This window comes from Cognatishimia sp. WU-CL00825 (assembly GCF_040364665.1).
GTDB lineage: Bacteria > Pseudomonadota > Alphaproteobacteria > Rhodobacterales > Rhodobacteraceae > Cognatishimia.
The window spans coordinates 172,202-227,830 of sequence record NZ_BAABWX010000001.1; the positions used below are offsets into that span (position 1 = coordinate 172,202).

At 54.8% G+C, this 55,629-nt stretch carries 56 protein-coding genes, 2 tRNA genes and 1 riboswitch (2 of these 59 only partly in view); of the genes, 28 read left to right on the top strand and 30 right to left on the bottom strand.

The features are described from left to right. The 3 genes from atpD to ABXG94_RS00820 form a co-directional block, all read left to right on the top strand. Positions 1 to 1,343, top strand: the 3' portion of a protein-coding gene (gene atpD / locus ABXG94_RS00810; protein ID WP_353531749.1) for a F0F1 ATP synthase subunit beta. Its footprint begins 82 nt before the window's first position; only the last 1,343 of its 1,425 coding nucleotides appear in the window; its start codon lies off the left edge, out of view; its stop codon occupies positions 1,341 to 1,343. 52 nt (positions 1,344 to 1,395) lie between these two features. Beyond that, complete coding sequence (locus ABXG94_RS00815; protein ID WP_353531750.1) at positions 1,396 to 1,794, top strand: F0F1 ATP synthase subunit epsilon; 399 nt, start codon at positions 1,396 to 1,398, stop codon at positions 1,792 to 1,794. A gap of 107 nt (positions 1,795 to 1,901) precedes the next feature. Then, positions 1,902 to 2,252, top strand: coding sequence for an H-type lectin domain-containing protein (locus ABXG94_RS00820; protein ID WP_353531751.1), 351 nt, complete (start codon positions 1,902 to 1,904; stop codon positions 2,250 to 2,252). Between the two features lie 45 nt (positions 2,253 to 2,297). Here ABXG94_RS00820 and ABXG94_RS00825 read toward each other — a convergent pair whose 3' ends face one another. Then, positions 2,298 to 3,305, bottom strand: coding sequence for a ribose-phosphate pyrophosphokinase (locus tag ABXG94_RS00825; protein ID WP_353531752.1), 1,008 nt, complete (start codon positions 3,303 to 3,305; stop codon positions 2,298 to 2,300). A gap of 105 nt (positions 3,306 to 3,410) precedes the next feature. On the opposite strand from ABXG94_RS00825, the gene ABXG94_RS00830 reads away from it, so the two are divergent. Beyond that, complete coding sequence (locus ABXG94_RS00830; RefSeq protein WP_353531753.1) at positions 3,411 to 4,010, top strand: 2-hydroxychromene-2-carboxylate isomerase; 600 nt, start codon at positions 3,411 to 3,413, stop codon at positions 4,008 to 4,010. After that, complete coding sequence (locus ABXG94_RS00835; protein WP_353531754.1) at positions 4,011 to 4,799, top strand: alpha/beta fold hydrolase; 789 nt, start codon at positions 4,011 to 4,013, stop codon at positions 4,797 to 4,799. Here ABXG94_RS00835 and ABXG94_RS00840 read toward each other — a convergent pair. Further along, positions 4,796 to 5,224 carry a DUF1489 family protein gene (locus tag ABXG94_RS00840; protein ID WP_353531755.1) on the bottom strand — a complete coding sequence of 143 codons (429 nt, stop codon included), beginning with the start codon at positions 5,222 to 5,224 and terminating at the stop codon, positions 4,796 to 4,798. The two genes, ABXG94_RS00835 and ABXG94_RS00840, sit on opposite strands and share 4 nt — an antisense overlap. 149 nt (positions 5,225 to 5,373) lie before the next feature. Here ABXG94_RS00840 and ABXG94_RS00845 point away from each other — a divergent pair, with 149 nt between their 5' ends. Then, entirely contained in the window at positions 5,374 to 7,656 is a 2,283-nt protein-coding gene (locus tag ABXG94_RS00845; protein ID WP_353531756.1) for an adenosylcobalamin-dependent ribonucleoside-diphosphate reductase, read from the top strand. A gap of 167 nt (positions 7,657 to 7,823) precedes the next feature. Here ABXG94_RS00845 and ABXG94_RS00850 read toward each other — a convergent pair whose 3' ends face one another. Continuing rightward, positions 7,824 to 8,828 (bottom strand): GlxA family transcriptional regulator, encoded by a 1,005-nt coding sequence (locus ABXG94_RS00850; RefSeq protein WP_353531757.1) that lies wholly within the window; start codon positions 8,826 to 8,828, stop codon positions 7,824 to 7,826. A gap of 143 nt (positions 8,829 to 8,971) precedes the next feature. Next, on the bottom strand, positions 8,972 to 10,534 hold the full coding sequence (locus ABXG94_RS00855; protein ID WP_353531758.1) for a trimethylamine methyltransferase family protein: 1,563 nt from the start codon (positions 10,532 to 10,534) through the stop codon (positions 8,972 to 8,974). Positions 10,535 to 10,643: 109 nt separating this feature from the next. On the opposite strand from ABXG94_RS00855, the gene ABXG94_RS00860 reads away from it, so the two are divergent. Continuing rightward, positions 10,644 to 11,492 carry a LysR family transcriptional regulator gene (locus tag ABXG94_RS00860; RefSeq protein WP_353531759.1) on the top strand — a complete coding sequence of 283 codons (849 nt, stop codon included), beginning with the start codon at positions 10,644 to 10,646 and terminating at the stop codon, positions 11,490 to 11,492. A 57-nt stretch (positions 11,493 to 11,549) separates the two neighbouring features. Here the strand turns inward: ABXG94_RS00860 and ABXG94_RS00865 are convergent, their stop codons facing one another. From ABXG94_RS00865 to cbiE, 8 genes are all read right to left on the bottom strand, one after another. After that, positions 11,550 to 13,442: a DUF4344 domain-containing metallopeptidase gene (locus ABXG94_RS00865; RefSeq protein WP_353531760.1), complete on the bottom strand. Its 1,893-nt coding sequence runs from the start codon at positions 13,440 to 13,442 to the stop codon at positions 11,550 to 11,552. A 56-nt stretch (positions 13,443 to 13,498) separates the two neighbouring features. Continuing rightward, positions 13,499 to 13,954 (bottom strand): hypothetical protein, encoded by a 456-nt coding sequence (locus tag ABXG94_RS00870; RefSeq protein ID WP_353531761.1) that lies wholly within the window; start codon positions 13,952 to 13,954, stop codon positions 13,499 to 13,501. Positions 13,955 to 14,110: 156 nt separating this feature from the next. Then, positions 14,111 to 14,872, bottom strand: a complete 762-nt coding sequence (gene cobF, locus ABXG94_RS00875; protein WP_353531762.1) for a precorrin-6A synthase (deacetylating) — start codon at positions 14,870 to 14,872, stop codon at positions 14,111 to 14,113. A gap of 4 nt (positions 14,873 to 14,876) precedes the next feature. After that, the gene (cobA, locus tag ABXG94_RS00880) at positions 14,877 to 15,596 is read right to left on the bottom strand and encodes a uroporphyrinogen-III C-methyltransferase (protein WP_353531763.1); all 720 of its coding nucleotides are present in this window, start codon (positions 15,594 to 15,596) and stop codon (positions 14,877 to 14,879) included. Next, positions 15,596 to 16,906, bottom strand: coding sequence for a cobyrinic acid a,c-diamide synthase CobB (locus ABXG94_RS00885; protein ID WP_353533976.1), 1,311 nt, complete (start codon positions 16,904 to 16,906; stop codon positions 15,596 to 15,598). Before ABXG94_RS00885 ends, cobA begins: the two co-directional genes overlap by 1 nt. Position 16,907: 1 nt before the next feature. Next, positions 16,908 to 17,702: a precorrin-4 C(11)-methyltransferase gene (gene cobM / locus ABXG94_RS00890; protein WP_353531764.1), complete on the bottom strand. Its 795-nt coding sequence runs from the start codon at positions 17,700 to 17,702 to the stop codon at positions 16,908 to 16,910. Then, positions 17,699 to 18,073, bottom strand: a complete 375-nt coding sequence (locus ABXG94_RS00895; RefSeq protein WP_353531765.1) for a cobalamin biosynthesis protein — start codon at positions 18,071 to 18,073, stop codon at positions 17,699 to 17,701. The genes cobM and ABXG94_RS00895 overlap by 4 nt, the downstream gene beginning before the upstream one ends. Continuing rightward, entirely contained in the window at positions 18,070 to 19,287 is a 1,218-nt protein-coding gene (gene cbiE, locus ABXG94_RS00900) for a precorrin-6y C5,15-methyltransferase (decarboxylating) subunit CbiE (RefSeq protein ID WP_353531766.1), read from the bottom strand. Before cbiE ends, ABXG94_RS00895 begins: the two co-directional genes overlap by 4 nt. Between cbiE and ABXG94_RS00905 the strand changes: the two genes are divergently transcribed. Beyond that, positions 19,286 to 20,044, top strand: a complete 759-nt coding sequence (locus tag ABXG94_RS00905; protein ID WP_353531767.1) for a cobalt-precorrin-6A reductase — start codon at positions 19,286 to 19,288, stop codon at positions 20,042 to 20,044. The two genes, cbiE and ABXG94_RS00905, sit on opposite strands and share 2 nt — an antisense overlap. Here the strand turns inward: ABXG94_RS00905 and cobJ are convergent. The 7 genes from cobJ to ABXG94_RS00940 are packed head-to-tail and all read right to left on the bottom strand — an operon-like array spanning position 20,017 to position 27,985. Then, positions 20,017 to 20,781 (bottom strand): precorrin-3B C(17)-methyltransferase, encoded by a 765-nt coding sequence (gene cobJ, locus ABXG94_RS00910; RefSeq protein ID WP_353531768.1) that lies wholly within the window; start codon positions 20,779 to 20,781, stop codon positions 20,017 to 20,019. The genes ABXG94_RS00905 and cobJ overlap by 28 nt on opposite strands. Next, on the bottom strand, positions 20,778 to 21,503 hold the full coding sequence (gene cobI / locus ABXG94_RS00915; RefSeq protein ID WP_353531769.1) for a precorrin-2 C(20)-methyltransferase: 726 nt from the start codon (positions 21,501 to 21,503) through the stop codon (positions 20,778 to 20,780). The genes cobJ and cobI overlap by 4 nt, the downstream gene beginning before the upstream one ends. Before the next feature lie 2 nt (positions 21,504 to 21,505). Further along, positions 21,506 to 22,135, bottom strand: coding sequence for a precorrin-8X methylmutase (locus ABXG94_RS00920; RefSeq protein ID WP_353531770.1), 630 nt, complete (start codon positions 22,133 to 22,135; stop codon positions 21,506 to 21,508). Then, positions 22,135 to 23,265, bottom strand: coding sequence for a ferredoxin-like domain-containing protein (locus tag ABXG94_RS00925; RefSeq protein WP_353531771.1), 1,131 nt, complete (start codon positions 23,263 to 23,265; stop codon positions 22,135 to 22,137). The genes ABXG94_RS00920 and ABXG94_RS00925 overlap by 1 nt, the downstream gene beginning before the upstream one ends. Then, positions 23,262 to 26,537: a cobaltochelatase subunit CobN gene (gene cobN / locus ABXG94_RS00930; protein ID WP_353531772.1), complete on the bottom strand. Its 3,276-nt coding sequence runs from the start codon at positions 26,535 to 26,537 to the stop codon at positions 23,262 to 23,264. The genes ABXG94_RS00925 and cobN overlap by 4 nt, the downstream gene beginning before the upstream one ends. Before the next feature lie 5 nt (positions 26,538 to 26,542). Then, complete coding sequence (gene cobW / locus ABXG94_RS00935; RefSeq protein ID WP_353531773.1) at positions 26,543 to 27,580, bottom strand: cobalamin biosynthesis protein CobW; 1,038 nt, start codon at positions 27,578 to 27,580, stop codon at positions 26,543 to 26,545. Positions 27,581 to 27,589: 9 nt separating this feature from the next. Further along, positions 27,590 to 27,985, bottom strand: coding sequence for a DUF1636 family protein (locus tag ABXG94_RS00940; protein WP_353531774.1), 396 nt, complete (start codon positions 27,983 to 27,985; stop codon positions 27,590 to 27,592). Positions 27,986 to 28,074: 89 nt separating this feature from the next. Continuing rightward, positions 28,075 to 28,286: riboswitch (cobalamin riboswitch) on the bottom strand. 37 nt (positions 28,287 to 28,323) lie between these two features. On the opposite strand from ABXG94_RS00940, the gene cobO reads away from it, so the two are divergent. Continuing rightward, positions 28,324 to 28,941, top strand: coding sequence for a cob(I)yrinic acid a,c-diamide adenosyltransferase (gene cobO, locus ABXG94_RS00945; protein ID WP_353531775.1), 618 nt, complete (start codon positions 28,324 to 28,326; stop codon positions 28,939 to 28,941). On the opposite strand, the gene ABXG94_RS00950 is transcribed toward cobO, so the two are convergent. Next, a complete protein-coding gene (locus tag ABXG94_RS00950; protein ID WP_353531776.1) occupies positions 28,938 to 29,822 on the bottom strand; it encodes a DUF4062 domain-containing protein in 885 nt (294 codons plus the stop codon). The two genes, cobO and ABXG94_RS00950, sit on opposite strands and share 4 nt — an antisense overlap. A 189-nt stretch (positions 29,823 to 30,011) precedes the next feature. On the opposite strand from ABXG94_RS00950, the gene ABXG94_RS00955 reads away from it, so the two are divergent. The 5 genes from ABXG94_RS00955 (at position 30,012) to ABXG94_RS00975 (ending at position 35,110) form a co-directional block, all read left to right on the top strand. After that, positions 30,012 to 31,454, top strand: coding sequence for a cobyric acid synthase (locus ABXG94_RS00955; RefSeq protein WP_353531777.1), 1,443 nt, complete (start codon positions 30,012 to 30,014; stop codon positions 31,452 to 31,454). A gap of 91 nt (positions 31,455 to 31,545) precedes the next feature. Continuing rightward, on the top strand, positions 31,546 to 32,298 hold the full coding sequence (modA, locus tag ABXG94_RS00960; protein ID WP_353531778.1) for a molybdate ABC transporter substrate-binding protein: 753 nt from the start codon (positions 31,546 to 31,548) through the stop codon (positions 32,296 to 32,298). Further along, positions 32,295 to 33,002, top strand: a complete 708-nt coding sequence (gene modB / locus ABXG94_RS00965; RefSeq protein ID WP_353531779.1) for a molybdate ABC transporter permease subunit — start codon at positions 32,295 to 32,297, stop codon at positions 33,000 to 33,002. Before modA ends, modB begins: the two co-directional genes overlap by 4 nt. Then, complete coding sequence (gene modC / locus ABXG94_RS00970; RefSeq protein WP_353531780.1) at positions 32,999 to 34,123, top strand: molybdenum ABC transporter ATP-binding protein; 1,125 nt, start codon at positions 32,999 to 33,001, stop codon at positions 34,121 to 34,123. The genes modB and modC overlap by 4 nt, the downstream gene beginning before the upstream one ends. 84 nt (positions 34,124 to 34,207) lie before the next feature. Then, positions 34,208 to 35,110, top strand: a complete 903-nt coding sequence (locus ABXG94_RS00975) for an EamA family transporter (protein ID WP_353531781.1) — start codon at positions 34,208 to 34,210, stop codon at positions 35,108 to 35,110. Positions 35,111 to 35,120: 10 nt separating this feature from the next. Here ABXG94_RS00975 and ABXG94_RS00980 read toward each other — a convergent pair whose 3' ends face one another. Next, positions 35,121 to 35,843: an NUDIX hydrolase gene (locus ABXG94_RS00980; RefSeq protein ID WP_353531782.1), complete on the bottom strand. Its 723-nt coding sequence runs from the start codon at positions 35,841 to 35,843 to the stop codon at positions 35,121 to 35,123. A 254-nt stretch (positions 35,844 to 36,097) separates the two neighbouring features. On the opposite strand from ABXG94_RS00980, the gene ABXG94_RS00985 reads away from it, so the two are divergent. The 4 genes from ABXG94_RS00985 (at position 36,098) to ABXG94_RS01000 (ending at position 38,167) form a co-directional block, all read left to right on the top strand. Beyond that, a complete protein-coding gene (locus tag ABXG94_RS00985; protein ID WP_353531783.1) occupies positions 36,098 to 36,586 on the top strand; it encodes an EF-hand domain-containing protein in 489 nt (162 codons plus the stop codon). 100 nt (positions 36,587 to 36,686) lie between these two features. Continuing rightward, on the top strand, positions 36,687 to 37,271 hold the full coding sequence (locus ABXG94_RS00990) for an RNA polymerase sigma factor (protein WP_353531784.1): 585 nt from the start codon (positions 36,687 to 36,689) through the stop codon (positions 37,269 to 37,271). Beyond that, a complete protein-coding gene (locus ABXG94_RS00995; protein WP_353531785.1) occupies positions 37,264 to 37,650 on the top strand; it encodes a hypothetical protein in 387 nt (128 codons plus the stop codon). The genes ABXG94_RS00990 and ABXG94_RS00995 overlap by 8 nt, the downstream gene beginning before the upstream one ends. Positions 37,651 to 37,654: 4 nt before the next feature. Beyond that, positions 37,655 to 38,167: a periplasmic heavy metal sensor gene (locus ABXG94_RS01000; RefSeq protein ID WP_353531786.1), complete on the top strand. Its 513-nt coding sequence runs from the start codon at positions 37,655 to 37,657 to the stop codon at positions 38,165 to 38,167. Positions 38,168 to 38,173: 6 nt separating this feature from the next. On the opposite strand, the gene ABXG94_RS01005 is transcribed toward ABXG94_RS01000, so the two are convergent. Next, on the bottom strand, positions 38,174 to 39,547 hold the full coding sequence (locus ABXG94_RS01005; protein ID WP_353531787.1) for a diguanylate cyclase domain-containing protein: 1,374 nt from the start codon (positions 39,545 to 39,547) through the stop codon (positions 38,174 to 38,176). 76 nt (positions 39,548 to 39,623) lie between these two features. Between ABXG94_RS01005 and ABXG94_RS01010 the strand changes: the two genes are divergently transcribed. The 5 genes from ABXG94_RS01010 (at position 39,624) to ABXG94_RS01030 (ending at position 44,103) form a co-directional block, all read left to right on the top strand. Continuing rightward, entirely contained in the window at positions 39,624 to 39,908 is a 285-nt protein-coding gene (locus tag ABXG94_RS01010) for a DUF3572 domain-containing protein (RefSeq protein ID WP_353531788.1), read from the top strand. Between the two features lie 54 nt (positions 39,909 to 39,962). Next, entirely contained in the window at positions 39,963 to 40,661 is a 699-nt protein-coding gene (locus ABXG94_RS01015; RefSeq protein ID WP_353531789.1) for an HAD family hydrolase, read from the top strand. A 17-nt stretch (positions 40,662 to 40,678) separates the two neighbouring features. Then, a complete protein-coding gene (locus ABXG94_RS01020; RefSeq protein ID WP_353531790.1) occupies positions 40,679 to 42,424 on the top strand; it encodes a DUF4153 domain-containing protein in 1,746 nt (581 codons plus the stop codon). 66 nt (positions 42,425 to 42,490) lie between these two features. Then, positions 42,491 to 43,078 (top strand): heme NO-binding domain-containing protein, encoded by a 588-nt coding sequence (locus ABXG94_RS01025; protein WP_353531791.1) that lies wholly within the window; start codon positions 42,491 to 42,493, stop codon positions 43,076 to 43,078. Then, on the top strand, positions 43,075 to 44,103 hold the full coding sequence (locus tag ABXG94_RS01030; RefSeq protein ID WP_353531792.1) for a diguanylate cyclase domain-containing protein: 1,029 nt from the start codon (positions 43,075 to 43,077) through the stop codon (positions 44,101 to 44,103). Before ABXG94_RS01025 ends, ABXG94_RS01030 begins: the two co-directional genes overlap by 4 nt. 30 nt (positions 44,104 to 44,133) lie before the next feature. Here ABXG94_RS01030 and ABXG94_RS01035 read toward each other — a convergent pair. From ABXG94_RS01035 to ABXG94_RS01055, 5 genes are all read right to left on the bottom strand, one after another. Next, positions 44,134 to 44,208: transfer RNA gene (locus ABXG94_RS01035), tRNA-Glu, on the bottom strand. 44 nt (positions 44,209 to 44,252) lie between these two features. Further along, positions 44,253 to 44,327, bottom strand: a tRNA-Glu gene (locus ABXG94_RS01040). A gap of 170 nt (positions 44,328 to 44,497) precedes the next feature. Then, positions 44,498 to 46,240, bottom strand: a complete 1,743-nt coding sequence (gene recJ / locus ABXG94_RS01045; protein ID WP_353531793.1) for a single-stranded-DNA-specific exonuclease RecJ — start codon at positions 46,238 to 46,240, stop codon at positions 44,498 to 44,500. A gap of 39 nt (positions 46,241 to 46,279) precedes the next feature. Continuing rightward, on the bottom strand, positions 46,280 to 47,251 hold the full coding sequence (gene glpX / locus ABXG94_RS01050; protein ID WP_353531794.1) for a class II fructose-bisphosphatase: 972 nt from the start codon (positions 47,249 to 47,251) through the stop codon (positions 46,280 to 46,282). 89 nt (positions 47,252 to 47,340) lie between these two features. Then, the gene (locus tag ABXG94_RS01055) at positions 47,341 to 48,627 is read right to left on the bottom strand and encodes a homoserine dehydrogenase (RefSeq protein WP_353531795.1); all 1,287 of its coding nucleotides are present in this window, start codon (positions 48,625 to 48,627) and stop codon (positions 47,341 to 47,343) included. Positions 48,628 to 48,845: 218 nt separating this feature from the next. Between ABXG94_RS01055 and ABXG94_RS01060 the strand changes: the two genes are divergently transcribed. Continuing rightward, complete coding sequence (locus ABXG94_RS01060; RefSeq protein WP_353531796.1) at positions 48,846 to 49,436, top strand: TetR/AcrR family transcriptional regulator; 591 nt, start codon at positions 48,846 to 48,848, stop codon at positions 49,434 to 49,436. A 75-nt stretch (positions 49,437 to 49,511) separates the two neighbouring features. Here ABXG94_RS01060 and ABXG94_RS01065 read toward each other — a convergent pair whose 3' ends face one another. Then, the gene (locus ABXG94_RS01065) at positions 49,512 to 50,423 is read right to left on the bottom strand and encodes a pirin family protein (RefSeq protein ID WP_353531797.1); all 912 of its coding nucleotides are present in this window, start codon (positions 50,421 to 50,423) and stop codon (positions 49,512 to 49,514) included. A gap of 121 nt (positions 50,424 to 50,544) precedes the next feature. Between ABXG94_RS01065 and ABXG94_RS01070 the strand changes: the two genes are divergently transcribed. After that, positions 50,545 to 50,958 carry a PaaI family thioesterase gene (locus ABXG94_RS01070; protein ID WP_353531798.1) on the top strand — a complete coding sequence of 138 codons (414 nt, stop codon included), beginning with the start codon at positions 50,545 to 50,547 and terminating at the stop codon, positions 50,956 to 50,958. Positions 50,959 to 51,450: 492 nt separating this feature from the next. On the opposite strand, the gene ABXG94_RS01075 is transcribed toward ABXG94_RS01070, so the two are convergent. Then, positions 51,451 to 52,872, bottom strand: a complete 1,422-nt coding sequence (locus tag ABXG94_RS01075) for an aminotransferase class V-fold PLP-dependent enzyme (protein WP_353531799.1) — start codon at positions 52,870 to 52,872, stop codon at positions 51,451 to 51,453. Positions 52,873 to 52,980: 108 nt separating this feature from the next. Here ABXG94_RS01075 and ABXG94_RS01080 point away from each other — a divergent pair, with 108 nt between their 5' ends. Further along, a complete protein-coding gene (locus ABXG94_RS01080; protein ID WP_353531800.1) occupies positions 52,981 to 53,448 on the top strand; it encodes an Lrp/AsnC family transcriptional regulator in 468 nt (155 codons plus the stop codon). On the opposite strand, the gene ABXG94_RS01085 is transcribed toward ABXG94_RS01080, so the two are convergent. Then, positions 53,449 to 54,135, bottom strand: coding sequence for a cupin domain-containing protein (locus ABXG94_RS01085; RefSeq protein WP_353531801.1), 687 nt, complete (start codon positions 54,133 to 54,135; stop codon positions 53,449 to 53,451). 134 nt (positions 54,136 to 54,269) lie between these two features. On the opposite strand from ABXG94_RS01085, the gene ABXG94_RS01090 reads away from it, so the two are divergent. Together ABXG94_RS01090 and arsB are read left to right on the top strand one after the other, a co-directional pair. After that, entirely contained in the window at positions 54,270 to 54,629 is a 360-nt protein-coding gene (locus ABXG94_RS01090; RefSeq protein WP_353531802.1) for an ArsR/SmtB family transcription factor, read from the top strand. Further along, a protein-coding gene (arsB, locus tag ABXG94_RS01095; protein ID WP_353531803.1) for an ACR3 family arsenite efflux transporter crosses the window boundary here: on the top strand, positions 54,622 to 55,629 show its 5' portion. The gene runs 51 nt beyond the window's last position; only the first 1,008 of its 1,059 coding nucleotides appear in the window; its start codon is at positions 54,622 to 54,624; the stop codon falls past the right edge of the window. Before ABXG94_RS01090 ends, arsB begins: the two co-directional genes overlap by 8 nt.

The window sequence follows — 55,629 nt, forward strand, 5'->3', positions numbered from 1 at the left end:
TGAACGCGCTGAATACAGACAACAACGGAAAAAAATTGGTACTGGAAGTTTCCCAGCACCTTGGTGAAAAAACAGTTCGCTGCATCGCGATGGACGCGACCGAAGGTCTTGTTCGTGGCGCAGAAGTGTCTGACACTGGCGCACCTATTTCGGTACCAGTGGGTAAAGCGACATTGGGACGTATTCTGAACGTTATCGGCGAGCCGGTTGACGAGCAGGGCCCAGTGAACGCAGAAGAAACACGTGCGATCCACCAGGACGCGCCGGAATTCGCGGAACAGTCCACTGAATCCGAAGTTCTGGAAACAGGCATCAAGGTTATCGACCTTTTGGCTCCATACGCCAAAGGTGGTAAAATTGGTCTGTTCGGTGGTGCTGGTGTTGGTAAAACCGTTTTGATCATGGAATTGATCAACAACATCGCGAAAGTGCACTCTGGTTACTCCGTTTTTGCGGGTGTGGGCGAGCGTACACGTGAAGGTAACGATCTTTACCACGAGATGATCGAATCCAACGTTATCAAACCTGATAACCTCGAAGAGTCTCAGGTTGCTCTGGTTTACGGCCAGATGAACGAGCCTCCAGGTGCGCGTGCACGTGTTGCTTTGACAGGTCTGACATTGGCGGAACAGTTCCGTGACGCGTCTGGTACTGACGTTCTGTTCTTTGTTGATAACATCTTCCGCTTTACACAAGCGGGCTCTGAGGTTTCCGCGCTGTTGGGTCGTATCCCATCTGCGGTTGGCTACCAGCCAACACTGGCAACCGACATGGGTGCGATGCAAGAGCGTATTACATCCACAAAGAACGGCTCGATCACCTCGATCCAAGCGGTTTACGTTCCTGCGGATGACCTTACCGACCCTGCACCTGCGACTACCTTTGCTCACTTGGACGCGACAACCGTTCTGAACCGTGCGATTTCCGAACTGGGCATCTACCCAGCGGTTGACCCGCTCGATTCATCGTCTCGTTTGATGGACCCATCTGTTGTGGGCGAAGAGCACTACAAAGTGGCCTTCGAAGTGCAAGGCATCCTGCAACGCTATAAGTCTTTGCAAGACATCATCGCAATTCTGGGCATGGACGAACTGTCCGAAGAAGATAAGCTGACTGTTGCGCGTGCGCGTAAGATCCAGCGTTTCCTCTCTCAGCCGTTTGACGTTGCGAAAGTGTTTACAGGTTCTGACGGTGTTCAAGTTCCTCTGGAAGACACAATTTCTTCATTCAAAGCTGTTGTAGCTGGCGAATATGACCACCTTCCAGAAGGTGCGTTCTATATGGTTGGTGGCATCGATGAAGTGATTGCGAAAGCCGAGAAAATGGCTGCAGACGCCGCTTAAAACGGATTTTCCTCTGCGTTTAGGCGCAGAGGAACCCTAAACGGAGGCCCCAATGGCACAAACCATGCAATTCGACCTGGTCAGCCCGGAACGTGCGCTTGCTTCTTTGCAAGCCGTCGCCGTGCAGATCCCTGGTGCGGATGGTGACATGACCGCGATGCCGGATCATGCCCCAACCATCACCACGCTGCGTCCCGGTCTTTTGACTGTGGAAAGCGCAGAAGGCACCACAAGCTATGCGGTGACCGGCGGTTTCGCTGACATCAATGCTGAAGGCACCTCGGTGCTTGCAGAAAAGGCTATCCCAGCGGCTGACATTACAGCTGCAGACATGGATGGCTTGATTGATCTGGCAAAGGAAACTGCTGCAACTGCGACAGCGGAAAACAAAGACGCCGCTGCCAAGAATGTGGCAGATCTCGAAGCACTTCGTGCAGCTTTGAACGTCTAAAGTCAAAATTTACAAAATTTATTGGGCTTCGTCATCCGACGGGGCCCAGTTTTGTTTAAGAGTGTTCTATTTGAGAGTGACCCATATCCAATCTAGGGAATGATCTTATGCGAAAGCTAAAGGGCCGCGCGCTGGGGATTGATCAAGGTGACGAGCAACTTTTTTCGGACTTTGAAAACGGTGGCGATATGTGGACCGGTACAGGCCCGCGCGAGCGTCGCAAACATATCGCGTTTTCTGAAAGCTTCTTGGCCCCCCCGGTTGTGCAAGTGGCCCTGTCGCTTTGGGATATCAGCAACGGGTCAAATATTCGGGCAGACGTGTCGGCTGACAAAGTCCAAACCGACGGCTTTGATCTGGTCTTTCGGACATGGCAGGACAGCAAAGTCGCGCGTGTGCGGATGAACTGGATTGCTTTTGGCGAAGTCGATGACGAAGATCAGTGGGATGTCGAATAAAAACGCGCCAAACGCTGGCGCGTCTCAGTCTTTAGGTCAGGCAAACTAGTCCAGAAGACCTTCGTAAGCTGCTTCGAGGGTATCGGTTTCAAACAATGAGGACACCGAAGCCCCATTCCAAATGTTCAAAATAGCATGCGCAAAGACAGGTGCCGTTGGCAAAATACGAATATTTGGCGCAGCTTTGACAGCGGCAGTTGGCTGGATTGTATCGGTGATCACCAAGCTCTTCATGACAGAGTTGGTCACGCGCTCAACCGCTGGCCCGGACATCACCCCATGCGAGATATAAGAATGCACTTCGGTTGCACCGTGGTCTAGCAGCACCTCAGCGGCCTTACACAGCGTGCCTGCGGTGTCACACATATCATCTACAATGATACACTTCTTGCCTGTCACATCACCGATGACAGTCATCTCTGCGACTTCACCGGCTTTTTCACGACGTTTGTCGACGATCGACAAAGGCGCGTTGATCCGTTTGGCAAGTTCACGCGCCCGTGCCACGCCGCCCACATCTGGAGACACAACCATAAGATCGCTCATGTCGTCCTTGAACTGATGCATAATATCCAAAGCGAAAACCGGGGACGCATAAAGGTTGTCTACGGGGATATCAAAGAACCCCTGAATTTGAGCCGCATGTAGATCCATTGTCAAAACACGTTCTACACCGGCCTCAACCAGCATATTGGCAACAAGCTTGGCTGAAATCGGTGTACGTGCCTTGGCGCGACGATCTTGGCGGGCATAGCCGAAATAGGGGATCACTGCTGTAATGCGCTTAGCAGAAGACCGACGCAATGCGTCGGCCATGATCAGAAGCTCCATCAGGTTGTCGTTTGCCGGATTCGAGGTCGGCTGGATGATGAACATATCCTCGCCACGCACATTTTCGAACACTTCAACGAAAATTTCGCCGTCGTTGAACCGTTCGACGCGCGCATCAACCAGTCCAAGATTGCGATGAATAGCCATACGCCGGGCAATGGCAGTCGCCAACGGCTTGTTGGCATTTCCCGTGATAAGCTTTGGTTCCATAGTATTCGGCATTTGCGCTAATCCCCAATGTCGCAGATGTCAGATTCGTGACGTTGCGGACGCTCTATCATGTCACAGACCATTTGTTAAAGTGATGCTAACACTTTGGGGGCGGAAATGACTCATATCGACTACTATTTTGCAACGATCTCACCCTATGCCTATCTTGCCGGCGCACGGCTCGAGGAAGTTGCGCAGAAACATGGCGCATCGGTGACCTATAAACCTTTTGATATCGTATCAATATTTGGACGCACTGGCGGCACTCCTCCAAAAGACAGGCACCCCAGCCGGCTGGAATACCGCGCACAAGAATTGCAGAGATATAGCAAGAAACTGGGTTTGCCCTTCAATTTGAAACCCGCCCATTGGCCGACAAATATGGCACCGTCGTCCTATGCGATCATTGCGGCCCAAAAGGCGGGCGGCGGCGACCTCGCTGGCTTGGTTCAGGCACTGTTGCGCGCGTGCTGGGCAGAAGAAAAAGATATTGCGCAGGATGAGGTTATTCGCACCTGCTTGGCAGACGCCGGATTTGACCCGTCATTGGCTGACAGTGGATTGCTTGTTGGCGCTGAAACCTATGCGCGCAATTTGGAAGAGGCTGTAGAGGCAGGCGTTTTTGGCTCGCCGTTTTATGTATTGCCGGATGGCACGCGTTTCTGGGGACAGGATCGTCTGGATGACCTTGATCTACACTTGGCTGGTGCATTGTAAATGATGACGTCTCATGCAGCATTCTGGAGAACGCTTGGTCAAGGGCCAAAGGCCGCGCTGGCATTGCACTGCTCCTTGGCGCATTCTGGAGCCTGGAAAGGCATCGCTGCCGTTCTGGGGGATAAACTGACGCTTAACGCAGTTGATCTTCCTGGACACGGCAAAAGCCCTGATTGGGACGGGCAGGGCGATTTTACAGATTTTGCGATATATATAGCAGCTGCAGGGTTAGCTAAGCCCGCCGACATCGTCGCGCATAGCTTTGGGGCGTATTTGGCGCTGCGCCTTGCCGCGGAAAACCCCGAAAAAGTGCAACGTCTTGCACTATATGAACCGGTGTTCTTCGCGTCCCTACAAACTGCCAATCCAGATCTCTATCAGCGCAACGCTCTGGAAATGCAGCAAGCGCAGCAAAGGCTAGATCACAAAGATCCCCATGCCGCAGCGCGCGCCTTTTTGCGTGTTTGGGGCGATGGCACACCTTGGGAGTTACTGCCCCAAGAAGCCAAGGACAGCTTTGCCCGTCGTATACACCTGACATGTGCGATCCAGCCTGCGGTATCTGGGGATAATGCGGATCTTCTTTCGAAACTACCCAATATCCATGTGCCAGTTTTGTTGATGGTTGGGGAAAACTCACCCGACTATATGCACGCCGTGCAACAGCAATTGGTGCGCTTATTGCCGAATGCGAAATTGGTCACAATTCCAGAGGCCGCGCATATGGGACCGATTAGCCATCCAGACGCCGTCGCTCGCGAAATTTCAGAGCATTTTCAGCTTGGCTAAAGAACACCTATCTCAGCCAAGGCGCTGGCAAGCTCTGTCGGCAATGCGTCGTCTGTGGAATGCCCTTTCGGCAGGTCCATTGGGCTATCTTCGGGTTTTAGGTAACGCCAGCCCTGAAAGGGGCGCTTGATGGTCACCTGAGTGCGAACAAGGTCTGGGGCCAGCACAATTGCGCAACGCCGTATGCCGTCCTCGCCAAAAACCTCATCAAGCCGAAGAATCCTTTGCCTTGCCTGAATAGAGCCCTTGATCACCCAGTAAATCGATCCACCCGCCAGTATTTCTTTTTCGCGCTTGGGCCACATGCGCGTGACATGGCAATGCAGCCCGTCATCTGCCTGACCACGCTTGGTTTTTTGCCAATGCTCTAAGCTTTCCACACTTTCCGTGCCTACGCTAAGTTTTACTAGATTTATGTGTTTCAATGCTTGAACCTACAAGGGGTTGTGTTTGGGTTGTGTTTTTTGATTGCCGAAATTTTATTTGCTGATCTATAGTATAGCTCTCTATAGGGCTTTCAAGCCCCTGAAAAAGATGTCACTACACAAAAAACTTTCAAAGACAGAGGAAGCCGATGAGTCGTTTTGCCGCCCCGATCGCAGAATCCATATGGGATATGAAATACCGTTTTAAGCAAGCGGACGGCACTCCGATTGATGAAACGGTAGAAGACAGTTGGCGGCGGATCGCCCGCGATCTCGCAAAGGTTGAAAAGAAACCAGAGGCTTGGGAAGATAAATTCTACGCCGCATTGGAAGACTTCAAATATCTGCCAGCAGGCCGCATTACCGCAGGCGCAGGAACCGCGCGCAAAGTCACATTGTTTAATTGTTTTGTTATGGGCACGATCCCTGACAGCATGTCGGGTATTTTTGATATGCTCAAAGAAGCAGCGCTGACAATGCAACAAGGCGGCGGGATTGGATATGACTTTTCAACCGTGCGTCCAAAAGGCTCTGATGTAAAAGGCGTGGCAGCAGACGCTTCTGGCCCACTGTCCTTTATGGATGTGTGGGACGCGATGTGCCGTACAATCATGTCCGCAGGCTCTCGCCGTGGCGCGATGATGGCGACGATGCGTTGTGATCACCCAGATATTGAACATTTTATCACTGCTAAATCTGACCCGGCCCGTCTGCGCATGTTCAACATGTCTGTGCTGGTGACCGATGCCTTTATGGAAGCCGTCAAAGCCGACGGCCCGTGGGAGTTGGAGTTCGGCGGCAAGATTTATAAAACTCTAAATGCCCGTGATCTTTGGAACCAGATCATGCAGAATACCTATGATCAGGCCGAGCCGGGCGTTATCTTTATTGACCGTATCAACAAAGCCAATAACCTGAACTATGTTGAAACCATTGCTGCAACCAACCCTTGCGGCGAACAGCCATTGCCGCCCTATGGCGCATGCCTGCTGGGGTCCATTAACCTTGCACGCCTGGTCACTGATCCGTTCGAAGCAAATGCTGAGCTAAACGAAGTCGCTCTGACGGACTTGGTCAAAACGGCCGTTCGTATGATGGACAATGTGGTTGATGCCTCAAATTTCCCACTCGAAGCACAGGCGCAAGAAGCACAGGCCAAGCGCCGTATCGGCCTCGGTGTGACAGGTCTAGCAGACGCGCTTTTGATGCTGGGCCTAAAATACGGTTCTGAAAAAGCAGCGGCCCAGACCGAAGCTTGGATGAAGGCCATTGCACACGCCTCTTATCGCGCCTCCATGGAGATGGCGAAAGAGAAGGGCGCGTTCCCGCTGTTTGATGCCGAAAAATACGTCAACGGCGGCATGGTGCAATATCTTGATGACGACCTGAAAGCAGATATTGCCAAGCACGGCATCCGCAATGCTTTGCTGACATCGATTGCGCCAACCGGCACAATCAGCCTCTATGCGGGTAATGTGTCCTCGGGTATCGAACCGGTTTTTGCCTATGCCTACACGCGCAAAGTGCTGCAAAAAGATGGATCACGCACCGAAGAAGAAGTCGTTGATTATGCTGTGAAATTATGGCGTGAGAAATTTGGTGATAAGGAATTGCCAGATTATTTTGTAAACGCTCAGACATTGGCTCCGCTTGACCATGTGCGCATGCAATCCGCGGCCCAAAAATGGATCGACAGCTCGATTTCCAAAACCATCAACTGTCCTGAAGACATCAGTTTTGACGCCTTCAAAGATGTGTATATGGAAGCTTGGGACACCGGCTGCAAAGGCTGCACAACCTATCGTCCAAATGACATCACAGGGTCGGTTCTGACCGTTTCTGAAACCAAAGACCAAGCACCGGGTGAAAACCCTGCGGATCATGTCGCGGACACTGGCGAAGTGATCTATATGGCAGAACCACTAGAGCGGCCTCAGTCGCTTGAAGGTTCGACGTATAAACTCAAATGGCATGACAGCGAGCATGCGATCTATTTGACCGTAAACGATGTGATCGTGAATGGGCATCGCCGTCCGTTCGAAGTGTTTATCAACTCAAAAAACATGGAGCACTACGCCTGGACTCTGGCGCTGACACGGATGATCTCTGCAGTGTTCCGTCGTGGTGGGGATGTGTCCTTTGTCGTTGAAGAGCTTAAAGCGGTGTTTGATCCGCGTGGCGGCTCTTGGATGGACGGCAAATACATTCCATCGATCCTTGCGGCGATTGGTGGCGTTATTGAAAAACACATGATCTCTATCGGGTTTATCGCAGGCGAAGGTATGGGGCTAAAAGCAGACCCAACCGCCGAAGCAATGGCCGTCGGCGAGACCCCTCGCGGCAAAGCCTGCCCATCATGTGGCCAGTTTGATTTGCAAATGGTCGAGGGCTGCATGACCTGTCGTAGCTGCGGACACAGCAAGTGTGGCTAGAAAGGTCTTACAAAGGCCTTGGCTATTGAAACGCTGCAGACTTTGCCCATCAATTCTAAGCCTGAATTGAACAAAAATTGCTCCGCGCGCCGCTTTGTAAGGGCGCGCGCGGAGCCTGCGCAAGCCTCTAGAACTTAGCTGTGCACTTTCTCTGCACCCCAAAAACTTCAGAACCTGCGCGAGCCTGCGTCGATTGGGCGCCGTCTGAGTTCGTAAGGGGTTATGTCATACTGCGCTCTGAAACATTTTGAAAAATGACTGGGCGATGTAAAGCCGGTCATCAGCGCAATCTGGGCAATCTCAAAGTGGGTTTGAACAAGCAGGCGGTATGCTTCTTCAAGGCGAATGCGACTATAGTGTTTTTTGGGCGATTGTCCGATATATTTCTTGAACAAACGCTCTAGTTGGCGCGTCGAGATATTCAACTTCGAGGCCAGTAAATTGGGCGATGCAGGAAACTCGAGGTTTTTTTCCATTTCCGAAATCGCCCTAGATACCGTCGGATGCAGCACGCTGACACTATTTGGGGCTCCTACATCCACGGCGGCCTGCATCAGTCGGGTCTTGCGGTAACACATGCTGTCGGCGACCAGGTTGGCAAACGACGCTCCATGATCTTCTTCTATGAAATCTAGAAACAGGTCGATGCTGGAGGTGCCTCCAGAGGCAGAACAGCGGTTTCCAACGCTGATATGTGTGCGTGAACTTAGCGGGGTTTCTGGAAATTGTTCCATAAAGCCAACGCGGTACCAAGGGTGAATTGCCGCGTCATGGCCAGTCATCAATCCTGTCCGGGCCAGTATGATTGATCCTGTTCCCAAAGCTGTTAGGCGCACGCCCGAGCGCACATGTTTCCACAACCACACCTTAAGCCGAGACACATCTACATTATAGGCATTTTCACCGGAAACGACGACCAGATCATCGACCAACGATAGTGCAGACAGGTCGCCTTCGGTGCTTTGACGCATGCCGGTGCTTGCGACGACTTCCCCGGTTTTGACAGCGACGATGCGCCAAGAATACAGGTTCAGATCCGCAACAAGATTGGCATTCTGCAGGGCCTCTATGGCCGATGCCAGCGACAATGCAGAGAACCCTTCGACCAACAAAAAATCGAAATGATGGGTGAACGCCAAAGTGTGTGTAAGTTCTGTTTTGCTGTCTGTCATCGGCCACTGGTGGAAAAATGAGGATAGAAACTGCCTGCAAAGTGCAGACCGCGTAGCTAAAAGAATACGCCCAATATGTACGAGCACATTTGGCCTCGTGACCAAGCTTTCAAATTCAAGCCACTCAGTTTAGGGCGCGTTTCTTACAAAAGCTCCTTTGGTAGGTAGATCGGGAAAGTCTCTCGTATCCGTTGATCCAGCTCGGGCGACAAAGCAGCAGACGTACGCCCGGCCAGTATCTGATCTTTCTTTTTGACAGCTGCGGCAATCAGCTCTGGTTTGCCGACTTCGGCCCACTCTTTTGGCGAAAGGCGATCGCTCAATTCAGGATAAAAATACTCGGTCTGCATTTTCGCTAGAGTTTGCGCTTCGCTCAGATAATGGCCAGGCCCCTCAAGGCACACGGATTTTATCCGTTCAATATCAAGGTTTTCGTCACTCACCTCTAAGCCACGCACTGTGCGCAGGCATTGGCCCAAAACATCGTTGTCGATAATAAGACCTTCGAGCGAGAACCCAAGCAAAGATCCGTACATGCCCGCAGCTTCATAAACCATGTTCAGGCCCGCAAGACCGGCGGTGACATTGCCAATGCCGTGTTCTGATCCGGCTTGTGCATCCGGGAATTTGGCGTCTGCCATGCCACCGGGCGCACCAGTGGGCAGATCGTAATGCTGGCCCATTTGAGCGCAGGCAGCGGTCAATATCGCCTGTTCGGCAGAGCCAGAACACATCGCACCGCTGCGCAGATCCGCAACAAATGGCCAGGTACCAAACACAGCTGGCGCACCCGGTTGAATGGCCTGCACATAGACCAGACCCGCAAGGCATTCTGCAACGGCCTGGGCCAATGCGCCAGCCAGAGGGGCAGGGGCGGTGGCACCTGCTTGACCCGCCGACAGCAGCAGCACAGGCATGCCAGCTTTGATGCAGGTTTCCATGACCTCACAGGATTCAGTTGCAAACTTCAAAGGCGGGACAACAAAGCAATTTGAGTTCAACACAAAGGGTCGCGCACGCCATGCCGCTTCGCCGCCAGCCACCATATGCAACATGTCGATGCAATCATGCGCAAATGCATCTTCGGTGAAAGCCGTACCGATATGTTTTGTTGTGCCGACAATCGAGGCATAAAGCGTGTTTAGATCCATCGCGCGGTTATCGGTGATATCCCGAGCGATCAGACAACGTTGAAAGAAATGCACATTGTCCAAATGATCGACAATTTTGGCTGCCTGGAACAAATGCTCTAATGTGCTTTCTTCGTATTCTCCGGTTTGTAAATTCGCCAAATGAACCGCAGCGCCTGCCGTTCCATAGTGCACCCGTGTGCCAGACAGCGTCAGATCGTGTTTGGGGTCACGGGCAAATAAAGTCATCTGCCGGTTTGCATCCTTTAAGGCCTTGTCGATAATGGTTCTGGGAAAGCGAATCCGCTCATCTTTTGGCGAATAGACCGCCCCATAGGCGCGCATGGCTTTAACCCCAGACTCGGGGGCCAATGACAATCCAATTTCTTCAAGAATTTGCACTGCTGCTTCGTGGATCCTGACGACTTCGGCCTCTGTGAGCGGTTTATACTGGCCACCCGTCATGCCGGGGCGCACTGGGCGCATATCAGCGGCCAATGGTGCAGCGCGCATCATTTTTCGCGCGTTACGGCCTCCGGATCGACGCGACGGTCTTGCGGTTTTTTGATCATCCATTGCGGGGCTCCCTAGCGCGCGATTGGTCATGAATTTCAAGCAACCTACCTTGATAAATTGCGCACACCTATCGATTGAAGTGACGATATTAATCGGTTATTATGATCAAATGGATCGCGTACTTTTGACCACATTTCTGGACCTTGTTGAGAGTCGAAATTTCAATCGAACAGCCGACAATCTGGACATCACCCAATCAACAGTCAGCAACCGCATTCAAACGCTAGAAAAAGATATTGGCGCTGTGCTGTTTGAACGTGGCCGCGGTGGGGCGACGCCAACGGCTTCGGGGCTGCTGTTTGCCACGCACGCGCGGCAATTGTTGGCCTCTTGGACCCATGCGGTGCGCGATATTGGCGTGCGCAAAGGGCACGATCGGTTGCTACGCTTGTCAGCCCAGCTGAGCTTGCAACGGTCCATACTTGGCGACTGGGCCTTGGCTCTGCGTCGCGATAATCCGCGTATCGCGCTTGATTTGCAGGCAGATTACTCTGCACAGATCATGCGGGATGTCGCCGCCGGGCACGCCGATATTGGCGTGTTATATGCCCCGCAAATGCAACCTGATGTGCGGGTGCGCAAAGAAGGCGACGAGATTTTTCACATGATGTCCAGCTATGCCACCACGCTGGATCAGGTAAAAGCCGCTAAATATTTCAAAGTTGGTTACACCGATGCCTTCAGCCGAAGCCACGAAGCGGCTTTACCGGACTTATCAAGCACCTCGATTTCGATGGGCAATGAAACCGTCGCACTGGATCTGATGAGCAAAGAAGGGGGAACGGCTTATTTGCCAGCGCGATTTGGCACCACAAAAGGCGGCCAAAATTTGCACAGGGTCAAAGACGCCCCGGTGATCAAACAACCGATTTACTCGGTCATCCACCGCAATCGAAAATCCGATCACGACGTGGCCAAAGCCCTCGCAATCCTGCGCCAGATTTTCCACGATACCTAAGCTTTGGCGGGATACCCGCATCTCAGGCCATTTTGGAATCAAAGTTCTCGCAAGGTTCTACTGAACCCGTGACCAGTTGATGCCTTCGACGTTCACTGTACGCTCATCCACGACCTGCACATTAAACTGCATGGGCGACTGCTGATGGGGCTGGCAATTGTTGCTTTGGTCACAAAGCATCTGGGGCGACCATTGGGTTGGGTTTACCGCAACAACAATACCGCTTTGCCCAGAAACCTGGGCCTGCCATGTGCCGACCACTTGCACCGGCCCAACCGAAGTCTCGGCATAGCTTTCATACTGGCCGTTATTGTCATAGGCCACCTTCATATGGATCATGCCATATTGCGACGGAAAGGACGCCTGCCAAACGCCCGTCATGAAAGACACCGCATCTGATCCACCGCCCTGATTTGGTCCGGGCTGCCCTTGACCGGTTTCGGCCTCAAGGATGGTTTTAGAGGCAAACTCCACGATGGAATAGCACATCGTGACTTTGCCAGCCCGCGGATCATACCAAGCGTTTATTTCCTGGCAGTCGCGGAATTCAATCTGCAGATCGCGTGGCCAAACAATCTCGTTTTCCAGCTCAACCATGATCTCTCGCAGGGTGCCATCGCCAAGTACCGCGGCAATAAAGCCGCCAACTTGCCCCTGAGAAGGTTGGAAACTCACATGAATTTTGCCGCCGGGTGTATTTGCGGGATGATCGCCGGGGCTATCTGGGCCCAAATCACGCGACACGGTTTTCAGTATGGTTTCCCAGGCTTGCAGCCGCTTGGCGTATTCCCCTTTGCATCGCTCGCGGGTGCGCGCATCCAGCTGAACCTTGGCTGCAATGGCTTCATAGCGGCTTGGATTTGATCCAAACAAAATGCAAAACGAATTGCGAAACCGTTTGATGTCGGGGCTATGTTCGTCTTGCCATGGGTTTTTTTGGCCGGATTGTTCGTTCCGCACACCGCTATAAAACCAATATAAAGAGGCAAATTCCGCGAGTTTTTGAACAAACAATTCCTCTTCCGGACTGTCAAAATCGCCTTCTTCGACCAGCGACGCAAGCACAAAGGCCGAGAACCCATCTGCGGTATCTTCTTCTGGCCCTGTGGCGGGCAGGTTGGTTTCACCAATCACCGCGTGGCCTAGTTCGTGAAAAAAGATGCCCAAAGTGGTGCCCAGCATGATTTGCGAGGCGTAGATGTCTTCTTGGCTCATCCCTTCAAAAGGATTGCCGCCTGTGGTGCCGGGTTGCTCTGGCTGCGGTGCCCCTCCTGTGCCATCAGCCACGGGACCGGGAAATTTTGGTTTTGGATCGTTCTGGGTGCCACCCGGGGTCGGGAACGGATTGGCCGCGGCAATTTGTTCGATCGTCAAACCATTATAGGCAAAGCGACCGGTGCCTATGGCGATTATGCCAAAGGTAGGTTCAAACCCAGCTTGATTGGTCAGCTGAAACACCGAAACATCATTCAGCAAAAGATCAATAGATGTCGGACTTTGACGCATGGTCAGAATGTCAGAGCCATCAAGACGTGCCCGCGCAACGGTCGAAGCCTCTTGTTGAAAGCCACTTGGGGTGCGGGTGAACTTAACCGCCGTGCCATCCTCTTTGATGGTAAAGGCGATATATTGATCATCTGCCTGTTTATTGACAATAAGCCCGACATAAGCGTCGCTTTCAGACAAAAGCATCACATTGGCATTCAACACCCGTTCGCCCTGTTCAACTGGGATCTGCGTGACGTGATAATACAGCACGGCCCCAGCTTCGGTTTGGTTGAAAAAATTGAACCAACCATCCTGTAACTTGGCCTCCCATGGCCCATTGACCCCAAGCGGCACAGTATCTGCCAAAGGCCCCAAATGCCGATCTAGTTGTGCCGCGGCCGGGCTGGCGAGGCCAAAGAAAACAGCGCATAGCAGCGCGACCCAGTTTTTTGGCGAATACATATTCTGTCCCCCTCTAAAACGAAATATTTCTTAAAAACGCGGGGCGGCCTTGGCAGTTATTTACAGCGATATTCTGCCGTCACGCCGTCTTCGGACCGGATCACAAACCCACCGTTTCGCATAACCAACTGCATATAAGTCGAGCGATGCGAGGCCCCGTTTATCCAGAATGCGCCGGTCCCTTGGGTCCCGCCGGTTAAGAAAACTTCAAAATTGATGATTTGTTGCTGACTGTTGCGCAGATCGCCAAAAAGCTGGACGGTTCCGGGCACCAGATGCCCCTGTCCAGTCATGAGGTAATAATAGATCTGTCGATAGCCCGCAGGTCCGGAGTTGCCAAAATTAGGACTATTCCACAGGCTCGCATAAACTTGACCTGCAATCCTGATGCCAGAAAATTCTGCTTCGCAGTGCATCTGCCCAAGCGGTGCTCCCTGGGCCAAAGCTGTGTTCCAAGAGGCACAGGCGATCCAAAGCGCCGCTGCCAGCCGTTTTGCGAAAGCTTTCCCCATCAGACCTCCCCTAACCGCATCAGCATAGCAGAAAAGGACAGTTTTCCCAAATTTGGGAACGGTTTGAACATTGGTGGCAGATCTGTTGCCGCGCTAACATGAGAGTTGCTTTGCGTGCCCAGACCAGCCCTGTGTATCCCTATTAGCGGCTATGGATTATCGGCGCAGCAGGTATATATCCATGATCCAGCCATGCTCGGCGCGGGCCTTGGCGCGGGCCTTGATGATGTCGTCGGCCACGTCAGACAGCGGCCCTTCGCACAGGATTTGCTGCGGCATGCCCACATAGGCCCCCCACCAGATCCGCACGCCATTGGGTTGCAGATGCTGAAAAGAACATTGACCGTCCAGCATGACTGCAACCGTATCTGCCCCCTGTGGCCAGCCTTGGTCGCGCAATTGTCGGCCGGTTGTGATGATCACCGGAGCGCCCAAATCGTTGAGCGGAATGGCATGCGCAGCAGTCAGCATCTGCAGCGATGTCACGCCGGGTACAACCGAAACAGACAGCGTCATGCCTTGCGCCAAAAGCCGCTCTGCGATCCGCAAAGTTGAATCGTAAAGCGACGGATCGCCCCAAACCATCAGGGCAACACAAAGGTCATCCCCAGGCTTCTGGCTGGCCTCAGCTGTGATCAACCCCGCCCAGATCGCAGCCAATTCATCATGCCAGGTGTTCACTCCATCCAGATATTTGGGCGTCTTTTCATCACGTTGCGGGTAATCAAATTCGACCACCTTTGGATTGGTCTGCAATATGTCGCGCACAATTATCCGGCGTACATCAGCAAGTTCAGTCTTTTCATCGCCCTTTCTGGGCAACAAAATCACATCCGCACCCTCAAGCGTGCGGATCGCCTGCAATGTCAAATGTTCGGGATTTCCGGAACCGATGCCAACCAACGACAGACGCATCATCCCGCTATTCCTCGGCCAATTCGCCAAACAAGATCAATCCCGGTGCCGAGGACACATCGCCAGCAAGTTGCTTGGCCAAGGCCTCCATGGTGGTACGTTCCAGGGTCTGATCCGGATGGCTGACGTTTTCGGCCAACAAGGCCGGGCAATCCCGGCGCAATCCGGTTTGAAACAGCTTTTCCGCCAATTCGGGAAAGGTGCGTTTGGGCATAAACAAAACCGTGGTCGCGCCAGTGTCTGCCAGGGCTTGCAGGTTCAGATCGCCGGGCAAAGCCCCCGCCACATCATGGCCAGTCACAAATTGCACCCGGCGCGCCACCAACCGACGCGTCAAAGGAATGCCAGCCGCCGCCGCTGCCGCGCAGGCCGAGGTGACACCGGGGATAATTTCATAAGAGATCCCAGCCGCCTTAAGCGCTGTGATCTCTTCTTCCAACCGGCCAAAAATCCCGCTGTCACCTGATTTCAACCGCACAACGCGTGCCCCGCCTGATGCGTAATCCACCAACAGTTGGCTGACATGATCCTGCTTAGGCGAAGGCCGTCCAGCACGTTTGCCCACGCCAACCAAATCAGCCTCAGATCCAGCATGTTCCAAAATCGGACCAGAGCTCAGATCATCAAATAAGATCGCATCCGCCTTGCCCAAACGGTCCACGGCCTTCACGGTCAACAGCTCGGGGTCGCCGGGGCCAGAGCTGACAAAACTAACAAATCCGCTCATCAAGATGCCTCTGCGATTAGGTGAAAGAACGTGCCGGTGACATTGCCTTTGACCGATCCGGTTTCCGGTACCGGATTGCCATCGGCATCGCCAACCTGCGCCAGGGGCGCGTCAGGTTCTTGCAAAATGGTGGAATAGTGAAATTCGTGCCCGCGCAGCTTTGCGCCAGCTTCAAAGCCTAACATCGGCGCATTCAATGTGGCCTGGCGATAGCCCAGGTGGAATTTGCGCTTTTCATAAGAGGTCACCAGCCCCAACAGCCCAGCCATCTGGTGGCGCGTGCCGTCTTTGTCAATCAGGGCCTCGCCCAGCGCCATATAGCCGCCGCATTCGCCATGCACGGGCTTGGATAGCGCATGGTCGCGCAGAGCCGCTTGGTAACGCGTTGCCGCCGCCAATTTGCCCGCGTGCAATTCCGGGTAGCCGCCTGGCAACCAAACCAGATCAGCATCTGCGTCAGGCGCTTCATCTGCCAGGGGCGAAAACGGCATGATGACAGCCCCCGCAGCGCGCCAACCTTCGACCAAATGCGGATAGGTGAAACTGAACGCCGCGTCCTGTGCCATCGCAATGCGCTGTGCGGGCGGTTTGGGCAACGCTCCTGATTGCGCCGGACCCGAGGCCGCCGCATCGCGGATCGCGTCCAAATCAACATTGTCGCGTAAAAACGTTGCATAACCGGCAATTGCGGCTTCCAAGTCAGGGTGTTCTGAGGCTTGGATCAACCCCAAATGTCGCTCTGGCAGAGCCAGATCACCGCGCCGTGGCAGCACCCCCAGAACCTTTACGCCCGCATGGTCCATGCCCAATCGCGCCAAACGTTCGTGGCGCGGGCTGGCGCAGCGGTTCAAAATCACACCGGCAAACGGCACATCTGGATTATAACTCTTGAACCCAAGAGCTGTGGCCGCCGCAGATTGCGCCTGACCGCCCACATCAATCACCAAAACAACCGGCCAACCCATTTTCAGGGCGGTTTCCGCCGAGGATCCAAACCCTGTTTCGCCGCGTGTCGCAACCCCGTCAAACAGCCCCATAGAGCCTTCGGCAATCACGATATCCGCGCCCGTAGATTGATCGGCCACGCCGCCAATCAAAGTCGGGTTCATCGCCCAAGTGTCAAAATTAAACGAAGGCCGCCCTGCTGCCGCACGGTGAAACGCCGGATCAATATAGTCCGGCCCGGATTTAAACGGCTGCACCTTAAGACCATCCTCGGCCAAGGCCCGCAACAAACCCAACATCACGGTTGTTTTACCAGTGCCAGACGAGGGCGCAGAAATCATCAATCCCGGAGGCCGCGTAGTCATATCAGTCATCTCCATGGTTCCAGCTTGACCAGGGGCTTTCAGCCGTCTGAGGGCGATAGCGCCGATCATAATCTGTGGCGTATAAACAGCTTTCCTCAAATCCTTCACCCGCCAACGCGGGGCCAACAAGGATCAAAGCGGTGCGTGTCACATGTTCAGGCGTATCCGCCTTTAATTGCTGCAAATTTGTGCGAATGATCTCTTGGTCAGGCCAGCTTGCACGATACACCACCGCGACCGGACACGCCGCACCATAAGCCGGGGTCAGGTCCGCAATCACCGCATCCAAATTGCCAATCGACAGGTGTATAGCCAGGGTTGCGCCGGTCGCTGCAAAGTTTTGCAGACTTTCACCCTCTGGCATGGTCGAGGCGCGGCCAGGCGTGCGGGTCAGAACCACAGATTGCGCCAGACCTGGCAGGGTTAATTCGGTCTGCAAAGCCGCAGCCGCCGCCGCAAAACTTGGCACGCCAGGGGTCACAGACACTGCAATGCCCTCGGCTTTTAGACGGCGGATTTGTTCACCCATGGCTGACCACACCGACAGATCGCCGGAATGCAGACGTGCCACATCGTGGCCCGCCGCCTCTGCGGCCTTGCACTCGGCAACAATGGCGTCCAGATCCAACGGTGCGGTATTCACCAACTTCGCGTCCTCAGGACAATGCGCCAATATCTCTTTGGGCACCAAAGAGCCCGCATATAGACAGACCTTGCAAGCCGCGATCAGGTCACGCCCGCGCAGGGTGATCAGATCCGCTGCACCGGGGCCTGCGCCGATGAAATGAACGGTCATGATGCGATTCCTTTTGCCGGTCTCTTTGCCACAGCACATGTGGCCATTCGGTCAGACGAAATTTGCCGCGTTGCTATCAGCTGGCTTTCTGCGCCAGCAACCACCAAAGCGCAAGCCTCTGCCACGCTACCGGTGCCGCGTTTTTCAATCACGCGCTGGGCCTGGGTTGGTGTGGTGATTGCCGTCATATCCTTGGCAGAAACACGATGCACAGGCAACGCCGTGGTCTGCGCCAATTCGGTGACACATGCGGCATCCGCTTTGTCTGCGGGCACAGCAATTGCATCCACGACCGCGCCGATCTGCGCCAGCGCATCTTTCAGACTGTCCAAAGTGGCAGCCTGCCTAAATCCAAACCCAGCGACAATCATAGGCTCACACTCCATTGCACAATCGGATAGCTGGCTTTCCAGCCGCGTTTTCGGCCCAAAGGCTTGCTTTCGCTCAGTTCGATCCGCAGCAAGGTCCCGCCTTTTGCCGCGTGCCAATCCGCCAACAGCATTTCCGCCTCAAGCGTGACGCCATTGGCCACCAAACGCACACCTGCGGGCACGTTTTCCCAAATCCAATCCAGCATTTCGGCGCTGATGCCGCCGCCGATAAAAATCGCATCCGGCATTGGCAATCCCGCCAATGCCTCTGGTGCTGCGCCGGTTACGACATTCAGACGCTCCAACCCCAATTGCGCAGCATTGGCGCGGATACGACTGGCCCGCGACGGGTCGATTTCAATCGCCGTGGCCTTTGTGGTGGGATGGGTCATCAGCCATTCCAACCCAATAGACCCAGAGCCGCCGCCAATGTCCCACAAATGTTCCGTCGGACGCGGCGCAAGTGCCGACAGCGTCAAAGCCCGCACCGGCCGCTTGGTGATCTGACCATCATTGTCAAACAGCGTGTCAGGACGCCCAGTTGCCAGCGGCATAACCGCGCCTTGGCCGGTAACTTCCAGCGCCACACAGACCGGATGGGCAATATCGCTTGGAATGTTGGTTGCCAGACAGCCACGAATACGTTCGCGCGGCCCCCCAAGCGCCTCTAGAATATGCACCGTTGTGGCACCAAAGCCCTGTTCTGTCAGCCAAGCGCCCAGCTGCTGCACCGCAGCGCCGTCGCGCATGGTTGCAATCATGCGCGCGCCAGGGAACATGGATGAATGTAACCGTTCAAACGGGGCTGCATGAAATCCAAAACATGGGGTTTTCTCTAGCGGCCACCCGAGTGCCGCCGCCGCCAAAGACATTGTCGATGGCGCAGGCAAGGTGCGCCATTCATCCGCTTGCAATTCTTTGACCAAAACTGCGCCAGCCCCGTGCCAAAACGGATCGCCCGAGGCCAAAGCCACCACACGGCGGCCCCTGTAAGACATCACAACCGGAACCCCATCGGCAAAAGGCACGGGCCAGGTCACCAATTTGGCGGTAAGTTTGGGCAACAGCGACAGATGCCGTTTTGCGCCCATAATAATTTCTGCATTTTCCAGCGCGGCAAGGCTTGCAGGTGGCAAGCCATCTGGGCCATCTTCGCCCAACCCAACAATGGTCAACCACGCGGACCTGTCAGCGAAAGAAGCGGTCTTAGACATGACAATGCGTCTCCTTATTCTCGGCGGCACCACCGAAGCCAGCACTCTGGCCCAAGCGGTGGCCGATCGGGGTCTGAACGCGGTGTTTTCCTATGCTGGGCGCGTGCATACACCGCGCAGCCAGCCGATCCCACATCGGGTGGGTGGCTTTGGTGGCGTTGCCGGTCTTGCGGGGTATCTGCGCGACCATAACATCAGCCACGTGATTGACGCGACACATCCGTTTGCCGCGCAAATGAGCTGGAACGCCTTTCACGCCTGTCAGCAAACAATGACGCCGCTGATCGCCTTGACGCGCCCGCCGTGGCAGGCTCAAGCAGGGGACAATTGGCAAAACGTGGCGGACATCGACGGCGCGGTCGCAGCCTTGCAAGGGCCGGCCCAGCGGATCATGCTGGCGCTTGGCCGGTTGCATATGAATGCCTTTGCCGCCCAAGCCCAACACCACTATGTGTTGCGACTGGTGGATGCGCCGAGTACGCCACCCGCCTTGCCCAACCACCAAGTGATTGTGGCGCGCGGCCCGTTTGAAACCGCAGGTGATATTGCCCTGTTTCAGGACCACAAGATCGATCTGATTGTCTGCAAAAACGCCGGCGGGCAGGGGGCCGAGGCCAAAATCCATGCCGCCCGCGCGCTGGGCCTGCCGATCCTGATGATCAACCGCCCTGATTTGCCACCGCGCAAGGCCGTGGCCACAGCCGAAGAGATTTTCGACTGGCTTGACCATCAGCCAGCAACCGATCGCGGCGTATAGACCAAAGGCGCGCCATCGCGCTCGATAATCCGGGTTTGTGACGACCCAAGCAAAACCACCGTGCGCATATCGGCCATCTCTTCGGTGACTTTGGTCAATGGCACTATCTTGATCGTCTGATCTGGCCGCGACACGTTGCGCGCAAAAATCATTGGGCGGTCATCGCCACAAGCCTCTTGCAGCGCTTTTAGGGCCTTAGCAAAACCCTCGGGGCGCGATTTTGAACGCGGATTATAAAACGCCATGGCAAAATCCGCCTCAGCCGCCAGCCGTAAACGCTTTTCGATCAAGGCCCAGGGCTTCATATTGTCTGACAGATTTATGGCGCAGAAATCATGGCCCAAAGGCGCGCCACATGCCGCCGAAGCCGCCAACATTGCCGTGATGCCGGGCAACACCCGAATATCCAAATCACGCCATGCCGTGTCGCCATGTTCAACCGCTTCTAGAACCGCCGCCGCCATGGCAAACACACCCGGATCGCCGGACGAGACCACAACAACGCGCTTGCCCGCCGCTGCCATTTCCAACGCATGTCGCGAGCGGTCAATTTCAACCCGATTGTCGCTTGGGTGCAAGGTCAACCCGTCGCGCGCTGCGATGCGCTCTACATAGGGGATATACCCAACGATATCAGTGGCGTCTTCGATGGCACTTGTGACCTCGGGCGTGACCAAAGCGTCATTTCCAGGACCGATGCCGACGATGGTGACCCAGCCGGGCCCTTGGCCACTCACGGGCGACGCCCCTGACCGTGCACGACGATGATTGAAAAATATGGCGTCACTTTTTCAGTCATCTCAGACAGCTTGCACACAGTCTGTTTGGCCATGGTGGCAAATTGCACCAAATAGGCTTGCTCATATTTGCCACCGGTTTTTAACGCGCGCACCACTTTGTCAAAATTGGTGCCGATCTTCATGATCACCAAAGCATCCGTGTCGCGAATATGCTGCTCTAGTTTGTCTTCTGAATGGGTGCCCATGATCACGGTCAGCACGTCGTCGCCCCAAGTGATCGGCGCGCCGGTAGCTGTCCACGCACCTGACATGCCAGTGATGGCCGGCACCACATCAACCGGCACGCTGTCTTTGACGCGGGAATAAATATGCATGAAAGACCCATAGAAAAACGGATCACCTTCGCACAGCACCACCACATCTTCGCCCGACTGCGCCAGCGCAATCAAATGACCGGTCACTTCGGCATAAAACGCGCTCAGCATTTCGTTATAGCGTGGATCTGTCAACGGGATTTCAGTTGTAACCGGGTATTCCATCGGGAATTCGATCACGTTTTCAGGAAGCATTCCATTCACGATTTGTCGCGCTTGGCCTTTGCGGCCCGCCTTGCGGAAAAAGGCGACATGTTTGGCGTTGCGGATCAATCGATCCGATTTCACACTCATCAACTCTTGATCGCCTGGCCCAAGGCCAACGCCGTAAATCGTACCTGTCATGACTATTCCTTCCGGCTGGCGATGGCGTTGATGGCCGCGACCGTCATGGCCGACCCACCCAGACGCCCCTCAACAATCATGCAAGGCACCGGTTGATCAGCCCAAAGCGCGTCTTTGGATTCAGCCGCGCCAATAAAGCCCACTGGACAGCCGATAATCGCTGCCGGGCGCGGACAATCGGGATCTTGCAGCATATTCAGCAGGTGAAACAAAGCGGTCGGCGCATTGCCAATCGCCACAATCGCGCCGCCCAGACGGTCGCGCCAATGTTCCAGCGCGGCCGCAGATCGGGTGTTGCCCATTTCTTTGGCCAGCGCGTGAATGCCTTCGGCATGTAGGGTACAGATCACTTCGTTATCAGCGGGCAGGCGCGGGCGGGTCACGCCTTCGGACACCATGCGCGCATCGCAAAAAATCGGCGCGCCGTCTTCCATAGCTTTGCGCGCAGCCGCCACCATGCCGGGGGTGAATTTGACGTGTTCTTCCAAGCCGACCATGCCGCAGGCATGCACCATGCGCACCGCAACCTGTTCTTCATCTTTGTCAAATCGGCCCAGATTGGCCTCGCGCCGGATGGTGGCAAAGCTTTCATCATAGATGGCCTGGCCATTCTGTTCGTAGGTGTAGGGCATCACAACTCTCCGATGCGGTCGATAAGGTCATTGGGGGCAAGGCCGCTTTGCTGGGGCTCATCCCATGGAAGCCCATTGCGAACAAGATCAAATGCGCCGTTGCGCCCCACCAGAGTGGTGTGACAGGGGCGCGGATGGGCACAGCCTTTGGCACAGCCACTGACATGCAGCGGGCCTTTGATTTTTGCAGCCAGGGCGCGGGCCACAGCATGGGTGTTCACCGATGCGCTGCCACAGAGCGGCGCGCCGGGGCAGGCGCTGACATGCAGCAGCGGATCATCCGCAGCGGTGATAAACTTGGGTGATGGCACAGGCTCTGCGTCGTCTAACAGAAATAGCCGCCAGGGGGTTACACGCAGCGCGCTGCCTTGGCTGGTCTCGATGAGATTTCGCAACTCTGCAGCCTTGATCTGCCCAAAGGCAGCCCCATAGGTTTGCCCCAAAGCGTTTGGTCCTGGCGTCGCTTGATAGGGCTTTAAGACCGCAGGGCTGTCTTGCCAGACCGCGGGCAAATCCACCCCGTCAATATGGCGCGCCATTCGCTTAGAGCGTGCGCCGCCTGTGCTGACAAACCACTCCGCCAGTTTTATGGCCTGATCCAATGCGTCATCCGGCGTCACCAAACGGCCAAATACGGCCCCATCTGCGCGCAAAATCAGACCCTGCGCGGTTTGCTCAAACCGAATGTCGGCTGATTGCGCCTGCAGCACAGGCGATTGGGCCGTGTCGATGGCAAAACCAAATTTCGCCGGCAATTGCGGGAAGTCGGCCAGCCGATCATACAACTCTGCCGCCAACTTATGCGCCAGATCGCCGTCAGTCCAAAAGGGCGTGATCAACACATTGCGCCGCCCCTCGATCGCCGGATCATCCGGCAACAGCCCCAGCCCATTTAACGCCGTCAGCAAAGCCGCGTGGTCTGACTCTTTAACACCGCGAATTTGCAGATTGGCGCGGCTGGTCAAATCCATCACACCCGAGCCAAATTCCAACGCCAGATCGCACAACCCAATCGCTTGATCCCGCGTCAGCCGCGCAAACATTGGCCGCACCCGCACCACCAACCCATCGCCCGACATCATCGGTTGATAGGCTCCGGGGCACCAGCCCTTGGCGCTGGGGCGCGTCAAATCACCGTCTCCAGATCCGCCAGGATCGAATTGCGCCGTGTCTGCCACAGCCCCGCGGCATGCAATTCAGCAAACCGGTCGCGCATTGCGGCCAAAGCCTGCGGATTCTCATGTTCCAAAAACGCCACAACCGCGTCCTGACCCAAGGTCGCCTCGTGATAGGCATCAAACAGCGCCGGATGCACCGCATCTGCCAAATGCGCAAAGGCCGCCATATGCTCGAGCGTCGCGGCAATTTCAGCCCCGCCACGAAAGCCGTGCCGCATCATCCCAGCCAGCCACTCTGGGTTGGTCGCCCGCGCATGCACCACGCGCGCCACCTCTTCATCCAGCGCCCGCGCCCGAGGACGATCCGGCACTGTGCTGTCAAGATGATACAGCGCCGCCTTGCCACCCGTCACCGCCTGCGCGGCGGCAAACCCGGCCTCGTGGGCAGCATAATCTTGCGCCAGCAAAATGTCGGTCTCTGGCATGTCCTGCAAATGCACAAAGCTATCGGCGGCTTGGACCCGGTCACGAATGCCATCGCCGTCCTGCCACGGCTGATCTTTGTCCAATGCCCAGGACGAGGCTGACAACCAAGCCTCGCCAGCGCGTGTGCGACCCGCGTCGCCATAGTCATTCAGATGTCCCATGCCCACGCCATAACTGCCCGGCGCTGGCCCATAGACCCGTGGTGCGGCGATCGCCCCCACAAATGGGTTCCAATCGGCGGCTTCATCCCGATCCGCGAGGGCGCGAACGGCTTGGGAAAACAACGCCGACAATGTCGGGAATACATCGCGAAACAATCCAGAGACCCGCAAAGTCACGTCAATCCGTGGGCGCTCCAGCATGGCAATCGGCAAGATCTCAACGCCAGACACCCGCTCTGATCCTTCGTCCCAGACCGGTTTGGCCCCCAGCAAATGCAACGCCATCGCAAATTCCTCGCCCGCCGTGCGCATGGTGGCTGATCCCCACAGATCGACAATCAGGTTTTTGGGGTAATCGCCTTCGTCCTGCAAATGTCGCCGCACCAATTCTTCGGCCAGAACCACCCCCTGCGCATAAGCAGATCGGGTGGGCACAGACCGTGGGTCGGTGGTGAACAGATTGCGCCCGGTGGGCAATACATCGGTGCGCCCCCGATAGGGCGACCCAGAGGGGCCAGCCGCAATGCGCTTGCCCGCCAAAACCCGCAACAACCCTTCGCGCTCTGACACCGCCGAGGGAGCTGCATCAAAGGCCGCTTGGCCCACAGGCGCGCGGCCGTAGACATGCAGCCCATCGCCAAATTGGCTTTCTTTGATGTCACAAACAAACGTATCAATCCGGGTGATGGCCTCGGCCAAAGACGTTGCCGCACCCAGGCCCAATTGGTCTGACAATCCCAATGCGTCGGCTTCTGATCTGATACCATCCTGCAGCCGATCCCGGCGCTTTGGGTCCAGACCATCCGCATTGGAAAACTCATCCAGCAGATTCTCAAGAAACGCAAACTTCTGCGGTGCTTCGCTTGCTTTCAAGGGCGGCGGCACATGGCCCAAGGTCACAGCGCCAATGCGCCGCTTGGCCTGCGCCGCTTCGCCGGGGTCATTCACGATAAACGGGTAAATCACCGGCATATGCCCGGTCAAAACCTCGGGCCAGCAGTCTTTGGATAAGGCAACGGATTTTCCCGGTAGCCATTCCAGAGTCCCATGCGCGCCCACATGCACCAAAGCATGTGCGCCAAACTGTTGCCGTACCCACAGATAAAACGCCACATAAGAATGGCGCGGCGTGCGGGCAAGGTCATGATATTCATCTTCGCGCACATCTTCTGAACCGCGCTCTGGCTGCAGGGCCACCAGAACCTTGCCGCGCTTAACAACCGAAAACTCAAACGCGCCATCCACGACCAGATCATCGGCAAAAGCATCGCCCCAGACCGTCGCCAAATCATCGCGCAAGGTTTGCGGCAGGGCCACCAAAGCTGCCTGATAGTCAGAAACAGACCAGCGCAGCCGTTCGGTGCTCAATGCCCCAGCCAGTGGCGTGCCATGGGCCACGTCAAACCCATCATCGCGCAGGTCATCCAAGATTGCCTCGGCACTCGCCAAAGCATCCAACCCAACCGCATGGGCCATATTCCAATCAGCCCCCGGATAGGTCGACAACACACAGGCCACGCGCTTTTCAGCCGCAGGCAAAGTCGCCAAATCCACCCATTTAGAAACCTTTTCAACCACCGCCGAAATGCGATCTGCAACCGCACGATGGCCAAAGCGCGAATATTCAAGCTGCGGGTCTTTCTTGCCGGGTTCCTTAAAGCTGGTCACCCCGGCAAACAAACGCCCGTCAACTTCGGGCAACACAACATGCATCGCCAGATCAGCCGGGGCCAGACCGCGTTCGGCCTCTTGCCAGGCTTTGCGGCGAGAGGTTGCCAATGCCACCTGAAATACCGGCGCGTTGGTGGCATCAAGCGGCGAAACCCCGTCGGTTCCCTTGCCGGAAAACGCCGTAGCATTCACCACAGCGCTGGGCTGTAAATCGCGCAGCGTCTGGGCAATCCAAGCGGCGGCCTCTGGTTGCTTCAAGGTCGGGGCAAACAGCCCCAAAACGTCAAAGCCACGCGCCTCAAACTGTTGGGCAAGCGCTTCTACCGGGGCCAGATCCGCAGAGCTGAGGTAAGACCGATAAAACGTTAGCACAATCAGCGGCCTGTCACTTTGACGTTGTGCTGCGCAGATCCCATTCGCCAATGACCAAGTGCCAAACAATGGCAAAGCTTTGCTGCCCACCACCGGTTTGGCATACAAGCCAGCGGCCAAAGCCAATTGCGCCAAGGCGGCCTGTGCCGCCACCGCGCCGCCGGTGTCACACAGGTGGGCCAGTCGATCCAAAGTGGATTTGGGCAGGGTCGAGACATCGTCCAGCCGTGTGTCTGGCCGCCCGTCTGCGGGCAAAATGGCCAAAGCCACACCTTTGCGCCGTGCCAAGTCCTGCAATTGTTGAATGCCATAGGCCCAATAGGGAATGCCACCAATCAACCGCACCAGCACAGCCTTTGCACCCTCTAGGGTTTGCTCGACATAGGTATCCACTGACAGCGGGTGTTTTAAAGCGGCCAGATTGGCCAGCCGCAACGAGGGCAGATCGCCGTCTGCTCTATGCCATCCTGCCGCGAAAGCCCCAAGGTCACTGTCGGAAAACGACAAGACAACCAAATCGGCCGGGCTTTGGCCCAGATCCGTTGGGGTCTCAGATTCCTCTAACCCGTGACTTTCGCGAAAGACGACATGCATAGGGTTTAATCCACCAGCGCCGCGCGAATGGCTTCCTTGTTTACGTCGTCATGTTCCGCAATCACGACAACGCGCCCTTTACGGCCTTCTTCAGCTTTCCAAGGGCGATCAAACTGGTGCCGCACCCGCGCGCCCACGGCCTGCACCAGCAAACGCATCGGTTTGCCCTGCACCGCCGCATAGCCTTTGACTCGCAGAATGTTCTGATCTTTGGCCAAACGCTCGATCCGTTCGGCAAAAGACACCGCATCAACCTGTTCTGGCAAATCAATCACGACACTTTCAAAATCGTCATGCTCGTGATCATGGTGCCCATCGTGATGGCTGGGCCGTGCGTCCATGTCATCCTCGGCCGCCGCATTCAGCCCCAAAATAATCCGTGGGTCCACCACGCCTTCGGCCACTTCAACAACCGGAATAGGACGCGGCGATTCAGCGGCAATCACCTCTTTTGCCTTTGCAACACCCTCAGGCCCAGCCAAATCAGGCTTGGTCAGCAAAATGATGTCCGCACAAGAAATCTGATCCTCAAACACCTCTGACAATGGGGTTTCGTGGTCAATGCTGTCATCCGCTTCGCGCTGGGCATCCACCCGCGCCACATCAGTGGCAAAACGACCCGCAGCCACAGCCTCGGCATCCGCCAAAGCAATCACGCCATCCACGGTGATCTTGCTGCGAATATCAGGCCAGTCAAAGGCCTTTAGCAATGGCTTTGGCAAGGCCAATCCCGAAGTCTCGATGATGATATGCTCGGGCCGCGGCTCCAGCGCCATCAACGCCTCGATGGTCGGAATGAAATCATCTGCCACCGTGCAGCAGATACAGCCGTTAGACAGCTCCATGATGTTTTCAGCCGGGCAATCCGGGATCGCGCAAGATTTCAAAATCTCGCCATCCACGCCCACATCGCCAAATTCATTAACCACCACAGCCAAACGCCTGCCCTGCGGATTTTGCATCAGGTTGCGCACCAAAGTTGTCTTCCCTGCGCCCAAAAAGCCAGTGATCACGGTGACGGGTAGTTTCTCAAGGTTGCTCATAAGTCTCTCTCACTCGGGCAGAACAAGCGGCGGAATGCGCGCGATACAATTTTTGCGGAAATGAACAGAACGGGTGCGCCATGGCACAAGCCCATCTGCGGTGTCGGCGTATTTCACGATGCCGTCATGCACCAGCTCGGCGTCATCCGCGCCAGTGAAATTGCCATAAACATAGGTCCAACGTGCGTCGCCGCCACGCACCGCCACCGAACAACCGCTGTCACAATTGCTGAGGCATTCAACCGATTTCACAGTCACATGCGCAGGCCACTCGCGTTCCATCAGGGCGGATGCCAGTTGCGCACCGGGACGCGGGCCTTCGATATTTGTGGGCTGTCCCGCACGGCAGGTCGCACAGACCAGCAGCTCAACAGGGGCCAGATCGCGAGCCAATTCAACAGTCACTATTTGTCTCTCCAAATCTCAGGAGGACAAGGGCGATAGGGCGGGGACGTGCAATACGTTTTCCCGACACCGGAACACCCCGTCCGGTTTCATGTCTTTCTGCGCTGGCAGGTCTCCCGGCTTGCGGATACCAAGGCCAAGGCCCTGTCGCTTTCCCAACCTTCCCGGCGCATTGCCAGTGGTCTGCGGAAAAACTCTCCGGTCACGGTCGCGGGGGCGGCTGCGCTTGGGATCTATCAAATCCTGTCGCATTCCCTTTTCACCTGTATTACCTACAGGAACCAACCAGACGGAAATGCGCGATAGGGCGTAACGAGTCAAGGACAGAGGATAGCACCGTGAGCGATAACACCGAGCAAAACGCCCGCCACACAGAGAAAATGAAGAAAATCAAGGCCGCGCGCGATCGCCTGATGGCCACCAAGACCGAAGAAAAAGGTCTGATCATGGTCCATACTGGCCCCGGCAAAGGCAAAAGCTCGTCTGGATTCGGCATGATCATGCGCTCGATCTCCCACGGCATGCCCTGCGCGGTGGTGCAATTCATCAAAGGCGCGATGGCCACCGGCGAACGCGACTTTCTGGAAACCCATTTCCCGGCTGAATGTAAGTTCTTTGTCTCTGGCGAAGGCTTTACTTGGGAAACCCAAGACCGCGAACGCGACATCGCCAAAGCCGAAGCTGGCTGGGAAAAAGCCAAAGAGCTGATCCGCGACGAGACCAACCGATTTGTCCTGCTGGATGAAATCAACATCGCCCTGCGCAATGACTATCTGAACATCGATGATGTGGTGGAATTCCTGCTGGAAGAAAAACCCGCCATGACCCACGTGTGTTTGACCGGCCGCAATGCAAAACCCGAACTGATCGAGGCGGCAGATTTGGTGACAGAAATGACGCTGGTGAAACATCCGTTTAGGGACGGTATTAAGGCGCAGAAGGGTGTGGAGTATTAATGCTTGAGGGTAGCAAAACCAAAATCAGCGTAAGTTCGATCGGTCAGTTCAATACCGTCGCTTGAACTGACCAGAGAGCCGACTGCCATTAACAATCCAAACAAATCTCGGGCAAGATCTTCGTCTTCTCCCTCCAAGTCATAAAATACGTTTCGGTCATATTTGATGTTTTCGAGCATCCTCAAATAAATGTTTCGCTTTGCGAAACGATCATAGGATTGACCGTAAGTTGTCATGTGCTCGGTCTCTACAAAGTTTCTTATTTTCGTAGCTACAGGATCATCAAATATGAATGCACTATCCTTTGTCGCTTCGAAAATTTTCACTTTTTCTCTTAGCTCAGCAAGTTCCAAGGCAGCAGAACCGTCAATCACGGTGTCACTCCTTACCCACCCTACAGCGTTTGTCCGTTTCTTTATGTCGGCCAATGCTACAAATGCCTCAAGGCCTAATTCTTTGGCTGTCTCCCAAAATCGAACGAGTTTTTGCTCGGTGAGTTTAGCTCTAAATTTCTCTAACGCGGCCCTGCCTCTATCCGAATTCTCAATAAACTCCCCCTTCAACTCATTAAACGGATCCCTATGCAGCAAGCGTATGATCGGCTTCCCAATTTCAATGGCATAATCATATTCCATCTCGGTATAGCTCAGCCCGGTTTCAGGATGGATTGACCCATAGCGCCCTGCCGAAATCAGGATGTAATAATCTGACTGATCAATGATCGTTTTGATGAATTCAAACTGCTCTTCATCCGCTGCCGGAAACAACTCCATCCCTGCCGGAAAGCAATCAGCCCGCAACAGTGCTTGCGAAACTTCTTGCCGTGCATTTTGCAAATCCTGATATGTGGACGAGATAAAAACTTGAAAGCGCTTTTCCATAGTCAGTCTAAATTCCAAATCCTAAAATCGCGTTAAACCTGTGAGTAATTCAGGGGGAGGTCAAGGCGATCTGAATTGTTTGCCCCCCTTAGCCCCGCAAAATATTTTCTTAAAATTTTTCCATTGTACGTTTCAGCCCGCCAAACGTACAAATCGTACGACTCATCGCGACGCAACAGGGCGTATTCCATGACCAAATCCATCATGATCCAGGGCACCGGCAGCAATGTTGGAAAATCCATGTTGGTGGCCGGCTTGTGTCGTGCAGCCTTGCGTCGGGGCCTGTCGGTGGCTCCGTTTAAACCGCAAAATATGTCGAATAATGCGGCGGTTACGGCAGATGGTGGTGAAATTGGCCGGGCGCAGGCGCTTCAGGCTTTGGCCTGTAAAATCCCGTTAACCGTGCATATGAACCCGGTGCTTCTTAAACCCGAATCAGATGTAGGATCGCAAATCGTCCTACAGGGTAAACGTTTCGCAACCGCTAAGGCCCGCGAATATGCAACGTTGAAACCGCAGTTGATGGAACGGGTACTTGAAAGCTTTAGTCTGTTGAAATCACAGCACGATTTGGTGATTGTCGAAGGCGCAGGCAGCCCTGCTGAAATAAATCTGCGCAACGGCGACATCGCGAATATGGGATTCGCCCAAGCCGCTGATGTGCCGGTAATTTTGGCAGGCGATATTGACCGGGGCGGGGTGATTGCCCAGATCGTTGGCACCCAAGCGGTGATCGATCCGTCAGATGCTGACCTTATAAAAGGGTTTATTATCAATAAGTTTCGCGGTGACCCTACGTTGTTTGACGATGGCTATGCGATGATCGGGCAGCGCACCGGATGGCGTGGCTTTGGGGTTCTGCCCTATTTTTCAGAGGCCTGGAAATTGCCTGCCGAAGATGCGCTCGACCTTCAAGGCACTCAAAACAAAGGGAAAATCCATATTGTCTGTTTGGGCTTGTCGCGCATTGCCAATTTTGACGACCTTGATCCGCTGGCCCAAGAACCAGACGTGCGTCTGACCATGCTGCGCGCAGGCCAAGCCATCCCAGGCGACGCCACCCTTGTGATCATTCCTGGCAGCAAATCCACCCGCGCAGATCTGGCGTTTTTGCGCGCCCAAGGCTGGGACATTGACCTGCAGGCGCATGTGCGACGCGGGGGGCATGTATTGGGAATTTGTGGTGGATATCAAATGCTTGGAGATAGTATCTCTGACCCAGAGGGCATTGAAGGCACGCCGGGAACCACCAAAGGATTGGGCCTGTTGCAGGTGCAAACCACCATGTCAAATGACAAGCGCCTGACCGAAACCCAGGCGGTCCACGCGGCCACTGGTCAGGGGTTCAGTGGCTATGAAATTCACATAGGGCGCACAGATGGACCAGATCGGAAAACCCCATTTGCCACCGTCACTAACCGCCCCGAAGGGGCCACAAATGGCCATATTTCTGGCAGCTACCTGCATGGTATGTTCAGCGATGATGGCTTTCGCGCGGCGTTTTTGCAAAACCTTGGTGCGGTGGTTAGCGGTGCCTCTTACGCGGCCACGGTGGATACGACGCTAGAGTCGCTTGCGGATCACATAGAGGCCCATCTAGATGTTGAAAGCATTTTGAATACAGCAGCTTAGGAGCGTTTTGTGCGTCCAGTTTAGCTGCAGTCTTGCCTTCGGGAATGGCTTGGGAAATAGTGCGGCAACTGACCTTAGCAGATTGCGTTCAATGTTCTCACGTTTGTGGCTCATATTGGGACTGGCGTTTTGGCTACCGGCATCGGTGGCGCGCGCCGAGGTGACTGTTTTCGCTGCGGCAAGTCTGCGCGGTGCGCTTGATCAAGTGAATGCCGCCTATTGGGCTGCTCAGAACAACGCAACGGATGTCACGGTCTCCTATGCAAGCAGCGCGGCTTTGGCCCGGCAAATCCAGCAAGGCGCTCCCGCTGATATTTTCATTTCTGCAAATCAGGAATGGATGCAGGTTTTGGTGGATGACGCGCTGACAGTCGCTGGCAGTCAGGTGATATTGCTGCGCAACCGGCTGGCCCTGATTGCGGATCCACAAGAGGATGTTTTTCCGATCTCAGCCTTGGCGGAACGCTTACAAGATGGCAATTTGGCCATGGGTTTTGTCAATGCTGTGCCAGCAGGAATTTATGGAAAACGCGCGTTGCAAAAGCTAGATTTGTGGCAAGATGTGCAGCCCTATGTTGTGCAAACCGACAACGTGCGCGCAGCCTTGGCTTTGGTGGCCTTGCAAGAAGCGCGATATGGCATTGTCTACGCCAGTGACGCAGAGGCAGCCCCCAATGTTGCGGTACTTCATATATTCTCAGAGAGTCATGCCGGCCCCATAAATTACCCAGCTGTGGCGCTGAGAAAAACGCCTAATGTGCTGGAATATTTAGATTTTCTCCAATCAGTGCGCGCACAAAAAATATTCGCGCAGCACGGTTTTATCACAGGGGCGGGGCAATGAATTCGGTGACCGCCTTTTTGGGGCCCGAAGGCTGGCAGGCCGTCGCTTTGTCCCTCAAGGTTTCTTTTTGGGCGACATTGCTGTCATTGCCAATCGCAATCTATGTCGCCTTTATCTTGGCTCGCAAAAGATTTTGGGGCAAACAAATCCTAAACGGGTTGGTGCATTTGCCACTGATTTTACCACCAGTTGTCACCGGTTATCTGTTGCTTTTGACCTTAGGTCGCAAAGCACCGCTTGGGGCCTGGCTTGAACAAAGCTTTGGGTTGGTGTTTGCCTTTCGCTGGACCGGCGCGGCAGTGGCTGCGGCGATCATGGGCTTTCCCCTGATGGTGCGGGCAATACGGTTGGCCATCGAGGCTGTCGACCCCAAACTGGAACAGGCGGCGGCCACATTGGGCGCAGGGCGTATCTATGTATTTTGTGTGATCACGTTGCCCCTGATTTTGCCCGGTGTCATCGCCGGTGCGGTCTTGGGGTTTGCAAAAGCGCTGGGCGAATTTGGGGCCACCATTACCTTTGTGTCAAATATCCCAGGCCAAACCCAGACATTGCCCTCGGCGATCTATACATTTCTGCAAGTACCCGGAGGCGAGACACAGGCCCTGCGCCTGGTGATCATGTCAGTGCTTCTTGCGATGTCAGCCCTTATTGCCTCTGAATACTTGGCGCGACGTGTGGCAAAAAGGAGTCGTGGCACATGAGCCTTTCCGTCTCGTTAGCCCATGATTTTGGCGGTTTCTGCTTAAATGCCAGCTTTGAAGCCCCACAGGGGCTGACCGCGATATTTGGTCCGTCGGGATCTGGTAAAACCAGTATTGTCAATGCGTTGTCTGGTCTTTTGACGCCACAGCAGGGACGCATTGTGATGAATGACGCTGTGTTTCTGGATACCTCGCAACGACTTGTCATGCCGGTGCACAAACGGCGGCTGGGTTATGTGTTTCAAGATGCGCGTTTGTTTCCCCATATGAACGTTGCGCGCAACCTAGATTTTGGACGGCGTGCGCAACGCTTGCCCAAATCCAAAGAGACATTTGAGCAAGTTTTGGCGTTGCTGGGTTTAGAGGGGCTTTTGCTGCGCGCCCCAAATCAGCTGTCGGGGGGCGAAAAACAAAGGGTGGCCATTGGCCGGGCGCTGTTGTCTCATCCACAACTTTTGTTATTGGACGAACCTTTGGCGGCTCTGGACGAAGCGCGTAAACAGGAAATTATGCCCTATTTGGAACGTCTCAGGGATGTGTCCGAAATCCCGATCCTCTATGTTAGCCACTCTGTGTCCGAAGTGGCGCGTTTGGCCACCACCGTTGTTGCGATTCAAAATGGCAAGGTGCTAAGGGCAGGGCCCGCGGCGCAGGTCTTTGCAGATCCAGAAGCTGTGCCCGCGCTTGGCGACGCGGCTGCCGGTGCGATTTTAGAGGCAAAGGTCACAGCGCATCACGCCGATGGAATGACCGAATTGTCGGTGGATGGGGCAAGGCTTTTCTTGCCGCAGATAGCCGCCCAGCCCGGCAGCGCGTTGCGTGTGCGGGTACGCGCCCAAGACGTAATGTTAAGCCTGAGTGAACCACAGGGTGTCTCTGCCCTCAATATTATTCATGGCCACATCTCTGCGTTATCGCCTGGGCAAAACGCCGGTGTTTGGGTTCAAATCCGGTGCGGTTCACAGGTGATCCTATCCCGGGTGACACAGCGATCAGCCACAGCATTGCAGTTGGCTCAGGGCATGCCGATTTACGCTGTGATCAAATCTGTATCGGTTGCGCAAAATGATATTGGCGCCGTGTCCTCTAGCGCGTCCCTGCCGGGCCAAACGGGGGCCTAAGATCCAACGGGTGTGAAACATCCAAAACTGCACGCGTATGGTTTTTTCGATGGTATTCCGCGCATGGCGGCGCAATAAACCCCTATGGAATTATGGATTTTTCTTTCGATCAGTGCTGCGCTGTTTCAGACCGTGCGCTTTATGCTTCAAAAACATCTAAGCCAGGTGAAATTGACAGCCAGTGGAGCCACATTTGCGCGTTTTGTTTATTCGGCCCCTGTGGCCTCGGCGATTGCGCTGATTTATTTCTGGCAGTCAGGCCAAGCCTTTCCCGGTTTTTCAACAGGGTTCTGGGCCTACGCCATTGTTGGTGGAACCGCTCAAATCACCGCAACCGTCTGCACGGTACTGTTGTTTGGCCGCCGAAATTTTGCAGTTGGTCTGACGCTGATCAAAGTGGCCGTATTGCTTGCGGCTTTATTTGGCTGGGTCATGTTGGGTGACCGCGTCTCGCTGTTGGGGCTTGGTGCCATTTGCATCGGGTTTGCAGGGGTGCTGGTGCTGTCAGACAAGTCTTCGGTTGAAACCGCATGGTGGCGGCGTCTTGTCAGCCCATCTGCGGCTTTAGGGCTGTTGGGGGGCGCTTTGTTTGCGGTCTCTGGGGTTGCCTATCGCGGCGCGACATTGGCCGTTGAAAGCGCCTTGCCGTTTGAACGCGCGATTGTGACACTGGCCATTGTCACCGCCTTTCAGTTGGCAAGCATGGCGGTCTGGCTTTACGTGCGTGACCGCGCGGAAATTATGCGCGTGCTCAGTGTTTGGCGCACCGCAGGGTTTGTTGGGCTGACGAGCTTGGCAGGGTCGTTTTGTTGGTTTTCAGCCTTTACGTTGCAGAACGCGGCCTATGTGAATGCGGTCGGGCAGGTGGAACTAATCTTTGGGCTTATCGCCACAATGTTGTTTTTCAAAGAAAAAATAACGATGCGCGAGTTCCTTGGGATCCTTCTAATATCCGTCAGCGTTTTGGGATTGGTGATCTGGTCCTAGGCCCAAACGTCTAGCCACCCATTTCGTGCTTGGTCAAAGAGCGCCCATAAAGACGTTTGAACAAGCCCGCTTCATCGGTGTTCTTAAAAAACGGTACAGATGCTGGGGCCGCGTCGGTTGTCAAATGCGCTTGTACCTCTGCCAAAACCACTTCGGTGATAAAGGGTAGATCAAACTCGCGCGCGTCCTGCAGCGGCACCCATTGCAAATGGGAAAGCTCGTCGCTGGCATGGGAAAAGTCGTCGATATCACCTTGGATGTGCTCGGCATCCAACTGAAAAAACCGCGCATCAAAGCGCCGGGGGCGACCCGGCGGTGTTATGGCGCGAAAGACAAATTGCAGCGCTGCGGCATTGGGCACATGCCCTTGGTCGGCAAAACCGGCCCAATCTTTCGGGATGGCTGATTGCCAACGCCCCGCAGTGCCTAGCCGCAATCCCGTTTCTTCCCAAAGCTCGCGCACCGCAGCAACCGCAAGCGCATCGGCAAGACCGGGCAAGGTCGCGCCGTGCTGCTCTTCTGACAGCCTTTCAAAACAGGGCGCGGGCACAGAACCCGCCAGGGCAATGTCAAAGTCCTCAGCATCTACTGCGCCGCCCGGAAAGACAAATTTATTGGGCATGAACGCCGCCTTTGCCCCGCGCTGCCCCATTAAAATGCGCGGCGCGGTCAACCGGTCGCGCACGACAATCACAGTGGCAGCGTTACGAATAGCGGTTTTGTCCTGCGTCATACGAATTCCCCTGATCTCACCACGCAGCTAGGTCTGGAAATGGAATAATTCCGCCATGTGTGTTGCTCAAAGCCTATAGAAACCGCGTGACCCAGCCAACCAGAATAAGCGCGCGCTTGTCTGTGCGGTCCCTGAAAACGTGACGTAATAAGTTTTTTAAAAAAATTTTGAAAACCGCGACGGAAACTTCACTGCCACGCGTTTGACCTTTTGAAAACGGGCATTAAGCCGGTTGAAATCGAAAGGAAGAAAACATGAAACGTGCAGTACTTATTTCCAGCGTAACCGTTGTCGCCCTGGCCCTTGGCGCAGCCACTGTCTCTGCCAAAGGCATGGGGGGTAAACACGGCCAGCAGGGCCCGCGCTTCAATTTCGAAGAAGTAGACGCCAACGCTGACGGTAAAATCACATTGGAAGAAATGGCAGCCCACGCACAGTCCAGATTTGCCGCTGTTGATACGGATGGCGACGGCAACCTGTCAGCAGACGAATTGCAGGCCGCGAAAGAAAATGCGCGCGGCGAGCGCACACAGCGGATGATCGAGCACCGTGACACCAATGATGATGGCATGCTGAGCTTTGAAGAAATGCAGCCAAAAGATGATCGCGCTGCCAAGATGTTTGAACGTCTGGATGCAGATGGCGATGGCGCGCTCAGCGAAGAAGAGCTGGCCAAGATGAAAGGCAAACACAAGGGTAAACGCAAAGGCGGCAAGCGCGGCGAAGACAAGTCGTCAAACTAAGCGTTCACGCCTGACCTGTGCTCCGCCATATCCCCCGATTGGGCGGGGCACAGTTGTAACGATTGCCACATTTGACGGAACAGGTTAGTCCAACAGGACAATGGAAATGCCGCGAGACACCTTTGACGATGTAAGCGACGATGCCTTGTTGGTGTTATATGCCAATGGGGATGCGTCAGCGGCGCGTGTTTTGACCTTTCGGTTGACGCCAAAGGTGTTTGGGCACGCCTATCGTATGTTGGGTGATCGGGCCGAAGCTGAAGACATTGTGCAAGAGGCTTTGGTGCGGCTCTGGAAGCTTGCTCCGGATTGGCGACAGGGTGAAGCCAAAGTGACCACCTGGCTATATCGCGTGGTTGCAAACCTGTGTACGGATCGCTTGCGCAAACAGCGTGGGGTGGCGCTGGATGCCATTCCAGAACCAGAAGATGACGCCGCAAGTGCCGCCGAAGTGATGCAAAACAAGGCGCGTGTGGATGCGCTGCAAGACGCCTTGAACACTTTGCCCGATCGTCAAAAGCAGGCTGTGATATTGCGCCACATCGAAGGCATGACCAATCCTGAGATTGCAGAGATCATGCAAGTCGGGATCGAGGCGGTCGAAAGCCTCACCGCAAGAGGCAAACGGGCACTTGCCAAAGCTTTGGCAGACCGAAAAGATGAGTTAGGGTATTCAAATGGCTGACAAGAACCCAATGGATGATATGCTGGATGGCCTGTTTGCAGAGGCAAAAGCCGACCCCCGCGCGCAGGTCGATATGGGGCTGATGACCCGTGTTCTAGACGAAGCTGACAGGTTGCAACCCGTTGCGCCAACGCCGGCGTCTGCAAAGCCACTGAACAGTGCCCCACGTCGCCCACTTGCGCAGGTTCTGTATGACATCTTGGGGGGGTGGCAGGGCACATCCGGCCTTGTCGCCGCCACAATGGCCAGCGTCTGGATCGGATTTAGCGGGGCCGACAGCCTGTCGGTCGAAAGTTTTCAAGCTGTCATCAGCGGGGATGCAGAATATTACCTGTCGGACCTAAGCGGTGAATTCAGCTTTGATAGTGAAGAAGGATAAGCACATGGCGGCACAAAATTCAGACAGCCAACCGCCCAATCCAACGCCGCGCGCTCCGATGCGTCGCAGCATTAGGGTTTTGCTGATAGGGTCCTTGGCCCTCAATCTGATTGTTGCGGGCTTGGTTGGTGGGGCCATGTTGGGCAACAAACGCGTCGGTGACCGTCCACCGCGCGACGTTGATTTCATGGGGGCTTACACACGTGCCTTGCCAAACGAAGACCGTCGTATCCTGGGCAAGGCCCTGCGTGATCATCACCGCGCTGCGGGGCTTTCGCGCGACGCGGTTCGCAATAATCTTAAAGAGACTTTGCAAGCGCTGCGGGCGACGCCGTTTGATCCAGACAAAGTCGCGGCGCTGTTGGAAGCGCAGTCCTCTGTTGCCTTTGAGCGGCGCGAGTTTGCGCAGGATTTGTTGCTGCAACGTTTGACAGCCATGTCAGACCAAGAGCGTCAATTGGTGGCGGATCGGTTTGAAGATGCCCTTACAAAGCGCCCCAAAAAGCTGCGTAAATAACAGCCTTCAGGCATGTTCCGGGTGAAAATAAGTTTGGTCGCGGCCGTGTGATTTTGCGCCATAGAGCGCTTTGTCTGCTTCCTGCAAAAGCAAGTCGATTGGCGCGCCGTCGCCGCCCATGGTGATGCCAATGCTCATGGTGATCGGCACGACGAGGTTTTGGGTCTTGATTGCAATCGGCGTTTCACGCATGGCAGCGCATAGCCGCGTGGCCGACCTGTCAGCCTGCGCCACGCTTACGTCAGGTAAGGCGATTAAGAACTCTTCGCCACCAATCCGGGCTACCATATCAACTGCGCGTAAATGATCGCGCATACGGCGGGCGGTCTCAGCCAGAACCGCATCTCCAGCCGCATGGCCATAACAATCATTTACTTGCTTGAAATGATCCAGGTCGGCGATCATCACAGCAAAGGGCTGCCCTGCTTGGCTTGCCTGTTTTGCGAGCCTGGTAAGATGTGGCAGCGCATAGCGACGATTAAAAAGACCTGTCAACGGATCGGTCAGCGCGGCTTGCCAGCCATCATTTACATGGGCTCGCAATTGATCCGAAAAGCGTTTGCGTTGCACCAGCCCCGAGATGCGCAGGGCAATTTCTTCCGGGTCAAAACCATCGGTGACAACTTCATGCGCCCCAAGATCCAAAGCATCGACCAAAACGCCGCGGTCATTCTTTGATAAAACGCCCAATATGCCGGAATTGCGCGTCGCCGCGCGCGCCCGAATTTCAGCCACAAGACGCAACGACAGCTCCGGTTGATCGCGATCGATCGCGATGACAAATACATCCGGCACATTTTGGTTGGCAATGTCACTCAAAGCTTCGTGCAACGGCAACGATTTGACCCGAAAGGGGAGCAGCGGGCCAAGCAGAGTGCGCCAACGCACCCCAATCGCCAAATCAGCGCCTGTAATTGTAATCAGCGCCGGTTTTTGGAATTGAGCCTGATCTTCGGCAAGCCCAAGCATTTCAGAAGTATGGGTGCGCAGATCACTTTCGGCGACATTTTCTGTCGCGCGCAACAGGCTGCGCAACCGGGCCAGCAGGACCAGGTCATCCAAAGGCCGCACCAACACGTCGTTAACGCCTGCCTTTAGGGCCGCCAGCTTTTTCTTGCGATCACAGGCCGATGTTAACAAAACAATAGGGATATGTGCGGTGTCAGGGTTCTTGCGCAACTCTTTACAAAACCGCAGCACATCCAAATCCTGCATTTGTTCGTTCAGTAAAATGATGTCGGGCACCACTTTGGCAATACTGTTGCGTGCTTCTTTGGCCGTGGCGGCTTGCGACACTTCGTAAAACGCAGTTGACAGCCGAACTTTCAAAACGATCCGGTTCGTGGCAATGCTGTCTATGATAAGCAATTTGCCGGGCATTGATCCTATCCTTGCCAAATGTTGCCTACCATTAGTATTCAGCTAGGTTAACAAACCCTTTCGGAAGCCGTAAAAAATGTCCTTTTCTCCAGAAACCGCTGAAACCCTTGCATTACAGGCGCTTAGCTGGCTTGCGGGCCATGATGAATTGATGCCAGTCTTCCTGGGAAGCACCGGTGTCTCTGTTGAAGATGTTAAGAAACAGGCTGGAAATTCAGAGTTTCTTGGCTCTGTGTTGGATTTCATAACCATGGACGACAGTTGGGTGATAGAATTTTGCGACAAACATCAATTGGAATACACAGCCCCGATGATGGCGCGCCAATCGCTGCCCGGCGGTGCGCAGTTTCATTTCACCTAGGGACTGCACGGGCCATGTCACCAGTATACTCACCGAAATTCATGAAAGAAAACCATGCGCGTTGACGGACTGATCTTTGATAAAGACGGTACATTGTTTGATTTTGATGCCACTTGGAACCAATATACCGTCAGCGTGATCTCGTATTTCGCACAAGGGCGCGCGGCACAAATGGCAACTATTGCCAATGTGCTGGGGTTTGACCTGTCTGCAATGGCCTACCACCCCACTAGCCCGGTGATTGCCGGAACCAATAGGCTGGTTGCAGAGCTATTGGCCTCGGTGGTGACGACCCATGATGCGGATGAGGTTGAGCGGTATTTGACGCAAACTGCCGCGCAGGTAAAGTCGGTGCCTGCGGTTCCGCTCGCCCCCTATTTGCGCGGGCTGAAAAACCAGGGGCTTAAACTTGCGGTTATGACCAACGACAGCGAATTTGGTGCAAAATCGCATCTAAATGACGCCGGCGTTTCAGAGTATTTTGAGGCCATCATTGGGGCCGACAGCGGATATGGTGCCAAACCGGATGCTGATCCTTTGCACGCCATCGCTGGGCTTTTGTCACTGGACCCGGCTCAACTTGTCATGGTGGGCGATAGCACCCATGATTTGCTGGCTGGGAAACGCGCAGGCATGCGTACAATTGGCGTGCTTACAGGTGTTGCAGACAGTACAGAACTGTCCCCATACGCAGATTTTATTTTTGACGACATTGGCGGCGTAACCGATTGGCTTAAAACAGTAAATACCTAAGCGGAGTAAGTATATCCATGCCCGAAAATCTCCCTAATAGCACCGCGAGTCGCGCCTATCTCTGCGGGATCGGGGCCTTGGCAGGTCTGTCTCTTTGGCTCTTGTTTGACGTGCTGCCTGATGCGCTTGGAAATCAATATCTGCTCTTGTGGATCGCCAGCACATCAATGGCGTTTTTCGGTCTGACCCTTGGGCTCAGCGGCTATCTGCACCCCAAACAAGCGTTGGGCGTTGCCAGCGTCTGGGCGCTGTTTTGCGGTGCGCTTTTGCAGTGGAGCAGTCAACGGTATTTTGAATTTGACGACCTGTTTGAAGCCGGGTTTGCGCCACTGTGTTGGGCCTTGCTTGTGCTTTTAGGGGCCCCTTTTGGCGCAGCTATCTTGCGCAGAAATCTTTGGGATTACAGGTATTTGTTTGATACAGCCTGGGGCATCGTTGTGCGCTATTTTGCCGGCTTCATCTTTTTGGGCCTCTTCTGGGCGTTGATATTTCTGTCTGACGCCTTGTTTCGCACGGTTGGTTTAACCGTCATCCAAGATCTGCTGGATATTGAACCCGTGCCCTTCGTGCTTTCAGGATTGGTGCTGGGGCTTGCCTTGGCCGTGGCGCAAGAGCTTAGCGATTTTATTTCGCCCTATCTCGTGTTGCGGCTGATCCGCTTATTGGTGCCATTGGTGTTGATTGTGGTCGCAACATTTATAGCCGTTTTGCCAGCGCGCGGGCTTTCAAACCTTTTTGGCGACTTTTCAGCCGCGGCAATCTTAATGTCGGTCACGCTGATCAGCATTACGATGATCACCTCTGCATTGGACCGTGACGATCAGGGTGCCGTCGCAACTCGGGTGCTGTATTGGTCCTGCAAAGCGCTGATCCTTGCGTTGCCATTGCTCTCGGGACTGGCGCTTTGGTCGATTGTGCTGCGCGTAGAGGCCTATGGTTGGACACCCGAACGTTTGGCTGCGGCGCTGGCTGCGGCTTTAGTCTTTGCTTATGCGGCCCTCTATTTGGTCGCGCTGTTGCGCGGTGCGCGCTGGATGGCACACATCAGACGCAGTAATATCGTGATGGCGCTTGCGGTAATGGCGCTGGCGGCCCTTTGGATGACCCCGGTGATGCACGCAGAACGCATTGCCGCGCAATCCCAATTGGCTCGGTATCTATCGGGAAAATCCACCGCACAGCAATTTCCAGCCTGGGAAATGCAAAACAAATGGGGTGTGGCGGGCCAAGCAGTTATTGCCCAATTGCAATTGGACCCCACAGCCGTGCACGCAGCTGTGTTGGCCGAGCTTGCCCGTGCCAAGGGTCTGACCAGCTATCAATTTGAACGGGGCAATACCGAGAAAAGCAGCGAAACCCTGGCGCAGGAATTACAGGGCCTTGTGGTCGTCAGCGGTCAGGAATTGCTGGATGTAAGCCCAAAGTACGACAGGCTTTCAAACAGGCATCTGAAAAAATGGGTGCAGGTGTGCAGCCAAGCCACCACGATGAAATGTCATCTGATTGTCGGGCCATTTGCAGATTACGGCGCGCTGTCAGCTCTGTTCTTTTTGCCCGATCAACCAAAAACCGTATCTGTTTATGGGCTTGTCTGGGACAATGGTGCTCTCATTGCAGCGCGCGCCCTAAAGGACAAACTGGGCCAAGTTCTCTCGCTCACCCCCACACAAATGCAGGCTATTTTGGATGGTCATCACAAAGTGGCACCCGCTACCCGTCAATCGCTTTGGATAGGTGATTTGGAAATAATTGCAAACAATTAGATCTATTGGGGAAATCTTAAAAACCTCGCTCCCATACTAAGCCTCAGGATTTGAGGGAAGTGTGGCATGCATGGGCTGATCAACAGGGCCGTTCAATGTTTCGTTCGCGATACATATGGGCAAGAACGCTGGCTCAGTGTTACGCGCGCCTCTGGGCTGGATTTCACTGATTTTGAGGCCATGTTGCACTATGACGATGCCCTGACAGAGCAGGTGGTTCAGGCCATTGCCAAGGCCATTGGCGTGCCGCGCGAAGCGGTGCTCGAAGATATCGGCACATATTTGGTCACCCATCCCAATGTAGAGGCGCTGCGCCGCTTGTTGCGGTTCAGCGGCGTGACCTTTCTGGAATTTCTGCATTCTCTTGATGATCTGCCAGAGCGGGCGCGCCTTGCGGTCGAAGATCTCGACCTGCCAACGTTTGAGTTGCACGAACATGGCAACAACAGGTTTAGTTTGCATTGCTCGCATCCGCATATTGGGTTCGGTTTTGTTATGATGGGAGTATTGCGCACCATGGCGGACGATTATGGGGCGCTTGTGCTCTTGAATTACGAAATTGACACCAAATCAGTGGAAATCATCGAAATAACCGTGGTTGAGACAGCCTTTAGCGAGGGGCGTCGTTTTGAACTTGGGGGGCGTGTGGGATGACAATGACCAGCAGCCTGCGCCAGCTTTGTGCTTTTCTTGATTTGCTTTGCCCCATGCATTTGGTGGTTTCAGACACTGGTGAAATTCAACATGTGGGACCAACTTTGGCAAAGCTAAGATCTCGTAAGGTCCTAAGTGGGCTGCCTTTTCTAGAGGTTTTTGACCTGCAAAGGCCGCGTGCGATCAAATCGATGGATCAGATGTTGAACGCTACCGGAACCCGGTTGCACATGCGGTTTTGTGATGCGCCACAGACCGGCTTTCAGGGGGTTGTCGTCAAATCCCCAAGCGCAGAGGCTGCGGTGATCAATCTAAGCTTTGGCATCAGCGTTCTGGACGCGGTTCAAGACTATTCCCTAACCAGCACCGATTTTGCTGCGACCGATTTGGCCATCGAAATGCTCTATCTTGTCGAAGCCAAATCCGCCGCGATGGAGGCATCGCGCAAGCTTAATCACCGGCTGCAATCAGCGATGGTCGCCGCCGAAGAACAAGCCTTTACCGACACTCTGACAGGGTTAAAAAACCGCCGAGCCGTGGATCATATCTTGCCCAGGTTGATGGAGAACCAGACCGGGTTTGCGGTGATGCAAATGGATTTGGACTTTTTTAAGAAAGTGAATGACACCAAAGGACACGCCGCCGGTGATTTTGTTTTGCAGCAAGTGGCACGCATTCTGGTCGAGGAAACCAGAGAGCAAGACCATGTCGCACGCGTTGGTGGCGATGAATTTGTACTGGTGTTTGAGAAAACCCGCTCTCGCAAAATGCTTTCGGGAATTGCCGGTCGGATAATCGAGCGTATTCAAGAGCCTATGTCATTTCAGGGCGAGACCTGCTCGATTTCTGCGAGCATTGGAATCGCGCTTTGGCATCCCACGGAACCGCCATCTCCGGATCAGATCGTCGCCAATGCTGATGTGGCGCTATATGCTTGCAAAAACAATGGGCGTGGTTGCAGCAGTTTCTATGAGGATTTGCTGGGCGAAGAAATCGGCACAGCGCTTATTCCAATGCCGGATTAAAACCAACAAGTGTTTTGATCCAAGGGGAAATGGCAGCCCGTAGGGGAATTGAACCCCTCTTTCCAGGTTGAAAACCTGGCGTCCTAACCGATAGACGAACGGGCCAGAAACTTTTGTTTCCATGTTCTTTCTCAAAAACATAGCTTGAATGGCAGCCCGTAGGGGAATTGAACCCCTCTTTCCAGGTTGAAAACCTGGCGTCCTAACCGATAGACGAACGGGCCGTATCAAGCGTGAGCCGGTATTTAGGCAATGCGTGCAAGCGGTGCAAGTAGAAAATTACGGCGGCAAGCATTTTTCTTACCACAAAGAGAGCGGGCCACAATAGATCCCTAGCCGTCCCGGCTTTGGCCGGGGGCACCCGCCAATCCACAGCAAGAAATACACAATAAATTCAAGCCTCTGCAGCGTCTTCCAGGCGCAGTTGTACGGTTTGGCGGCCGCCCCAGGTGTTAATATCCAAGCGCCCGGCGAGGTGAAACCGCTTGCCTTTGTGGTTTTCAAGGGCCGGACCTAGCGCGCTGTCAAAGGCCCCAAAGCAAATGGCCTCTAGCCGTGCGGCCAGCCCATCGCTGAAAGTGATCTTCAGATGGCTTTCGCCAATACGCTTGGCAAATCGAATCTCGACATCCGGAAAGGCAAATCTTGGGGCAGGGGCGCCGGAGCCAAACGGGCCAGCGGCCTCTACCTGATTGACCAGATCAATCGAGGCGGCACCGGGCATCAGCATACCGTCCAATTTCAGATCCGCTGGGCCCATGTCCCCCGCACCTTGTTTGGCCAGCAATTCCGTCAAACGCGCCATAGCGGGTTCAAGTTTGTCGCGGGTCACCGTCAGGCCAGCAGCCATTTTGTGACCGCCACCTTTAACCAGCAGCCCCTCGGCTGCAAGCCGCTGAATGCACGCTCCCAAATCGACGCCAGCCACTGAACGGCCAGAGCCCTTGCCCTCATCACCATCAAAGCCAATCACAATCGACGGCCGGTTTGTCGCTTCTTTCAGGCGGCTGGCGACAATGCCAACCACCCCGGGGTGCCAGCCGTTTCCAGAGGCCCAAACCAAGGGCAAGTCCAATCCCCGGTCTTCGGCCTGATCCAACGCCGCCGCACGCACGCCGGCTTCGATGTCCCGGCGCTCGGTGTTCAACTCGTCTAGCCGATCGGCAAGCGCGCGCGCTTCGTTTGGATCTGCCGTCGCCAACAGACGCGCGCCCAAGTCGGCCTGTCCAATACGACCACCAGCATTGACCCGCGGCCCCAGCAAAAAGCCAAGGTGATAGGAATTTGGCGCGGTATCCATGCGGCTGACATCCGATAGGGCCACCACACCCACGCGATTGCGCCGCGCCATCACCTTCAGACCTTGACGCACAAGGGCGCGGTTGACGCCGATCAAAGGGGCAACATCTGCAACAGTGGCCAACGCAACCAGATCCAGCATGCTCATCAAGTCAGGGCCTTGCGCCCCATCATCGCGCATCTGCCTGTTGGCCTCTACCAGCATCAAGAACACCACCGCAGCCGCGCAAAGATGCGCCAATTCACCCGTTTCGTCCTGCCTGTTGGGGTTCACGACCGCCAGACAATCGGGCAAGGTTTCCCCCCCCAAGTGGTGATCCAGCACAATCACATCCGCCGCCTTGGCCGCGGCAATCGGCCCATGCGAAAGCGTGCCGCAATCCACGCAAATGATCAGATCATGGGCCGCCGCTAATTCAGCCATCGCCGCTTCATTTGGGCCATAGCCCTCGTCAATACGATCGGGCACATACAGCGTGGCTTGCAGGCCAAGCTCGCGCAACCAAACAATTAACAAGGCTGCCGAGGTGCCCCCATCCACGTCATAATCGGCAAAAACCGCAATCTTTTCGCGGGATTTCACGGCTTGCAGAAACCGGGCTGCGGCGCGTTGCATATCTTTCAGGCTGCGCGGGTCTGGCAACAAATCCCGCAGCACCGGGGCAAGAAAGCTTTCAGCCTCTTGGGCCGAAACACCGCGCCGTGCCAGAACCTGACACAGGGGCCGTGGCAGGGTGGTTTCTTGCTCCAGCAATTCTGCTGCACGGTCAAGATCAATCGAGGGACCGACCCAGCGTCGTCCCGTCAAGGAATTGGAAACATTCAGAAAATCACGCATAGCGACGCCCGTCTAAGCGCGCGCCGCGCGCGATTTCAATTACAGCGAGTCTGTTGGAGTGCGATAGGTCATGCGGCGCACAGAGCCGGATTTTGACCGCATCAACAACGTGGTGGTTTCCAGCCAGCCCGGTGCCCGTTTGATACGTGGCAACAAAGACCCTCCGGTCACGCCGGTGGCGGCAAAAATCACGTCCGCTGTCACCATATCATCGCGGCTATAGATGCGGTCAAAGTCGGTGATACCAGCCTTGCGTGCCCGGCCACGTTCATCGTCGTTGCGGAACAAAAGCCGGCCAAAAATCTGCCCACCCATGCATTTCAGCGCAGCAGCGGCCAGAACGCCTTCGGGTGCGCCGCCAGAACCCATATACATGTCGATGCCGGTGGTCACGCTGTCGGCGCAATGCATGACGCCTGCTACATCGCCATCGGTGATCAAACGGATCGATGCCCCTGTGCTGCGCACTTCGGCGATCATTTCTTCGTGGCGCGGGCGTTCCAGAATGCACACTGTGATGTCTTCTGGCATGCATCCCTTTTCTGTGGCCAGTGCCGAGACCCGCGTCGCAGGTGGCATGTCCAAGGTCACGATGCCTTCCGGAAACCCCGGACCGATGGCCAGTTTGTCCATATAAACATCTGGCGCGTGCAACATGGATCCGCGTGGCCCCATGGCAATCACAGTCAGAGCATTTGGCATGTCTTTGGCGGTCAGTGTTGTGCCTTCAAGCGGGTCCAGCGCAATATCCACACCCGGGCCGTTTCCAGTGCCCACTTCTTCGCCGATGAACAGCATCGGAGCCTCATCACGCTCGCCTTCGCCGATCACCACGACGCCCGCAATATCTAACAAGTTAAGTTGTTCGCGCATTGCGTTTACCGCGGCCTGATCTGCGGCTTTTTCGTCGCCGCGCCCAACAAGCGTGGCCGAAGCCAAAGCCGCTTGTTCAGCGACACGGGCAAGCCCAAGTGACAGCAGACGATCGTGAAATTCTGGCGTGGTGGTCATAAATGTGGTCCTTGCAAATCGTTCCACAAAAAGTCTAGCGGGCAGGGCGCTTGGGAACAAGCACTCTGCCCAAAAAGACCAAGGATCTCTTAGACGTTTTCGATCCGCAGGGCGACAGGGTCGCTTGCCAGAACCCCGGTAGAGCTCATAGCTGCAATCGCCTCGTTCAAGGCGCTGCGCTGGGTTTTATGTGTGACAATCAAAACGGGTGCTTCTGATCCGTCGTGCTGCCCCTGGCGCATACGGTCAATGCTGATGCCAAATTCGCCCAGAACGGTGGCCACTTTGGCCAAGGCACCAGGACGATCCAGCAAGGCCATGCGCAAATAAAACGGTGCCGGAGAGTTCGATTGCGCCGGTTGTGTGCTTTCCAACGCACCAACGGGCACCCCAAAAGTCGAGATCCGCAAGCCGCGGGCAACGTCACAAACGTCGCCCATAACTGCGCTGGCGGTGGGGCCTTCGCCTGCACCAGGTCCGCGCAATACAATCTGTTCCACCGCGTCGCCCTCAAGCACCACCATATTGGTGCCGCCGGTCAACTGCCCCAAAGGGCTGTCCGCGGGCACCAAACATGGGGTCATACGCTGTTCCAGCCCTCGGCCAGTCAATTGCGCGACCCCCAACAGCTTGATGCGATAGCCCAGATCTGCCGCCTGATTGATGTCTTCGATAGAAATGCGCTGAATGCCTTCCAACTCGACGCCGTCAAAGGCAACCTTGGTGCCAAAGGCGATAGAGGACAACAAAGACAGTTTGTGGCCAGCATCAATGCCGCCTACATCCAGATTTGGGTCTGCTTCCAGATACCCCAAAGCGTCCGCTTCCGCAAAAACCTCGTCATAGGGCAATCCCGCGTCTTGCATGCGGGTCAAAATATAATTGCAAGTGCCATTCATCACACCCATGACGCGGGTGATGTCATTGCCAGCCAGACCCTCGGTCAGCGATTTGACCACCGGAATGCCACCGGCAACGGCGGCTTCAAAACGGATAACACAGCCCTTGGCCTCGGCGGCTTCTGCCAGGGCCTGACCATGAATGGCCAAAAGCGCCTTATTGGCAGTGATAACATCTTTGCCTGCGGCAATCGCTGCCTCGGTGGCGTCTTTGGCGGGCCCTTCATGGCCGCCCATCAGCTCGACAAAAACATCAATATCGTCGCGTTTGGCCAGATCCACCGGATCATCTTCCCAGGCATAGTCTGCGAGGTTGACGCCGCGATCTTTGTCGCGTGATCGGGCAGAGACTGCGGTGATCACAATCGGGCGTCCGGTGCGTGCCGCCAAAAGATTGGCTTTTTGACGTATGATTTTGACAACGCCGACACCAACGGTGCCAAGCCCGGCAATGCCCAGGCGCAAGGGGGTGGTCATCATAATCTCCTTTAACTCGACGGCTGGCTTGCCGTTTAGCCAATTGTGCACCGCGCTGCAATCGCGCGTTCGATCAAAGCGCCGATTTTGCCCCGAATTTGCGTCAGCTTTGCGGAAAACAGGCAGCGCTTTGACCTTGCGTCGTGCTTGATCTAAAGAATAGAACAAGTGTTCACTTTACCGCGGGCCCTTTGGGTCAGCGCAACGCAGAGGCATCTTTGGCACGCACATCCGGATCACATGCTGACAAAACCGGTCCGCGGGTTTCGCAGGCTGCGCTGTCCTTATTTGCGCAGCACGGCTATGCGGCCGTTTCGATGCGCAAAATTGCCGGTGAAGTTGGCGTGCAAGCTGGCGCGCTTTATAACTATATTCCAGACAAACAAAGCCTATTGTTTGGCCTAATGCAGACTCACATGCAGGACCTAAGTGATGCATGGCAAAAATTGGATAAGCCTGACCAACCCGTTGATCAGCTTGAACAATTTTCCAGATTTCACATACGATTTCACCACGCAAGACAAGATGCGGTTTTCATTTCCTATATGGAATTGCGCAACTTGACGCCCGAAAATTTCAAAGCCATTGAAATTCTGCGCAGCGACTATGAGACCGAAGTCGAAAAGATCCTTAAGGCGGGCGTCGCCACCGGCGCATTTCAGGTCGCGGACACCAAAATTGCCGCGATGGCGCTGATTGCGATGTTGACCGGCGTGAATACTTGGTTTCGAGAAGGCGGGCGGCTGTCCCTTTCAGAGATTGAAACGATCTATTGGGACATGGCGCGCAAAGCTGTGGCGGCGTCCTAGGTTGCCCCAAATGCCCGACAGTCCGACACGGCAGCTCGGTGTCAGTTGCCATGTCAGAATATGTGTCGCGTCGCCCTAATGAGCCGGCTTGATAAAGGTCCCGTTGTTCAGATCAGACATGGCCTGACGCAATTCTGCCTGCGTGTTCATGACAATAGGTCCATGCCACGCCACGGGTTCTTGAATTGGTGCCCCTGAAATCAAAAGAAACCGAATGCCCTCGGGGCCAGCCTGAACAGTGACCTCATCGCCAGTCCCAAACCGAACCAGCGTGCGGTCTCCGGACATATCCCGGATGTTAACCTCTTGGCCTGCAATTTCTTTTTCCAAAAGCACGCCTGTTGGTTGGCTTGCATCCGCAAAGGCACCGGCCCCCTCAAAGACATAGGCAAAGGCCCGGCGATACGTGTCGACCGGAAAGGTTTTTTTGACCCCAGCGGGTACAAAAATATCCAGGTATTGCGGATCTGCGGCAATGCCATCCACGGGCCCGCTTTGTCCCCAAAAATCGCCAATAATAACTTTCACGCGGGTGCCGTCGTCTTCCAGAATTTCCGGAATCTCGGCCCCCTTGATGTCTTGATATCGAGGGTCCGTCATTTTAAGCGAGGCCGGTAAATTGGCCCAAAGCTGAAAGCCATGCATTTGGCCGCGTTTGTTGCCCTTGGGCATTTCCTGGTGCATGATTCCAGACCCGGCGGTCATCCATTGCACATCCCCAGCGCCCAAAACGCCGGTGTTGCCCAAACTGTCGCCGTGCTCCACAGCGCCATTCAGCACATATGTGATGGTTTCTATGCCACGGTGCGGATGCCAGGGGAATCCTTTCTCAAACATTTCTGGGCTGTCATTGCGAAAGTCATCAAACAACAGAAATGGGTCAAGCTCGGTGGGATCTTGAAAGCCAAATGCGCGGTGCAAGTGCACGCCGGCCCCTTCTAGGGTCGGTTTGGCTTGGCGGTTTTCCAATGTGGGTCTCAGAGACATGGTGGTGCTCCTTTCGCAATTTATCTAGGGTGCGCCAGTTGTCGCGCCAAGGGGTGGATCTGTGCTCTGGCGAACGCAACTTGTGCAAAGAGTGTCAATCTACCTTAAGGGGAATTTGGCGATGGGTAAGACGACTTTGGATCCGCGGTTAAAAGAGCCAAACTCTGCTATGCAGGATCATCTGGGCTATCAGTTGACCCATTGGGGCCAAGACCATGCACGCCTTAAGCAGCCAATAAGCGCGCAAATCATGAACCGGGCAGGCATACCACACGGCGGGTTATACGCCACGCTGCTTGATACCGCCATGGGGTTTTCCGGATGTTTCACCGGCGACCCCGCACAAAAAAGCATCGCGCTGACCCTGACGCTGAATGTCAATTTTCTCAGCCAGCCCACCGGTGCTTGGCTCTATGCAGAGGCAACTGTTACGGGCGGCGGCAAATCCACGTTCTTTGCAGAAGGGTCGATTTTGGATGAAAACGGCAGGCTGATCGCCCACGGTACAGGCGCATTTCAACGTCGACAGGGCTGAATAAACCCGGTAAATGGCAATTTGGGGCCAATAATTACTTATACAAATTACATATTTTGGATCGTAATATGGTCTTTTCTTGAGATATTTTATCCAAATACGATATTTGTCCAAATTCTACCAGTGTGCGCTCTGCAGGTGAAACAAATGCCAGATAGGTTTTGATGCTCAAGAACAATCACGCGCCTTGGTGGTCTATTACAGGCATCGTGATATTTAAATATTAAAAAACAATGCATTACATGGATTTCATAAAGTAAAATGGCGGCCAGTAACGGCGATAACCCTGCTTAGAACTCCAAGACCCAGCAGGTGCCCAACGTAAGAAACGATGGGGCTGACCTTTTGAGGTAAATTGATTTTGAATTTATAGAACTTTCTGGCGTTACGTTTTGTCCATATGCCGAACGCAGGTTTTAATTTATTAAAAACAACAATTTACGGGTGTTTCCAAATGCAATTACTCGCAATTACCCACAGGTTATCCACAAGTTACGCACAGGCATTGATATCACCTTGCTGTGCAAATTGCGCTACAAGTTGCGGTACACAGTGCAAAATATGCGAAATACTCTCTTCGGACATCAAGTAACTAAGGTTCAGGCGAATGAATCCAGGTTTGTCCTTTTCCTGACCGCGCAGGATGTCTTGGCGCAATTTGTCAGACTGCTCTTGGCTGATTGAAAGCAACTGATGCACATAGGGGCCAGCGCAGGAACAGCCACCACGCGCCTGAATGCCAAATTGATCAGACAGCGCGCGGGTAAAGTCGTGATAGTTCACGATGTTGCCGCGCGCATCAGTTGGGGCAAACGATAGAAAGGGCAAACGTAGTGTCTGGGCGGGGGCCAAAAGGTTTAAATGTGGCACATCTTGCCAGGCGGCAAAGGCCCGGTCAGTCAACTTTTGGTTGATCATGGTGATTTGATCTTGCCCAATCGCCTGTTTCACAATCAGGGTTAGCGCCGCTCGGATGTCGCCAATAACGTTTGGCGTGCCCCCTTCTTCGCGCTGCTCGATCCGCGCCACATAGTCGTGTTGATGGGCATTTACAAAAGCCACAGTGCCGCCGCCGGGCCGTTGGGGTGTCTGTGCCACAACCGCATCGCGACGAACAATCAACACGCCAGAGGCCCCGGGCCCGCCTATGAATTTATGCGGGCTGAACACCAAGGCATCAATGTCACAGCCAGCGGGTGACATCGACATTTCAAGATAGGGGCCACCTCCGGCATAGTCCCAGATCACGCGGCCACCATAGGCTTTGACAAGTTTTGTGACTGGGCCCGGGTCGGTGCAGACCCCTGTGACATTTGACGCGGCTGAAAAGGCCCCTACCTTGACGCTGCTGTCTGGCAAAGTTCTTAAGACTTGCTCCAAGTCTTGCAAATCAACGCCACCCCCGACGGCTTCTGCGATTTCAATCACTGTTGCGCCGCTTTCACGCCAGGGCAGGATATTTGAGTGATGTTCATAAGGTCCTACCAAGACAAAAGCCTGGCGACCATCGCGTGCTGCCTCTGCAAGACCAAACAAATGCACTAATTGGTTCAAGCCCGTTGTCGCGCCAGAGCCACCAAAAATCACAGCATGGTCCAAAGCGTTGGCCCCGCATTTTTGCGCAATAATCGCACGCGCGCTTTCACGCATTTGCGTCATCTTTGCCCCGCAATAGCTTTGTTCTGTGTGAGAATTTGCATAAAACGGCAAGACCTCCTGCATCACAAAATCCTCGACCTGCCGCAGCGCGCGCCCCGAGGCAATGTAGTCTGCATAGACCAGTTTCTTGCGCCCAAACGGTGTAACAATTGACAGACCTGCGCCAATCAACCCGTCCCTTAGCGCCGCTATCGGATCGGGCAAAGCTGTGAGCTGGTGTTCAAATTCCATCAATTTACAAGTTTCGTGGGTCATGTGATCGCTCTTTCATCTATTATGCAAATAATATGATCGATTAAACATCAATAATGTTTGTCAAAAACACTGTACAAATCAGAAATCTTGTGTCATTTAATAGAGAAAATGGAAAAAACAGACGAAATTGATCGCCGCATACTGGATGTGCTCCAACGCGACGCTGCCTTGTCTCAGAGAGATATTGCAGATCGGGTAGGGCTGTCGCAGAACGCACTTTGGCGGCGGCTTAAACGTCTGGAAGAGGCTGGTTTTATGCAGGGCGCGCGCATGCGATTAGACGCATCGCGGCTGGGTCTGGATCTGACAGTGTTTGTCATGGTCCGGACCCGCAACCACTCTGTGCAGTGGGCGGACAATTTTCGCAAACATGTGGCGCGCATCCCGGAAATCGCCGAAATGCATCGCATCGGCGGGGATTGGGATTACATGCTCAAGGTCGTCACCCGCGGCATGGCGGGGTATGACGCCGTGTACCGGCGGCTGACGTCAAATATCGAAATCGATACGGTCACCGGTCTGTTTTCAATGGAAACCATGTTGGATGACCGTCCACTTGATGTGTTTGGCGGCTGACTAGCTGCCCGCTGCCCACTGGGCTAAATGGTCTGGGGTCAGATGCCCGGTTTTTACGTAAATCAAGCAGCCTTCCTCTGTAAACGGTTTGTGCTGTGAAAGATGCGGGCTTCGGATCCAACTGCCGGCAGGGTAATCCCCATGCTCGTCCTGAAACGTGCCTTCCAAAACAAAAATCTCTTCACCACCCCAATGGCGGTGTGCATTAAATCTTGTGTTCGGTGCCCAACGCACCAAGGCAACATTTTCGGAGGTCGAAGAATGCAGCGGCAACACACTCAGGCCGTCGATCAAGCCAGGGCGAAACTCTGACGCCTTGGTGTCGATCGCAAAATGCGCCGTGTCATCTGCGTCAAATTGGTGCAGCTTTACAAAGATTGTACAGCCTTGTTTCGTGTGTGGCTTATGTGCGGTGCCGATTGGATTGCGCACATAGCTGCCCGCCGGATAGTCGCCGCTTTCATCGGAAAAAACGCCTTCCAATACAAAGAATTCTTCGCCGCCACCATGGGTGTGAGCGTCAAAGTAGGACTCTGGTGCAAAACGCACCAAGGTTGTGGCGCGCGCCACCTCGTCGCCAACCCGGTCCAGCATCATGCGCTCAACGCCCGCCGCAGGGGAGGTGATCCAATTATAGTCTTGCGGCCGGATGACCACTTTTTCATCAAACTCGGCATTTAAACGCATGGCGTGATCCTTTTGTCTATCTACCACTAGATAGGTAAAATCCGCACCCTGTCAAGCGCCCTGTTACCAAAACGTCATGCAATTCGGGCTATTTATGGTTGACCTGGAAAACTCATATCAATAAATCCAGATATATGGATAAATCAAACGCCTTAAATGCTTTTGCCGCCCTCAGTCAGGCTTCCCGATTGGATGCCTTTCGCCTATTGGTCCAAGCCGGTCAAACCGGCATGTTGGCGGGCGAGGTGTCCGATGCGCTGAACGTGCGCCAAAACACTATGTCGGCCAATCTGGCCATACTGCTCAGCGCAGGACTGCTGCGCAATAAACGCGAGGGCAGGGCGATCCGCTATTTCGCCCATATGGAGGGGCTCAGCGGTTTGTTGGGTTTCCTGCTGCAAGATTGCTGCGGCGGACGCCCGGATCTATGTGAACCCCTGATCAAAGACATCGCCTGCAACGGCGCGGCCCCAAAGGAAAAATCAAATGAGTGATGCAACCCAAGCCGCGCAGGTCGAGGCTGGCCTTGGCACTTTTGAACGGCTGCTGTCCCTGTGGGTGGCGCTTGCCATTTTGGCGGGACTGGTCCTTGGAAATATAACGCCCGGTGTATTCGCCGGGCTTGCAGGGCTGGAAATCGCCAAGGTCAATTTGCCCGTTGCAGTGCTGATCTGGGCCATGGTCTATCCAATGATGGTGGGAGTCGATTTTGGAGCGCTCAAGCAAATTGGCGACCGTCCCAAGGGCATCGTGATCACGCTTGTGGTGAATTGGCTGATCAAACCCTTCACCATGGCCGCCTTGGGGGTATTCTTCTTTAACACCGTCTTTGCCGGGCTGATTCCGCCGGATGATGCCCAGGCCTATATCGCGGGTGTCATTCTGCTTGGTGCCGCCCCCTGCACAGCCATGGTGTTTGTTTGGTCAAACCTGACCAAGGGCGACGCGACCTATACCCTGGTCCAGGTCAGCGTGAACGATGTGGTCATGGTTTTTGCCTTTGCGCCCATCGTCGCCTTTTTACTGGGGGTCACGGACATCACCGTGCCCTGGGATACATTGCTCTTGTCGGTGCTGCTCTATGTGGCATTGCCGTTGATTGCAGGCCTAATCACCCGGAAATCCCTTATGAAACAGGGCGGTACCGCCAGAGTCGACGCATTTCAAACCAAGGTCAAACCAGCCTCGATCTTCGGCCTCTTGCTGACAGTGACGCTGCTCTTTGGGTTTCAGGGCCAAGTCATCCTCGAACGCCCCTTGGTGATCCTGTTGATCGCCATTCCTCTGCTGATCCAAAGCTATGGCATCTTCTTTGTCGCCTATGGGGCCGCGCGCGTTTGGGGGGTGCCGTTTAATGTGGCAGCACCCTGTGCGCTCATTGGCACATCCAATTTTTTCGAACTTGCCGTGGCCGTCGCCATAAGCCTCTTTGGCCTTGGCTCCGGGGCCGCGCTTGCCACCGTTGTGGGGGTGTTGGTCGAAGTGCCTGTGATG

Excerpts from the sequence above, each read along its gene's own strand:
- ABXG94_RS00815 (WP_353531750.1), top strand. The coding sequence starts at position 1,396 with ATGGCACAAACCATGCAATTCGACCTGGTCAGCCCGGAACGTGCGCTT.
- ABXG94_RS01080 (WP_353531800.1), top strand. The coding sequence starts at position 52,981 with ATGGAAAAAACAGACGAAATTGATCGCCGCATACTGGATGTGCTCCAA.
- ABXG94_RS01075 (WP_353531799.1), bottom strand. The coding sequence starts at position 52,872 with ATGACCCACGAAACTTGTAAATTGATGGAATTTGAACACCAGCTCACA.
- ABXG94_RS00820 (WP_353531751.1), top strand. The coding sequence starts at position 1,902 with ATGCGAAAGCTAAAGGGCCGCGCGCTGGGGATTGATCAAGGTGACGAG.
- ABXG94_RS00870 (WP_353531761.1), bottom strand. The coding sequence starts at position 13,954 with ATGGGGAAAGCTTTCGCAAAACGGCTGGCAGCGGCGCTTTGGATCGCC.
- ABXG94_RS01070 (WP_353531798.1), top strand. The coding sequence starts at position 50,545 with ATGGGTAAGACGACTTTGGATCCGCGGTTAAAAGAGCCAAACTCTGCT.
- cobW (WP_353531773.1), bottom strand. The coding sequence starts at position 27,580 with ATGAGCAACCTTGAGAAACTACCCGTCACCGTGATCACTGGCTTTTTG.
- modA (WP_353531778.1), top strand. The coding sequence starts at position 31,546 with ATGTTCTCACGTTTGTGGCTCATATTGGGACTGGCGTTTTGGCTACCG.
- cobI (WP_353531769.1), bottom strand. The coding sequence starts at position 21,503 with ATGACAGGTACGATTTACGGCGTTGGCCTTGGGCCAGGCGATCAAGAG.
- ABXG94_RS01015 (WP_353531789.1), top strand. The coding sequence starts at position 39,963 with ATGCGCGTTGACGGACTGATCTTTGATAAAGACGGTACATTGTTTGAT.
- ABXG94_RS00975 (WP_353531781.1), top strand. The coding sequence starts at position 34,208 with ATGGAATTATGGATTTTTCTTTCGATCAGTGCTGCGCTGTTTCAGACC.
- ABXG94_RS00995 (WP_353531785.1), top strand. The coding sequence starts at position 37,264 with ATGGCTGACAAGAACCCAATGGATGATATGCTGGATGGCCTGTTTGCA.
- ABXG94_RS00985 (WP_353531783.1), top strand. The coding sequence starts at position 36,098 with ATGAAACGTGCAGTACTTATTTCCAGCGTAACCGTTGTCGCCCTGGCC.
- ABXG94_RS00830 (WP_353531753.1), top strand. The coding sequence starts at position 3,411 with ATGACTCATATCGACTACTATTTTGCAACGATCTCACCCTATGCCTAT.
- ABXG94_RS01085 (WP_353531801.1), bottom strand. The coding sequence starts at position 54,135 with ATGCGTTTAAATGCCGAGTTTGATGAAAAAGTGGTCATCCGGCCGCAA.
- ABXG94_RS01090 (WP_353531802.1), top strand. The coding sequence starts at position 54,270 with ATGGATAAATCAAACGCCTTAAATGCTTTTGCCGCCCTCAGTCAGGCT.
- ABXG94_RS01055 (WP_353531795.1), bottom strand. The coding sequence starts at position 48,627 with ATGACCACCCCCTTGCGCCTGGGCATTGCCGGGCTTGGCACCGTTGGT.
- modC (WP_353531780.1), top strand. The coding sequence starts at position 32,999 with ATGAGCCTTTCCGTCTCGTTAGCCCATGATTTTGGCGGTTTCTGCTTA.
- cobM (WP_353531764.1), bottom strand. The coding sequence starts at position 17,702 with ATGACCGTTCATTTCATCGGCGCAGGCCCCGGTGCAGCGGATCTGATC.
- ABXG94_RS00920 (WP_353531770.1), bottom strand. The coding sequence starts at position 22,135 with ATGCCCTACACCTACGAACAGAATGGCCAGGCCATCTATGATGAAAGC.
- modB (WP_353531779.1), top strand. The coding sequence starts at position 32,295 with ATGAATTCGGTGACCGCCTTTTTGGGGCCCGAAGGCTGGCAGGCCGTC.
- cbiE (WP_353531766.1), bottom strand. The coding sequence starts at position 19,287 with ATGTCTAAGACCGCTTCTTTCGCTGACAGGTCCGCGTGGTTGACCATT.
- ABXG94_RS00950 (WP_353531776.1), bottom strand. The coding sequence starts at position 29,822 with ATGGAAAAGCGCTTTCAAGTTTTTATCTCGTCCACATATCAGGATTTG.
- ABXG94_RS00860 (WP_353531759.1), top strand. The coding sequence starts at position 10,644 with ATGGATCGCGTACTTTTGACCACATTTCTGGACCTTGTTGAGAGTCGA.
- recJ (WP_353531793.1), bottom strand. The coding sequence starts at position 46,240 with ATGCGTGATTTTCTGAATGTTTCCAATTCCTTGACGGGACGACGCTGG.
- ABXG94_RS00845 (WP_353531756.1), top strand. The coding sequence starts at position 5,374 with ATGAGTCGTTTTGCCGCCCCGATCGCAGAATCCATATGGGATATGAAA.
- ABXG94_RS00990 (WP_353531784.1), top strand. The coding sequence starts at position 36,687 with ATGGAAATGCCGCGAGACACCTTTGACGATGTAAGCGACGATGCCTTG.
- ABXG94_RS00850 (WP_353531757.1), bottom strand. The coding sequence starts at position 8,828 with ATGACAGACAGCAAAACAGAACTTACACACACTTTGGCGTTCACCCAT.
- ABXG94_RS01020 (WP_353531790.1), top strand. The coding sequence starts at position 40,679 with ATGCCCGAAAATCTCCCTAATAGCACCGCGAGTCGCGCCTATCTCTGC.
- ABXG94_RS00855 (WP_353531758.1), bottom strand. The coding sequence starts at position 10,534 with ATGGATGATCAAAAAACCGCAAGACCGTCGCGTCGATCCGGAGGCCGT.
- cobA (WP_353531763.1), bottom strand. The coding sequence starts at position 15,596 with ATGAGCGGATTTGTTAGTTTTGTCAGCTCTGGCCCCGGCGACCCCGAG.
- ABXG94_RS00955 (WP_353531777.1), top strand. The coding sequence starts at position 30,012 with ATGACCAAATCCATCATGATCCAGGGCACCGGCAGCAATGTTGGAAAA.
- ABXG94_RS01065 (WP_353531797.1), bottom strand. The coding sequence starts at position 50,423 with ATGTCTCTGAGACCCACATTGGAAAACCGCCAAGCCAAACCGACCCTA.
- ABXG94_RS00905 (WP_353531767.1), top strand. The coding sequence starts at position 19,286 with ATGACAATGCGTCTCCTTATTCTCGGCGGCACCACCGAAGCCAGCACT.
- ABXG94_RS00980 (WP_353531782.1), bottom strand. The coding sequence starts at position 35,843 with ATGACGCAGGACAAAACCGCTATTCGTAACGCTGCCACTGTGATTGTC.
- ABXG94_RS01030 (WP_353531792.1), top strand. The coding sequence starts at position 43,075 with ATGACAATGACCAGCAGCCTGCGCCAGCTTTGTGCTTTTCTTGATTTG.
- ABXG94_RS01025 (WP_353531791.1), top strand. The coding sequence starts at position 42,491 with ATGCATGGGCTGATCAACAGGGCCGTTCAATGTTTCGTTCGCGATACA.
- ABXG94_RS00825 (WP_353531752.1), bottom strand. The coding sequence starts at position 3,305 with ATGCCGAATACTATGGAACCAAAGCTTATCACGGGAAATGCCAACAAG.
- ABXG94_RS01000 (WP_353531786.1), top strand. The coding sequence starts at position 37,655 with ATGGCGGCACAAAATTCAGACAGCCAACCGCCCAATCCAACGCCGCGC.
- ABXG94_RS01010 (WP_353531788.1), top strand. The coding sequence starts at position 39,624 with ATGTCCTTTTCTCCAGAAACCGCTGAAACCCTTGCATTACAGGCGCTT.
- ABXG94_RS00895 (WP_353531765.1), bottom strand. The coding sequence starts at position 18,073 with ATGATTGTCGCTGGGTTTGGATTTAGGCAGGCTGCCACTTTGGACAGT.
- glpX (WP_353531794.1), bottom strand. The coding sequence starts at position 47,251 with ATGACCACCACGCCAGAATTTCACGATCGTCTGCTGTCACTTGGGCTT.
- ABXG94_RS00865 (WP_353531760.1), bottom strand. The coding sequence starts at position 13,442 with ATGTATTCGCCAAAAAACTGGGTCGCGCTGCTATGCGCTGTTTTCTTT.
- ABXG94_RS00885 (WP_353533976.1), bottom strand. The coding sequence starts at position 16,906 with ATGACTACGCGGCCTCCGGGATTGATGATTTCTGCGCCCTCGTCTGGC.
- cobN (WP_353531772.1), bottom strand. The coding sequence starts at position 26,537 with ATGCATGTCGTCTTTCGCGAAAGTCACGGGTTAGAGGAATCTGAGACC.
- ABXG94_RS01005 (WP_353531787.1), bottom strand. The coding sequence starts at position 39,547 with ATGCCCGGCAAATTGCTTATCATAGACAGCATTGCCACGAACCGGATC.
- ABXG94_RS00835 (WP_353531754.1), top strand. The coding sequence starts at position 4,011 with ATGATGACGTCTCATGCAGCATTCTGGAGAACGCTTGGTCAAGGGCCA.
- cobF (WP_353531762.1), bottom strand. The coding sequence starts at position 14,872 with ATGATGCGTCTGTCGTTGGTTGGCATCGGTTCCGGAAATCCCGAACAT.